At 71.1% G+C, this 40,425-nt stretch carries 34 protein-coding genes and 1 tRNA gene; 22 read left to right on the top strand and 13 right to left on the bottom strand.

The window, feature by feature from the left end:
- Positions 1-76: 76 nt before the first annotated feature.
- Positions 77-1,114: a glutamine synthetase beta-grasp domain-containing protein gene (locus MOX02_RS21175; protein WP_147027781.1), complete on the bottom strand. Its 1,038-nt coding sequence runs from the start codon at positions 1,112-1,114 to the stop codon at positions 77-79.
- A 427-nt stretch (positions 1,115-1,541) separates the two neighbouring features.
- Here MOX02_RS21175 and MOX02_RS21170 point away from each other — a divergent pair, with 427 nt between their 5' ends.
- Positions 1,542-1,730, top strand: coding sequence for a DUF2735 domain-containing protein (locus MOX02_RS21170; RefSeq protein WP_147027780.1), 189 nt, complete (start codon positions 1,542-1,544; stop codon positions 1,728-1,730).
- 24 nt (positions 1,731-1,754) lie between these two features.
- Here MOX02_RS21170 and MOX02_RS21165 read toward each other — a convergent pair whose 3' ends face one another.
- Entirely contained in the window at positions 1,755-2,684 is a 930-nt protein-coding gene (locus MOX02_RS21165; RefSeq protein ID WP_147027779.1) for a glutaminase, read from the bottom strand.
- A gap of 193 nt (positions 2,685-2,877) precedes the next feature.
- Between MOX02_RS21165 and miaB the strand changes: the two genes are divergently transcribed.
- The 6 genes from miaB to MOX02_RS21135 are packed head-to-tail and all read left to right on the top strand — an operon-like array spanning position 2,878 to position 9,853.
- Positions 2,878-4,215 (top strand): tRNA (N6-isopentenyl adenosine(37)-C2)-methylthiotransferase MiaB, encoded by a 1,338-nt coding sequence (gene miaB / locus MOX02_RS21160; protein WP_147027778.1) that lies wholly within the window; start codon positions 2,878-2,880, stop codon positions 4,213-4,215.
- A gap of 25 nt (positions 4,216-4,240) precedes the next feature.
- Positions 4,241-5,350, top strand: coding sequence for a PhoH family protein (locus MOX02_RS21155; RefSeq protein WP_147027777.1), 1,110 nt, complete (start codon positions 4,241-4,243; stop codon positions 5,348-5,350).
- 2 nt (positions 5,351-5,352) lie between these two features.
- A complete protein-coding gene (gene ybeY / locus MOX02_RS21150; RefSeq protein WP_147027776.1) occupies positions 5,353-5,835 on the top strand; it encodes an rRNA maturation RNase YbeY in 483 nt (160 codons plus the stop codon).
- A gap of 36 nt (positions 5,836-5,871) precedes the next feature.
- Positions 5,872-6,996: a hemolysin family protein gene (locus MOX02_RS21145; protein WP_147027775.1), complete on the top strand. Its 1,125-nt coding sequence runs from the start codon at positions 5,872-5,874 to the stop codon at positions 6,994-6,996.
- Positions 6,993-8,669, top strand: a complete 1,677-nt coding sequence (lnt, locus tag MOX02_RS21140; protein ID WP_147027774.1) for an apolipoprotein N-acyltransferase — start codon at positions 6,993-6,995, stop codon at positions 8,667-8,669. Before MOX02_RS21145 ends, lnt begins: the two co-directional genes overlap by 4 nt.
- Entirely contained in the window at positions 8,666-9,853 is a 1,188-nt protein-coding gene (locus tag MOX02_RS21135) for an MFS transporter (protein ID WP_147027773.1), read from the top strand. The genes lnt and MOX02_RS21135 overlap by 4 nt, the downstream gene beginning before the upstream one ends.
- 13 nt (positions 9,854-9,866) lie before the next feature.
- On the opposite strand, the gene MOX02_RS21130 is transcribed toward MOX02_RS21135, so the two are convergent.
- Both MOX02_RS21130 and MOX02_RS21125 read right to left on the bottom strand, forming a co-directional pair.
- Complete coding sequence (locus MOX02_RS21130) at positions 9,867-10,340, bottom strand: cupin domain-containing protein (RefSeq protein WP_147027772.1); 474 nt, start codon at positions 10,338-10,340, stop codon at positions 9,867-9,869.
- A gap of 128 nt (positions 10,341-10,468) precedes the next feature.
- Positions 10,469-12,055, bottom strand: a complete 1,587-nt coding sequence (locus MOX02_RS21125; RefSeq protein WP_147027771.1) for a catalase — start codon at positions 12,053-12,055, stop codon at positions 10,469-10,471.
- Positions 12,056-12,202: 147 nt separating this feature from the next.
- On the opposite strand from MOX02_RS21125, the gene MOX02_RS21120 reads away from it, so the two are divergent.
- From MOX02_RS21120 to ilvA, 4 genes are all read left to right on the top strand, one after another.
- Positions 12,203-13,156, top strand: a complete 954-nt coding sequence (locus MOX02_RS21120) for a LysR substrate-binding domain-containing protein (protein WP_147027770.1) — start codon at positions 12,203-12,205, stop codon at positions 13,154-13,156.
- 570 nt (positions 13,157-13,726) lie between these two features.
- Positions 13,727-14,806: an AbrB family transcriptional regulator gene (locus MOX02_RS21115; RefSeq protein ID WP_147027769.1), complete on the top strand. Its 1,080-nt coding sequence runs from the start codon at positions 13,727-13,729 to the stop codon at positions 14,804-14,806.
- Positions 14,807-14,810: 4 nt separating this feature from the next.
- A complete protein-coding gene (locus tag MOX02_RS21110; protein ID WP_147027768.1) occupies positions 14,811-15,158 on the top strand; it encodes a diacylglycerol kinase in 348 nt (115 codons plus the stop codon).
- Positions 15,159-15,270: 112 nt separating this feature from the next.
- Positions 15,271-16,800 carry a threonine ammonia-lyase, biosynthetic gene (gene ilvA / locus MOX02_RS21105; protein ID WP_238179063.1) on the top strand — a complete coding sequence of 510 codons (1,530 nt, stop codon included), beginning with the start codon at positions 15,271-15,273 and terminating at the stop codon, positions 16,798-16,800.
- 11 nt (positions 16,801-16,811) lie between these two features.
- On the opposite strand, the gene MOX02_RS21100 is transcribed toward ilvA, so the two are convergent.
- From MOX02_RS21100 to MOX02_RS21090, 3 genes are all read right to left on the bottom strand, one after another.
- Positions 16,812-17,489, bottom strand: coding sequence for an MgtC/SapB family protein (locus MOX02_RS21100; protein ID WP_147027767.1), 678 nt, complete (start codon positions 17,487-17,489; stop codon positions 16,812-16,814).
- A gap of 100 nt (positions 17,490-17,589) precedes the next feature.
- Positions 17,590-18,504 (bottom strand): EcsC family protein, encoded by a 915-nt coding sequence (locus MOX02_RS21095; protein WP_147027766.1) that lies wholly within the window; start codon positions 18,502-18,504, stop codon positions 17,590-17,592.
- Between the two features lie 102 nt (positions 18,505-18,606).
- Positions 18,607-19,974 carry an AmpG family muropeptide MFS transporter gene (locus MOX02_RS21090; protein WP_238179064.1) on the bottom strand — a complete coding sequence of 456 codons (1,368 nt, stop codon included), beginning with the start codon at positions 19,972-19,974 and terminating at the stop codon, positions 18,607-18,609.
- Between the two features lie 303 nt (positions 19,975-20,277).
- Between MOX02_RS21090 and MOX02_RS21085 the strand changes: the two genes are divergently transcribed.
- Positions 20,278-21,372: a PAS domain-containing protein gene (locus MOX02_RS21085; RefSeq protein ID WP_147027765.1), complete on the top strand. Its 1,095-nt coding sequence runs from the start codon at positions 20,278-20,280 to the stop codon at positions 21,370-21,372.
- A gap of 72 nt (positions 21,373-21,444) precedes the next feature.
- Positions 21,445-21,870 carry a response regulator gene (locus MOX02_RS21080; protein WP_147027764.1) on the top strand — a complete coding sequence of 142 codons (426 nt, stop codon included), beginning with the start codon at positions 21,445-21,447 and terminating at the stop codon, positions 21,868-21,870.
- Between the two features lie 7 nt (positions 21,871-21,877).
- Here MOX02_RS21080 and mutS read toward each other — a convergent pair whose 3' ends face one another.
- Positions 21,878-24,613 (bottom strand): DNA mismatch repair protein MutS, encoded by a 2,736-nt coding sequence (mutS, locus tag MOX02_RS21075; RefSeq protein ID WP_147027763.1) that lies wholly within the window; start codon positions 24,611-24,613, stop codon positions 21,878-21,880.
- Between the two features lie 170 nt (positions 24,614-24,783).
- Between mutS and MOX02_RS21070 the strand changes: the two genes are divergently transcribed.
- Positions 24,784-27,078: an NADP-dependent malic enzyme gene (locus MOX02_RS21070; protein WP_147027762.1), complete on the top strand. Its 2,295-nt coding sequence runs from the start codon at positions 24,784-24,786 to the stop codon at positions 27,076-27,078.
- A gap of 44 nt (positions 27,079-27,122) precedes the next feature.
- Here the strand turns inward: MOX02_RS21070 and MOX02_RS21065 are convergent, their stop codons facing one another.
- On the bottom strand, positions 27,123-27,413 hold the full coding sequence (locus MOX02_RS21065; protein ID WP_147027761.1) for a hypothetical protein: 291 nt from the start codon (positions 27,411-27,413) through the stop codon (positions 27,123-27,125).
- A gap of 233 nt (positions 27,414-27,646) precedes the next feature.
- On the opposite strand from MOX02_RS21065, the gene hrpB reads away from it, so the two are divergent.
- On the top strand, positions 27,647-30,121 hold the full coding sequence (gene hrpB / locus MOX02_RS21060; RefSeq protein WP_147027760.1) for an ATP-dependent helicase HrpB: 2,475 nt from the start codon (positions 27,647-27,649) through the stop codon (positions 30,119-30,121).
- Between the two features lie 9 nt (positions 30,122-30,130).
- Here the strand turns inward: hrpB and MOX02_RS21055 are convergent, their stop codons facing one another.
- The 3 genes from MOX02_RS21055 to aroA form a co-directional block, all read right to left on the bottom strand.
- Positions 30,131-30,613 (bottom strand): translation initiation factor 2, encoded by a 483-nt coding sequence (locus tag MOX02_RS21055; RefSeq protein ID WP_238179066.1) that lies wholly within the window; start codon positions 30,611-30,613, stop codon positions 30,131-30,133.
- Positions 30,614-30,907: 294 nt separating this feature from the next.
- On the bottom strand, positions 30,908-31,534 hold the full coding sequence (cmk, locus tag MOX02_RS21050) for a (d)CMP kinase (protein ID WP_147027783.1): 627 nt from the start codon (positions 31,532-31,534) through the stop codon (positions 30,908-30,910).
- Between the two features lie 8 nt (positions 31,535-31,542).
- Entirely contained in the window at positions 31,543-32,904 is a 1,362-nt protein-coding gene (aroA, locus tag MOX02_RS21045; protein ID WP_147027759.1) for a 3-phosphoshikimate 1-carboxyvinyltransferase, read from the bottom strand.
- A 262-nt stretch (positions 32,905-33,166) separates the two neighbouring features.
- Between aroA and MOX02_RS21040 the strand changes: the two genes are divergently transcribed.
- From MOX02_RS21040 to MOX02_RS21020, 4 genes are all read left to right on the top strand, one after another.
- A complete protein-coding gene (locus tag MOX02_RS21040) occupies positions 33,167-33,553 on the top strand; it encodes a TIGR02300 family protein (RefSeq protein ID WP_147027758.1) in 387 nt (128 codons plus the stop codon).
- Positions 33,554-33,765: 212 nt separating this feature from the next.
- Positions 33,766-33,841 (top strand) — tRNA-Ala (locus tag MOX02_RS21035).
- 632 nt (positions 33,842-34,473) lie between these two features.
- Positions 34,474-34,653 carry a hypothetical protein gene (locus MOX02_RS21025; protein WP_147027756.1) on the top strand — a complete coding sequence of 60 codons (180 nt, stop codon included), beginning with the start codon at positions 34,474-34,476 and terminating at the stop codon, positions 34,651-34,653.
- 430 nt (positions 34,654-35,083) lie between these two features.
- The gene (locus MOX02_RS21020) at positions 35,084-35,449 is read left to right on the top strand and encodes a hypothetical protein (protein ID WP_147027755.1); all 366 of its coding nucleotides are present in this window, start codon (positions 35,084-35,086) and stop codon (positions 35,447-35,449) included.
- 973 nt (positions 35,450-36,422) lie between these two features.
- Here MOX02_RS21020 and MOX02_RS21015 read toward each other — a convergent pair.
- Positions 36,423-37,124, bottom strand: a complete 702-nt coding sequence (locus tag MOX02_RS21015) for a sigma-70 family RNA polymerase sigma factor (RefSeq protein WP_147027782.1) — start codon at positions 37,122-37,124, stop codon at positions 36,423-36,425.
- A 154-nt stretch (positions 37,125-37,278) separates the two neighbouring features.
- Here MOX02_RS21015 and MOX02_RS21010 point away from each other — a divergent pair, with 154 nt between their 5' ends.
- The 3 genes from MOX02_RS21010 (at position 37,279) to MOX02_RS21000 (ending at position 40,286) form a co-directional block, all read left to right on the top strand.
- Positions 37,279-37,527 carry a hypothetical protein gene (locus MOX02_RS21010; RefSeq protein ID WP_147027754.1) on the top strand — a complete coding sequence of 83 codons (249 nt, stop codon included), beginning with the start codon at positions 37,279-37,281 and terminating at the stop codon, positions 37,525-37,527.
- Positions 37,528-38,123: 596 nt separating this feature from the next.
- Positions 38,124-38,378, top strand: coding sequence for a hypothetical protein (locus MOX02_RS21005; protein ID WP_238179068.1), 255 nt, complete (start codon positions 38,124-38,126; stop codon positions 38,376-38,378).
- Between the two features lie 867 nt (positions 38,379-39,245).
- Positions 39,246-40,286, top strand: coding sequence for an NAD-dependent epimerase/dehydratase family protein (locus MOX02_RS21000; RefSeq protein WP_147027752.1), 1,041 nt, complete (start codon positions 39,246-39,248; stop codon positions 40,284-40,286).
- Positions 40,287-40,425: the final 139 nt, after the last annotated feature.

The raw sequence follows: 40,425 nt of genomic DNA, 5'->3' as shown, positions 1-40,425 counted from the left end.
GTCACCCTGGGTGACGGCCCGCCGGATCGAGCATTATGAAGTCCGGCGCGGAGGCGGTCCGCGCCGGATTCGGGTGTCAGGCCGCGGCCTTCGCGCCCTCGGTCGGGACCTCGGAGATCGTCTTCAGGACCTGCGAGGCGATCTGGTAGGGGTCGCCCATCGAGTTCGGGCGGCGATCCTCGAGATAGCCCTTGTAGTCGTTCTTGACGAAGCTGTGCGGTACGCGGACCGAGGCGCCGCGATCGGCCACGCCGTAGCTGAACTTGTTCCACGGCGCCGTCTCGTGCTTGCCGGTCAGGCGCATGTGGTTGTCCGGACCGTAGACGGCGATGTGGTCCTCGAGGTTCCGGTCGAAGGCCGCCATCAGCGCTTCGAAATAAGCCTTGCCGCCGACTTCCCGCAGGTAGGCGGTCGAGAAGTTGCAGTGCATGCCAGACCCGTTCCAGTCGGTGTCGCCGAGCGGCTTGCAGTGATACTCGACGTCGATCTCGTACGTCTCGCACAGGCGCTGCAGGAGGTAGCGCGCCATCCACATCTCGTCGGCGGCCTTCCGGGAGCCCTTGCCGAAGATCTGGAACTCCCACTGGCCCTTGGCCACCTCGGCGTTGATGCCCTCGTGGTTGATGCCGGCGTCGAGACAGAGGTCGAGGTGCTCCTCGACGATCCGGCGGGCGACGCTGCCGACGTTCGCGTAGCCGACGCCGGTGTAGTACGGGCCCTGCGGGGCCGGGTAGCCGCTCTCGGGGAAGCCGAGCGGGCGGCCGTTCTTGTAGAAGAAGTACTCCTGCTCGAACCCGAACCACGCGCCCTCGTCGTCGAGGATGGTCGCGCGCTTGTTCGACGGGTGCGGGGTGGTGCCGTCCGGCATCATCACCTCGCAGAGCACCAAGACGCCGTTCTTGCGGGCCGGGTCGGGAAAGACGCGCACGGGCTTGAGGACGCAATCCGACGAGCTGCCCTCGGCCTGCTTAGTCGAGCTGCCGTCGAAGCCCCAGAGCGGCAGCATCTCGAGCGTCGGGAAGCTGTCGAACTCCTTGATCTGCGTCTTGCCACGCAGGTTCGGCACCGGCGTGTAGCCGTCCAACCAGATGTATTCGAGTTTGTACTTCGTCATCTCAAATCTCTCGTCGCGTGCTCGGTCGCTTCTTGCGTCGAATTGACGAACGTCCGTCAGCCTCCGGCCGAGGCACTCGTTAGCAGGATTGATGCCAGATGCCTGTTCACGCCCACCTCAGGGCGGGCATGACCTCGAATCCGATCGGAGCTTCTGCCCGCCCGAGCGTTAACGAAGCCTCCGCCGCGGAAAATTGAGGCGGATCAGGAGAAGCGCCGACCCGTTGGGCAGCGCATCTGCCCGAATCCGAAGCAGGTCAAAAATGCGCCAGGAGCGCATGCTGCGCGGATTGGCAATAACACGACTGCGCAAATTACCGGCATAGGCTGATTTTATTGGATGCAGAGCGTGCATGCGCTGTGCAGCCTCGCTATCTTGAACCGGAGCCGAGCCTCGAAGTTGTCGCGTCAGAGGGAGACACGGTCCGATGACAACCCGTTCCCGTCGCGAGACGGCCAAGATCTACCAGTTTCCCGTCCGCCCCCGCGTGGCCGCCGGCTGGCACCGGGACCTCGCTAAGAGCGCCGCGGGTTCCTGCCCGGTGGTCGAAACGGGTGCCGGGGCCTGGTACCACGAGGCGGCGATCCAGGAGGCCGAGCGCAACCGCAAGTCCTGACCGAGGTCAGGCTCCGGGCGCCGCTCAGACCCCGAAGATCGACCAGCCCATCCGCTTCGTCAGCGCCTCCAGCGCGATGCGTCCGAGATGGGAGTTGCCGGCCTCGTCCAGCCCCGGCGACCAGACGGCGATCGACGCCTTGCCGGGCGCGATCGCCAGGATCCCGCCGCCCACCCCGCTCTTGCCCGGCAGGCCCACGCGGTAGGCGAACTCGCCCGAGCCGTCATAGTGGCCGCAGGTCAGCATCACCGCGTTGATGCGGCGCGCGCGCTCGGGCTGCACCACGAAGTGGCCTGTCGCGGGGTTGCGCCCGGAATGCGCGAGGAAGCGGCCGGCCTTCGCCAGTTGCCGGCAGGTCATCGCGATGGCGCAGTGGTGAAAGTAGACGCCGAGCGTGAAGTCGACCGGGTTCTCGATGACGCCGAAGGACTTCATGTAATTGGCGAGCGCGCTGTTTCGGAAGCCGGTGCGCTGCTCGGAGGCCGCCACGCGCTCGTCGATCGCGATCGAGGGATCGTCGGCCACGAACTGCATGAAGCGCAGGATCTCGCCGAGTGCCTCGCGCGGTTGGTGACCGGACAGGATCACGTCCGTCACCGCGATGGCGCCGGCGTTGATGAAGGGGTTGCGCGGGATGCCGCGCTCGCGCTCGAGTTGCACGATCGAGTTGAACGGGCTGCCCGAGGGCTCGCGCCCGACCCGCCGCCACAGCCGGTCGCCGACCATGCCGAGGGCGAGCGTCAGGGTGAACACCTTCGAGATGCTCTGGATCGAGAAGGCGACGTCGCTGTCCCCGCCGGCCGCCACGGAGCCGTCCGCGTCGATGACGACGAGGCCGAACGCCTGCGGGTCGACGCGGGCGAGTTCCGGGATGTAGGTGGCGACCTCCCCCCGGTCCGGCCGCTGCCGCATTTCCTCGCAGATCTCCTCGACTGCGCGTTCGAGCTCGGTCACGGATGTCCTCTCATAACGGCGTCCATGCCGGCGTTCTCGGATGGTCCGGCCCCGGCGCCTAGCAAGCGCGGCGCCAGCGCGCGGGCGCGCGACGGCCGGCCAAAACTGTGGTAGACGCGCGCCCTCGATCATCGAGACCGGGCCCCGCGACGCGCGAACGGGCCCGCGAGCCAGCCGTCCGGGACCCGAATCGTTGAAGAAAGCCTTCGTCCGATCCTACGGATGCCAGATGAATGCCTACGACGCCGCCCGCATGGCGGACGTGCTCGGGCAGCAGGGCTACGCGGCGACGGATTCCGTCGAGGACGCCGATGTCGTCGTCCTCAACACCTGCCACATCCGCGAGAAGGCCGCCGAGAAGGTCTACTCGGAGCTCGGCCGCCTGCGCGTGCTCAAGGGCGAGCGAAGGGCGGAGGGGCGCGACACCCGCATCGTCGTGGCGGGCTGCGTCGCCCAGGCCGAGGGTGCCGAGATCCTGTCCCGGGCGCCCGCCGTCGACGTGGTGGTCGGCCCGCAGGGCTATCACCGGCTGCCGGAGCTCTTGGAGCAGTCGCGGGCCAAGCGCGTCGTCGACACCGAGTTCCCGGTCGAGGACAAGTTCGACCACCTGCCCGCTCGCCGGAACAAGGGCGTCTCGGCCTTCCTGACCGTGCAGGAGGGCTGCGACAAGTTCTGCGCCTTCTGCGTGGTGCCCTACACCCGCGGCGCCGAGGTCTCGCGCCCGGTCGCCGCCGTGCTCGCCGAGGCGCGGGCGCTCGCCGAGGGCGGAGTGCGCGAGGTCACGCTGATCGGCCAGAACGTGAACGCCTATCACGGCGCGGGCGCGGACGGGGAGCCGGCGACGCTCGCCGACCTGATGGGGGCGGTGGCCGCCATCCCCGGCATCGCGCGGATCCGCTACACGACGAGCCACCCGAACGACATGGGCGAGGACCTGATCCGGGCGCACGCCGAGATCCCGGCCCTGATGCCCTACCTCCACCTTCCGGTGCAGTCGGGCTCGGACCGCGTGCTCGCCGCCATGAACCGCCGCCACACCGGCGACACCTACCGCCGCCTGATCGACCGCATCCGGGCGGCCCGCCCGGACATCGCCCTCTCGTCGGACTTCATCGTCGGCTTCCCGGGCGAGACCGACGCGGAGTTCGAGGAGACCATGCGCCTCGTGGCCGATATCGGCTTCGAGAGCGCCTTCTCGTTCAAGTACAGCCCGCGCCCCGGCACCCCGGCGGCAGAGCGCCCCGACGCGATCCCCGAAGCGGTCAAGAGCGAGCGCCTCGCCGCCCTGCAGACGCTGCTCGACCGGCAGCGCCACGCCTACCAGAACGCGGCCGTCGGCCAAGCCACCGAGATCCTGGTGGAGAAGGCCGGGCGGCACCCGGGCCAGGTCGCCGGCAAGACGCCCCACATGCTCGCCGTGCAGGTCGACGCGCCGGAGGCGAGCATCGGCACGCTCCTGCCCGTTCGCATCGTGGAGGCCGGCGCCAACAGCCTGTTCGGCGAGAGGCTGCCGGAGAAGGCCGCCGCTTGAGACCCGCGATCAGAAGGACACCCGCGTGAGCCCAGTTGACGGAGCCTCCGGCCGCGGGGGCGCCTTGCGCGGGCGCGGCCCCGCCTCCCGGCCCGGCGAGATCATGGAGACGGTCGAGGTGTCGCTCACCTTCGACGACAACCGCCTCGCGAGCCTCGTCTTCGGCCAGTACGACCAGAACGTCGCCCACATCGAGCGCCGCCTCGGGGTGACGGCGACGGCGCTCGGCAACCATCTCGTGGTGAAGGGCGCGCCCGATGCCGCCGAGAAGGCCCGCCGCGTCTTCGAGCGGCTCTACGCCCGCGTCCAGGGTGCCGGTACCGCGCTCACGCTCGGCGACGTCGACGGCGCGATCCAAGAGACGACGGTTCAGGGCAACCTCTTCCCCTCGGCCGAGATCGCCGCGGAGGCCGACCGGCCGCAATTCGACCAGATCGCCACCCGCCGCCGCGGGGCCGTGCGCGCCCGCAACGCCGCCCAGGACGCCTACATCAAGGCTTTGCGGGGCAACGAACTCGTCTTCGCGGAGGGGCCCGCCGGCACCGGCAAGACGTGGCTCGCGGTGGGCTACGCGGTCTCGCTCCTGGAGCAGGGCCACGTCGAGCGCCTGATCCTGTCGCGGCCCGCGGTCGAGGCCGGCGAGCGGCTCGGGTTCCTGCCCGGCGACATGCGCGAGAAGGTCGATCCGTACCTGCGCCCGATCTACGACGCCCTCTACGACTTCATGGAGGCGCGCCACGTCGACCGCGGCCTGCAGACCGGCCAGATCGAGATCGCGCCGCTGGCCTTCATGCGCGGGCGGACCCTGACGAACGCTGTGGTGCTCCTCGACGAGGCGCAGAACACGACCTCGATGCAGATGAAAATGTTCCTGACCCGGCTCGGCGAGAACTCGCGCATGATCGTCACCGGTGATCCGAGCCAGATTGATCTGCCGCCGGGGCAGAGATCCGGTCTCGTCGAGGCGGTGAGCATCCTCGACGGCGTCGAGGGAATCGGCCGCGTCACCTTCAAGGACGTGGACGTGGTCCGCCACGACCTCGTCCGCCGCATCGTCACGGCCTACGAGCGCGCCGCCCACGGCGAGGCGGAGGCCGACCGCAACCCCAATCCGCGCCGCCGGCCGCTCGCCTGACCATGCCGCTCGACATCGACGTCGCTGTGGAGGACCCGCGCTGGGAAGGCGTCGCGCCCGATCTCGAGGCGCTGGTGATTCGCGCCGTCGAGGCGGGGTTCGCGGCGGCGCCGGAGGCGCCGGGCGGCCCGGTCGAGATCAGCGTGCTTCTGACCGACGATGCGGCCGTGCAGGACCTCAATCGCACCTGGCGCGGCAAGGACAAGCCGACCAACGTCCTGTCCTTCCCGGCGACGCCGCAGCCCGCCCCGGCCGGTGTGCCGGCGCCGCTCGGCGACGTCGTCCTTGCGTATGACACGATGCTGCGCGAGAGTGCCGAGCAGTCGAAGCCGCTCGCCGATCATCTGGTCCACCTGCTGGTTCATGGCACGCTCCATCTTCTCGGCCAGGATCACGAGACCGGCGAGGCCGAGGCCGAGGCGATGGAAGCCCTCGAAGTGGCGGCCCTGCGCACCCTCGGCGTGCCCGACCCCTACGCCGACTGAGCGGTCCGCCCGGCGATCATCCCAGACCCGAGAGACATGACGAACGATCGAAGTCGCGGCGCGGCCCAGGCCGCGCTCCCCTCCGCGGACGGTGAGGCCAGTGCCCGCGAGCCCTGGTACGACCGCCTGCTGCAGGCCCTCCACCTGAAGCCGCGCGACTCCCTGCGCGACGACATCGAGGGCGCCCTCTCCGAGCCCGACAACGGCGAGAACGCCTTCTCGCCGCTGGAGCGGGCGATGCTCAAGAACGTGCTCGGCCTGCACAAGGTGCGGGTCGACGACGTGATGATCCCCCGGGCTGACATCGTCGCGGTCTCGATCGACACCAGCCTCGGGGACCTGCTCAAGCTGTTCCGCACCGCCGGCCACTCGCGGCTGCCCGTCTACGGCGAGACGCTCGACGATCCCCGCGGCATGGTCCACATCCGCGACTTCGTCGACCACATCGCCGCCCGCGCCGAGGCCGGGGCGCGCCGCGCCGCCGTTGCCGCCGCGCCAGAGGTCGCGGGCGACGAGGAGAAGCCCGCCGCCCGTTCCCGCCGGGGCAACGGCGCGCGATCGCTCCGCTCGCTCAACCTCGCCCATGTGGACCTCTCCGCCACCCTCGCGGCGACGCGCATCCAGCGGCCGGTCCTGTTCGTGCCCCCCTCCATGCCGGCCATCGACCTGCTCGTGCGGATGCAGGCGACCCGCACCCACATGGCCCTCGTCATCGACGAGTATGGCGGCACGGACGGCCTGATCTCGATCGAGGACCTGATCGAGATGGTCGTCGGCGACATCGAGGACGAGCACGACGTGACGGAGGGCCGCCTCGTGCAGCGCCTCGACGGCGAGGCCGAGGTGTTCGTGGCCGACGCGCGCGCCGGCCTCGCCGAGGTCTCGGAAGCGACTGGCGTCGACCTCGTCGCCGCCGTCGGCGAGATGGCGGAGGAGATCGACACGATCGGCGGCATGATCGTGACGCTGGCCGGCCGGGTGCCCTCCCGCGGCGAGCTGATCGCCGGGCCGGGCGACCTCGAGTTCGAGGTGCTCGACGCCGACCCGCGCCGCCTGAAACGCCTGCGCTTCCAGCGCGGGCCGGCCAAGATCGAGGCGGTGGTGCCCCTCGCCCTGCCGCCGCCCAAACCCGCGCCGAGCGTCGAGACCCACGGCACGTGACCGCAGGCGAGGCGTATCTCCGGGCGGACCTGCCCGCGCGCGACCACGCGGGCGGCCCCTTCGCCGCGCCGAGCCGCCGGCTCGCCCTGTCCCGGGGCTGGCGCCGGCTCGCCGCCGCGTTCCTCGCAGGCGCGCTCGGCGCGCTCGCCATGCCGCCCTTCGGTGTGCTGCCCGCCCTCGTCGTCTCCCTGACCCTCGCGGTGTGGCTGACGGACGGGGCCGCCGAAGGCCGGACCGGCCTCGTCCGGGCGCTTCCGGCCTGCTTCATCGTCGGCTGGGCCTGGGGCTTCGGCTACCTGACGGCCGGATTGTGGTGGCTCGGCTCGGCCTTCCTCGTGGAGGCCGACGAGTTCGCCTGGGCGCTGCCCCTCGGCGTCGTCGGCCTGCCCGCGGTGCTCGCCCTCTTCTACGGCGCCGGGTTCGCGGCGGCCCGCCTCGCCTGGTCGCGGGGTGCCGGGCGGATCGCCGCCCTCGCCTTCGGCCTCGCCGGCGCCGAATGGCTGCGGGGCCACCTCTTCACCGGCTTCCCCTGGAACACGCTCGGGATGGCGCTCGGCCAGAACCTCTGGCTGATGCAGGCGGCGGCCTTCATCGGGCTCTACGGCCTGACGCTCCTCGCCGTCCTGATCTGCGCCGCCCCGGCGACGCTGGCCACCGGCACGCATCCGCGCGGGCGCTACGGCCCGAGCGCGGCGGCCGCCATCACCCTCGCCGCGCTCGCCCTCTGGGGCGCCGAGCGCGTGCCTCCGGGCGCCTCCGCGACGGTGGCGGGCGTGCGCCTGCGGCTGGTGCAGCCGAACCTGCCCCAGGACGCGAAGTTCCGCCCCGAGAACCGGGAGGACATCGTCGACCGCTACGTGGAGCTGAGCCAGCGCCCGCCGGAGGCCGGCGGCGCGCCGCCGACCCACGTCATCTGGCCGGAATCCGCCTTTCCGTTCCTGATCCAGCGCGACCCCGCCTCACTGGCCAAGGTCGGCGGCGGCCTGCCGCCGGGCGCGCGCCTCGTCACCGGCGCCGCCCGGGCCGAGGAGCCGCTGCCCGGCGAGCGCCTGCGCTTCTTCAACGCCATCATGACGATCGAGGCGCCCGGCCGCATCACCGACACCTACGACAAGGTTCATCTCGTCCCCTTCGGCGAGTACCTGCCGGGCCCGCTCGACGCGGCCCTGCGGGCGCTCGGCCTGCGCCAGTTCGTGTCGATTCCGGGCGGCTTCTCGGCGGGCAGCGCGGCGGGCCAGCGCATCCTCACCATCCCCGGCCTGCCGCCGGCCGCCGCCACGATCTGCTACGAGGCGATCTTCCCGGGCGCGATCGTGCCCGCAGACCCGACCGGGGCCGCGGGGACCGCACCGGGCCTGATCCTGAACGTCACCAACGACGCCTGGTTCGGCGACACGCCGGGCCCGCGCCAGCACCTCGCCCAGGCGCGGCTGCGCGCCGTCGAAGAGGGATTGCCCCTGGTGCGCGACGCCAACACCGGCATCTCGGCCGTCATCGACGCCTACGGCCGCACCACCGCGAGCCTGCCGCTCGACCGCGAGGACATCCTCGACGCGGACCTTCCTGCGCCGGTTCCCGGCCGCACCCTCTACGCCCGGCTCGGCGACGCTCCCTTCGCCCTGATGCTCGCCGGCGCGCTCCTGTGCGCGCTCGCCGCGCGCCGCCGGGCGTGAGCGCGCCTCCGGTCCGGCCGCCGATCCTCCTCCTCGGGGTCGGTCTGCTGCTCGTCGCGTTCAACCTGCGCCCGGCGCTCACCACCGTCGGCCCGCTGCTCACCGAGATCCGGGCCGAGACCGGCCTCGGCGCGGCTGGCGCCGCGATCCTCACCACCCTGCCCGTCCTGTTCCTCGGGCTCGGCAGCGGCGTCGGGCCCGCGATCAGCCGGAGGCTCGGGCCGGATCGCGGCGTCCTCCTCGCCATCGCCGTCGTCGCGCTGGGCCTCGGGTTGCGCGCGCTCGGCGGCCTCGTCCCGCTCTTCCTCGGCGCCTGCGTCTCCGCCGCGGGAATCGGGCTCGCGGGCGGGCTGCTGCCCGGCCTCGTCAAGCGCGACTTCCCCGGTCATGTCGGGCTGGTGACGGGCCTCTACACGATGACGCTCTGCCTCGGCGCGGCCGCCGGTGCCGGGCTGACCGTGCCGCTCCTCGACGCGCTGCCCGGCGGCTGGGCCGCGGCGCTCGCCGCGTGGTCCGTTCCGGCGGCCGTTGCGAGCCTCGCCTGGGCGCCCCTGGCGCTGGCCCGCCCGCACTTCCCCGCTGCCCCGGGCGTCGGTTCGGGCATCGCGGGGATCGGCCGGCACCGCCTCGCCTGGCAGGTCACGGGCTTCATGGGCCTGCAGTCCTCGCTCGCCTACATCACCTTCGCGTGGCTGCCGAGCGTGCTGCGCTCCCGCGGGCTCGACGCCGTGGATGCCGGCTTCATCGCCTCGCTGATGAGCCTCGGCCAAGCCCCGAGCGCCCTTCTCGTCCCGACGCTCGCGGCGCGGGCTCGGGACCAGCGCGCCCACGCGGTCGGTCTCGTGGCGCTCACGGTGATCGCCTTCCTCGGCCTCCTGTTCGCGCCGCTCGGCGTCGTCGCGCCGCTCGCGGTCGGTCTCGGCTTCGGCCTCGGCGGCATGTTCGGCCTCGGCCTCACCATGATCGTGCTGCGCGCCCGCGATTCGATCAGCGCCGCGGCGCTCTCCGCGCTCGCGCAGGGCGTCGGCTACAGCATCGCGGCGCTCGGTCCCCTCGGATTCGGCCTCGCCCACGAGGCCGGCGGCTGGAACTGGTCGGCCCTGCTGTTCTGCACCTTCGCCCTCGGCGCGGCCCTGTGCGGCCTGCGCGCGGGCCGGGACCGCACGATCTCGGCCTCGGCCTGAGGCGCACCGAGGATCACTCCACCTCGCGCCAGCCGCCGAAGCCCTCCAGCGGCTCCTGGTCGTAGTGCCGCATCAGCCGCTCCAGCGCCGCATCGTCCGACAGGCGGTTCTCGGCCGCGAGCTTGGCGAGGCCCTCGAAGAAGCCCTCCCGCTCCAGAGCAGGCGTGAAGCTCAGCGTGAACCGCACCGGCACCGTGCCGCGGTTGGCGAAGGCGTGCGGCTGGCCGGGCGGGATCAGGACGAAGTCGCCCGGCCCGAGGTCGAGGTCGCGCCCCTCGATGCGCATGGCGAGCGTGCCCTCGTGCACCTCGAACGTCTCGGTGAGCCGAGCGTGCCGGTGTAGGCCCGCCCCCGGCGAGCGGGGTGCCAGCACGACCCCGTAGATGCCCATCGCGTCGTGCGTCGAGGCGCTGCGCGCCAGATAGGTGATCTCCATGCCGTTGATGCGCACGTGGGCGCCCTCCCCGGCCCTGAGAATCTGGCCCATGGATCGTCTCCCGGATCGATGCCGGCCCCGGCGGGACCCTCGGGAGAGATGTGCGTGCCGGACCCTCAAACGAAAACCCCGCCCGATCGGGAGACCGGGCGGGGCGGGGTTCGACGATCGATCGAAGCTTACTCGGCCGCGACCTTGTGGGCCCGCGTGCCGTCCGTGTAGGTCTCCGCCTCAAGGCGCTTGTGCGGGGCGGCGCGGCCCGGCAGCGGCGGCAGGGCCTTGGCCTTCTCCAGGTCGATCCCGGCGCCCTCGGCGACGCGGCGGCCGTAATCCTCGTCCGCGTGCCAGAAGTGCCAGACCATCCGGAGCTGGATCGGCTCGGGGCACTGCTTCATGTCGCCCACGAGGTTCGCGATCAGGTCCTCGCGCTCCCAGTCCTCGAAGGAGCGGTAGCGGTTGCCGGCCTGGGTGTAATCGTCCTCGGTGCGGCTCGTCTGGAAGCGGCCGAGCTTGCCCTCCACCGGCTGGTGGTACTCGGTCGTCTTCGGAGCCTCACGCAGGCCCTCGGCCAGGGTCGAGGGCTCGTAGTTGATGTGCCGGTTCGGGCCGGTGCCGTCGACGCCGTAGGTCATCTGGCCGTCGCGCTGGTTCGAGTAGACCTTCACGCCGGGCTGCGGCGCGTTGATCGGCAACTGCAGGTAGTTCGGGCCGACGCGGTAGCGCTGCGTGTCCGAGTACGACAGGGTCCGGCCCTGCAGCATCTTGTCGTCCGAGAAGTCGATGCCGTCGACGAGCACGCCGGTGCCGAAAGCCGACTGCTCGACCTCGGCGAAGAAGTTGTCCGGCACCCGGTCGAGCACCATGCGTCCGCACTTCAGGAGCGGGAACTGGTCCTCGGGCCAGCGCTTCGTGTCGTCCAGCGGATCGAACGAGAGGTGGTCGTTCGGGCCGTCCGGCATGATCTGAACCGCGAACTCCCACTCGGGGAAATTGCCGGCGCTGATGTTGTCGTAGAGGTCACGGGTCGCGTGGCCGACGTCCTTGGCCTGGATCTCGGACGCCTGGGCCGAGGTCAGGTTGCGCACGCCCTGCTTCGGGATCCAGTGGAACTTGCACAGGTGCGCCACACCCTGGTCGTTCACCAGCTTGTAGGTGTTGACGCCCGAGCCCTCCATCTCGCGGTAGTTCGCGGGGATGCCCCAGGGCGACTTCAGCCACGTCACCATGTGGATCGCCTCGGGGTGCTGGGCCACGAAGTCGAAGAAGCGCCAAGCCTCCTGGCGGTTCGTCACCGGGTCCGGCTTGAACGCGTGGATCATGTCGGGGAACTTGATCGCGTCGCGGATGAAGAAGACCTTGAGGTTGTTGCCCACGAGGTCCCAGTTTCCGTCGACGGTCTTGAACTTCACCGCGAATCCGCGCGGGTCGCGCTCGGTCTCCGGGCTCTCCTTGGCGCCGGCCACGGTGGAGAAGCGCACGAACATCGGCGTCTTCACGCCGGTCTCGTTCAGCACGCGGGCGCGGGTGTACTTGGAGGCCGGCTCGTCGCCGATCTTGCCGTAGGCCTCGAAGTAGCCGTGGGCGCCGGCGCCGCGGGCGTGCACGACGCGCTCGGGGATACGCTCGCGGTCGAAATGCGTGATCTTCTCGATGAACTGGTAGTTCTCGAGGGTCGCCGGGCCCCGCTCGCCGACCGTGCGCAGGCTCTGGTTGTCGCGGACCGGGTGGCCCTGGCGGGTCGTCAGAATGGGACGTTGGTCGCTCATGCGTCGCGCCTCTCGCGATGGGGTAATCCGAGGTGCCGGGCGCCAGGGGTGGCGCGGGCAAGCTGGAACCGTTCTGGAGAGCCGTTATGACCGCCGCGTGACCCATTGGCAAATGCATCGTCACAAACACTGTGATAGATCCAGTCTATGAATGTGGCCGGTCTCTCCCTTCGCGACCTCGAATACGTGGTGGCCATCGCCGACGAGGGCCACTTCGGCCGGGCGGCCGAGCGCTGCAACGTCAGCCAGCCCACGCTGAGCGTGCAGGTGCGCAAGCTGGAGGAGGCCCTGGGTCTCGCCCTGTTCGAGCGCTCGAACCGCCGCGTGCTGCAGACGCCGGCGGGCCAGGCCATCGTCCGGCAGGCCCGGGCCGTGCTCGCCGAGGCGCAGCGCCTGCTGACGCTGGCGAGCGAGGGGCGCGGCGCGCCGCTCACCGGCCGCCTCGTTCTCGCCGCGATCCAGACGCTCGGCCCCTACTTCTTCCCCCTCATCCTGCGCGCGCTGCGCCAGGAATTCCCGCTCCTCTCCCTCGCTCTCAGCGAGGCTCGCACCGCTGAGATCCTGGAGAGCCTGCGCGACGGGCGCATCGACGCGGCCCTCGTCTCCCTGCCCCTCGCCTCGGCGGGGCTCACCGTCTCGCCGCTCTTCGTGGAGCCGTTCTGGCTCGCCTGCCCGGCCGACCACGCGCTCGCCCAGGGCGGGGCGCTGCGGGCCACCAACATCGCGGGGCCGGACCTCCTCCTCCTCGACGAGGGCAACTGCCTGCGCGACCAGACCGTGGCGGCCTGCGGCGCGGGCAGCAGCACCGGCCGCCACGCCATGAGTCTCGAGACCCTGCGCTCCATGGTGGCGGCGGGCGCCGGCTACACGCTGCTGCCGGCGCTCGCCGTGCCGGCGGGCCCCGACCCGAGCGGGCTCGTGGTGACGCGGGGCTTCGACGCGGACGGGCCGGGCCGGACCATCGCGCTGGCGTGGCGCTCCAGCGATCCCCGCGCGGCCGGCCTCGCCCATCTGGCCGCCTTCTTCCGGGCCCACGCGCCGACGAGCACGGCCGCCTGCCGCGACGACGAGGCGGGGATGGCGGCAGGTGGCGGCGGATGAAGGGCGCGCGACCTGCGACGGCTTCCGGCCCTGTGGAACGGTTCGGGTCAGGCGCGCCCCCGGCCTGCCGAGCTCGGGTCCCCGCTGCCATTTTGGAGAGCGCGGGGGTGAGGGGCGCGCGTTTTCCGGATAACGCGCACCCCTCACCCGGTCGGCTTGCGCCGACTCGACCTCTCCCGAACGGGAGAGGTGGGATACCGGCGCTTGCTGGCTCGACCCGAAAAAAGTGAGCGCTGGTCCCCTCTCCCGTTCCGGAGAGGGACAGTGTGAGGGATGCGACCTGTCCGGAGAATGCTGATCCCTCGCCCGATGCGCACGCGATGTCCGAGCCCCTCGAGTATCGTCGGACGATGGAAGAATCCGTCATACGACCCGGGAAGGTCCGGCGCGCTGTCCCGGGACCGATGGCATTGGCCGTCTTCGCGAACGTCGTTGGGCATCTGAGGAACGCGGATGAAGGACACTGAGGCTCTGTCCGGCGGCGGCGCACCGTGACAGGCCAGCCGTTCCGGTGTAGCGCCCCGCCTCGGTCCGCGCGGTGCGCGGGCTCCCTGGAATCGTAGCCCCGCCTTGTCCGCACACCCCTCCCCCGGCCGCGCGCTCGGCCTCTGGGCGCTCCTGCTCGCCGCCTCCGGCCTCCTCGCCTACGCGCTCACGCTCGCCCGCTTCCCGGCGGCCCTCCTGCTCGGGCCGATGCTGGCCGCCATCGCCTTCGGCGTCCGCGGCGCCGGCCTCGCGCTGCCGAAGGCGCCGTTCCAGGCGGCGCAGGCGCTGATCGGCTGCCTCGTCGCCCACGCGGTCACCGCCGAGATAACGGGCACGCTCCTCGACGACGGCCTGATCATCCTCCTCGTCGTGCTGGTGACGGTGGCCGCGGGCGCGGTGGTCGGCGTCGTGCTGACGCGGCTGCGCGTCCTGCCCGGCACCACGGCGGCCTGGGGCTCCTCGCCGGGCGGCGCCGCCGCCATGGTGGCGATGGCGGAGGAATACGGCTCGGACCCGCGCCTCGTCGCCTTCATGCAGTACGTGCGGGTGGCCGCCGTGGTGCTCTCGGCCTCCCTCGTCGCCCGCCTGCTCACGGACGCGGATATGCCGGCCGGCGCCGGGCAGGCCGCGCCCCAGGGCGTGAGCGCGCTCTCGGTGCTGGCGACGCTCGCCATCGCGGCTCTCGGCGCGGGCGTGGCGCTGGCGCTGCGCCTGCCGGCGGGCGCCCTCGTCGGGCCGATGCTGCTCGGCTCGGCGCTCCACGCCACGGGCGTCGCGAGCATCAGCCTGCCGGCCTGGCTCCTCGACGGGGCCTACGCGGTGATCGGCTGGTACGTGGGCCTGCGCTTCACCCGCGAGACGCTGCGCGAGACCCTGCACGCCTTCCCCGGCATCGCCGCCGCGACCCTCGCGGTCATCGCGCTCTGCGCGGCCTGGGCCTTCGGCCTGACCCGGATCCTGCCGATCGACTTTCTCACCGCCTTCCTCGCCACGAGCCCCGGCGGCCTCGACTCGGTCGCCATCATCGCGGTCGGGTCGAAGGCGGACGTCTCGTTCGTCCTCGCCGTGCAGACCCTCCGGCTGTTCGTGGTGCTGATCACCGGGCCGGTCCTCGCCCGCTGGATTGCCCGCGCGGCGCCCCCCGAACCGACCCCGCGATCCTGAAGCCATGCAGGCCCTCGTCCTCGCCTTCCTGAATTCCTGGCGCGGCCTCGTGCACGGCGCCCGCACCGAGCGCGCCGTGCGCCAGGAACTGCTGCTCCTCGTCCTCGGCGTGCCCGTCGCCCTCGTCCTCGGGGCGACGCTCTGGGTGCGTGTGGCGCTCGTCGCGAGCCTCCTCCTGATGCTGGCGGCCGAGTTCCTGAACACGGCGATCGAGAAGCTCTGCGACCATCTCCATCCCGACCGCCACCCGAGGATCGGGGTCGTCAAGGATCTCGCCTCCGCCGGCACCTTCCTGGCCCAGGCCATCGCGGCGCTCGTCTGGGTCGCGGCGCTGATCGAGCGTGCGGGGTAGGTCGGCTCCCCGGCGCCTGAGTCGGACCGGAACCGCCCCCGCGCTCGCATCTCGGGCCGCGAAGGTCTATCTCCGGGCCAGACACCCGACATCGAGACGAAGATCGGCGCCCGTGACCGACTACATCCGCAAGATCCTCACCGCCCGCGTCTACGACGTGGCGATCGAGAGCCCCCTCGACCCGATGCCGCGGCTGACCGCCCGCCTCGGCCGGCCGATCCTCCTCAAGCGCGAGGACCTGCAGCCCGTCTTCTCATTCAAGCTGCGCGGCGCCTACAACAAGATGTCGGGACTCGAGCCCGAGCAACTCGCCCGCGGCGTCATCTGCGCCTCGGCCGGCAACCACGCGCAGGGCGTGGCGCTCTCGGCGGCCAAGCTCAACGTCCGGGCGGTCATCGTGATGCCGCGCACCACGCCGGCCATCAAGGTCGATGCCTGCCGGGCCCGCGGCGCCGAGGTGGTGCTGCACGGCGACACCTTCGACGAAGCGCTCGGCGAGGCGCGCCGCCGCGAGGCCGAGGAGGGCCTGACCTTCCTGCACCCGTTCGACGATCCGGACGTGATCGCCGGCCAGGGCACGATCGGCATGGAGATCCTGCACCAGCACAACGGGCCGATCGAGGCGATCTTCGTGCCCGTCGGCGGCGGCGGCCTCGCCGCGGGCGTGGCGACGTTCGTCAAGTACCTGCGCCCCGAGACCAAGGTGATCGGCGTCGAGCCGGACGACGCCGCCTGCATGGCGGCGGCGCTCGCCAGCGGCGAGCCGACGACGCTCAATAGCGTCGGCCTGTTCGCGGACGGTGTCGCCGTGCGCCGGGCCGGCGAGGAGACCTTCCGCCTCTGCCGCGAGAGCCTCGACGAGGTCATCACCGTGGACACCGACGCAATGTGCGCGGCGGTCAAGGACGTGTTCGACGACACCCGCGCCATCTCCGAGCCCTCGGGCGCGCTGGCGCTCGCGGGTGCCAAGCTCTACGCCGAGCGCGAGGGCGGGACCGGCACGCTCATCGCCATCTCCAGCGGCGCGAACCTGAACTTCGACCGCCTCCGCCACATCGCCGAGCGGGCCGAGATCGGCGAGCAGCGCGAGGTTCTCCTCGGCGTCACGATCCCCGAGCGCGCCGGCGCCTACCGCGCCTTCATCGGCACGCTCGGGCCCCGCGCCATCACCGAGTTCAACTACCGCTACGCGAAGGACGCGGACGCGCAGATCTTCGTCGGCGTGAACCTCGCGGGCGGCCTGCCCGAGAAGCGGGCGCTGATCGCTTCGCTGCGGGAGGCGGGGTACGCCGTCCTCGACATGAGCGACAACGAGATGGCCAAGGTCCACATCCGCTACATGGTCGGCGGCCGCGCCACCGGCCTGAAGGACGAGCGCCTCTACCGCTTCCAGTTCCCCGAGCGGCCGGGCGCCCTCCTGCGCTTTCTCGACGGGCTCGGCGCGGGCTTCAACATCACCCTGTTCCATTACCGGAACCACGGCGCCGATTACGGACGGGTGCTCGCCGGGATCGCGGTGCCGGAATCCGAGCGCGCCCGCTTCCAGAAGGCGGTGGACGAGCTCGGCTATCCCTGCACCGACGAGACCGACAACCCGGCCTACCGCCTCTTCCTCGACAACGGCGGCAAGACCGCCGCTTAGGAGCGCGCCTTCTACCGATCCTCGATCTCGACGCTCGTGACGTCCGGCTGCTCGCGCAGGCGCCGGGCGATCTCGGCGAGGTGCTCGGACGACAACCGCGCGAAGGCGATGCGCACCTCCTCGCTGTTCTCGACCGCGCCCGGCTGCACCACGAACCGCTTGATGCGCGACAGCGGCTGGCCGCTGACCGCCTGGACCGTATCGAGGGTGAGGCATCCGGCCCGCGCGACGATCCGGAGCGCGCGGCTCTGCGAGCGGTCGCGCCAGCGCTCCTCGATGGGCTTCATGCCGGCAAGGATGCCGAACACGAGGCCCGTGGCCGTGAGCGCAGCAACGTAGAGCCCGCCGCCCGCGGCAAGCCCGATCGCCGCGACGGCCCACAGGCTCGCCGCCGTGGTCAGGCCGCGGACCACCTCGCCGCGCAGGAGGATCGTCCCAGCGCCGAGAAAGCCGATGCCGGAGACGACCTGCGCGGCGACGCGGGACGGATCGAGCACCACCCTGTCGTGGCCGAGGATGTCGCCGAAGCCGAAGGCCGAGACCAGCATGAACAGGCAGGCGCCGACGCAGACCAGCATGTGCGTCCGCAGGCCCGCGGCCCAGAGCAGCCGTTCCCGCTCCAGGCCGATGACGCTGCCGAGGGCTGCCGCGAGCGCGAGGCGCCCGATCATCTCCATGTTGCCGATCAGGACAGCCTCCCCGCCGAGCCGGACATCGTGCCGGCAAAGCAGTTCGGCCTCGAGCCGCTGATTTCAAGCGGCCCTGCCGGATCTCCGTGCCGCGCTCGCCTCAGGCCTCGCCGAGCGCGGCCTTCTCGACCTCGTAGGCGGCGCGCACCGTCGCCTTGTCGTAGGTCCGCTCCAGTCGCCGGATCGTGAAGTGTGCCCGCGCCGTCGACTGAAAATGATCCATGAAGGCGGTGTTGACGGCCGCACCGCCGACCGCGCCGAGAACCGGCACGGCCTGCGCGGCGACCTTCTGCGAGACGACGACGCCGAAGCGGGCCGCGATCTGCGCGGAGAAGCGGATCAGGGCGGGCGCCGTCTCGTCGACGAGGGCGCGGCTGCCGGCGTAGCGGGCGGCCTCGCTGAGCGTCTTGGCGAGCGCGGCGCGCACCGCGAAGTAGCCGCTCTCGGCAAGCCCCGTCTCGCCGCCGCGCCCGCCCAGCGCGAAGACCTGCACGCAGGCGAGCGCGCCCTCCGGCGTCTCGACGTCCTCCCCCTCCTCCCGGGCGATCTCGGCGATGGAGCGCAGCATCAGGGTGGTGGAGAGCGGCAGCTCGACGGCAAGCGTCGCGAGGCCGAAGGCGCCGCCGACCGCGCCGGAAACGGCCGCGAGCGCCTTGTGGGTGGTCTCGCTGGAGCCGAGGAGGCGCGCCATCAGGCCCTCGCGCGGCAGCGCCGCGGGGGCGACCTCCCGGCCTTCCGAGGTGACGGCCTTCTTCGGCAGCGTGGCGAGGGCGACGCGCAGAGCGCCGCGCATCGCCGATTCGGTCGAGCGCGCCACGGCGTCGGTGACGGGCGCCGGCAGCGAGCGGCCGATGATGTCGAGGGGCGCGCCGGCGGCGGCCGAGAGGCGGGCGGCGAGGCCCGGCCGCTCCAGGGCGCGCACGGCCCGGCGCAGGGCCGCGAGATCCTCGTCGCTGAGCGCGCGCGGCTCGGTCCCGGCAGGCAGGGTCTCGTCGGCGAGGGTGATGTCGCTCACGTGTGACGTCCCTTGGCTCGTCTCTTCGAGGTGGCGCTCGAACGCGGTTCGGTCAAGGCAAGCGCCGGACCCCCTCCCCGGTTCCGGCCGGGACGACGCCCCTCAGGCCTTCGCGGCGATGGCCTCCTCCTCCGGCGGGTGCGCCGCCTCGGCCTCGTCCTCGGCGCCCTCGCGCAGGGCGATCAGGGCGAGGCACAGGAGCGCGACGGGGATGCCGATCGCCGCCGAGGCCGCGAAGAATTTCGGGTAGCCCATGGCGTCCACCATGTAGCCCGAGAAGCCGCCGACGAACTTGCCGGGCAGCGCGTAGAGCGAGGAGAGCAGCGCGTACTGCGTCGCCACGAAGGCGGACGAGGTCAGGCTCGACATGTAGGCGATGAGCGCGGTGCCCGCGAAATTGCCCGCGAAGTTGTCGATCGAGATGCTCGCAACGAACAGCCAGGTGTCGTGGCCCGAGACCGCGAGCCAGGAGAACATCAGGTTCGAGGCCGCCGCCACGATGCCCCCGAACAGGAGCGACGCCTGAAGGCCGAAGCGGATCACCGCGAAGCCGCCCGCCAGCGCCCCGACGATGCCGACGATGACGCCGTAGATCTTGGTGACGTTGGCGATCTCGGTGAGCGTGAAGCCCTGCTCGATGTAGAAGGGCTGCGCCATGACGCCTGAGATGATGTCCGGCAGCCGGTAGAGCATGATCAGGGACAGGATCAGGAACAGCCTCGCCCCCTTCCGGCGGATCAGGTCGCCGAAGGGCTCCACCACGGCGATCTCCAGGGTCCTGGCCACGGAGCGGCGCTCGCCCGGCACCTCGACCGGGTCCTGCCGGGGCGCCAGCAGCGAGGCGACGAGGCCGATCAGCATCAGGAGCGCCATCGCCCCGTAGGCGAGCGACCAGCCCGCACCCTGGGCGATGTACAGCGCGCCGGCCCCCGCGAAGGCCCGCGCCACGGCGTAGCCGAGCTGGTAGGCGGCGAGCATCACGCCCTGCCGCTCGGTCGGCGCGGCGTCGATGCGCCAGGAATCCACCACGATGTCCTGCGTCGCCGAGGCGAAGGCGGTGATGAGCGCGCAGATCACCATGAAGCTCAGCGAGGCCGCGGGATCGCCCTGGCTCATGCCGATCAGGCCCGCCGCCACCGCGATCTGCGAGAGCACCATCCAGGCCCGCCGGCGTCCGAGCAGCCGCGCCAGCACCGGAAGGTCGAGGCGGTCGATGACCGGCGCCCAGATGAATTTCAGCGAGTAGGCGAAGGAGACGTAGGAGAGCAGGCCGATGCTGGTGCGCTGGATGCCGGCGGTGGCGAGCCAGGCTGAGAGCGTCGAGAACACCAGCAGGATCGGCAGGCCGCAGGCGAAGCCGAGGGCGAGCATCAGCGCGATGCGCGAATCCTCCATCACGTCGCGCAGCCTCAGGCGCGGCCGGGCGGCTTTCACCGGAGAGGCGGGCTGGCGCTCGAGCTTGGCGGGCATGGCGGTGGAACTCCTCGGGCTCGCTGCGTCTTGTTCCGCAAAAATCGTGGCAGCCTTGCGCTCGGACGCCGAGGTCCCGGGCGCGGCGTTCCGTTGCCGAGGCGGGACGGATCAGGCCTGGGGGAAGATGGTCGACGAATTCTTAACGCGCCCGCGCGATCTTCGTGGTGGACAAGGTGTCCGCGCGCGGAACCGCGGCGGCCGCTTCCTGTTCGGATCCCATGGCGCCTCCGGCGCCGTGTGTGCAAGCTCGGCCCGATCCGCGGATCCGGACCGGGCCGAGGCTCGGCGGTCGACGATGGCATGACGGACGACGACAGATCGGCCCTCGACGCGTTCGGCCTCGCCGACGGCATCTTCGCGGCCGCCTTCAGCGCGAGCCCGACGCCGATGGTCGTCACCGACGCGCGCCGGCCGGACAACCCGATCGTCTGGATGAACGCGGCATTCCTCGCGCTCACCGGGTACGCCAGCGAGGAACTGCTCGGGCGGAACTGCCGCATGCTCCAGGGGCCCGATTCCGACCGGGACGAGATCCGCCGCATGCGCGAGGCCGTCGCGGCGGCGCGGCCGATCGAGTGCGAATTGTTCAATTACCGCAAGGACGGCACGCCCTTCTGGAACGCGATGACCATCGCGCCGGTTCGCGACCGCTCGGGCGCGGTCGCCTACTTCTACGCGGCCCAGGCCGACATGACGGACAAGCGCCGCTTCGAGATGGCGATGCGGGGCACCAACGACGAGCTGGAGCGGCAGGTCGATGCTCGCACGGCCGACCTGCAGGCGGCGCTGCAGCAGAAGACCGCCCTGCTCCACGAGGTTGACCACCGGGTGAAGAACAACCTGCAGGTGATCTCCTCGCTGATGCTGCTGAAGGCGCGGCGCACCCCGGAGGGCGAGGCCCGCGACGCGCTCCAGGGCATGGCCGAGCGGATCGGCGCGCTCTCGACCGCGCACCGCATGCTGTACTCGGCGGGAGACGTCTCGCGCTTCAACCTGCAGGAGTTCGCCGCCGATCTCCTGTCGGACCTGAGCGCCGGACTCGACGGCGAGCGAACGCGGCTGGAGGCAGAGGTCGATCCGCTCGCGGTCTCGGCCGCGATGGCGGCGCCGCTCGCCCTTATGATCCACGAGCTCGCCACCAACGCCGTGCGCCACGCCTTTCCCGGCGGCCGGGCCGGCCGGATCGCCGTCACTGCGCGGCGCGACGGCGAGAACCTGCACATCCTGATCGCGGATGACGGCGTCGGCATGGAAGCGGGCGCGGTGAATCCCGCGGGATTCGGCCGGAACCTCGTGGAGATGGTGGTGCGGCAGCTGCGGGGCACGATCCTCTGGGAGGACGCCGGCCCGGGCACGCGCGTCGACATCCGGGTGCCGCTCGACGGCGGTCCCTGAGACGCGGATGCCTTGGTGTGTGCAGCCTCGGGTTGTATGTCCGGCGACGTGCGTCGAGAGCTGGGAGGAGGCATGACGGTCGCGCCCGCAATGCGCATCCTCGTGGTCGAGGATGAGGTGCTCATCGCGCTGGAGCTCGAATATCTCCTGCAGGATCTGGGCTACGTCACCGTCGGCGTCGCCGGCACGTCGGCGGAGGCGATCGCGCTCGGGCGCTCCACCAGCCCGGACGTGGCGCTCGTCGACATCCACCTGATCGACGGGCCGACCGGCGTCGATGTCGCGCGCGCGCTCAGCGCCGACGCGCGCACGACGGTCGTCTTCATGACCGCCAACAGCAAGCGCATCCCGGAGGATTTCGCGGGCGCCTTCGGGGTGATCGCCAAGCCCTATTCCGAGCGCGTGGTGGCGAGCGCTCTCACCTACGTGGCCGAGCGCCGGGCCGGCGGGCGGCCCGAGGCGGCGCCGGACGGCCTGAGCCTCGCCCCGACGGCGTGAGCCCGCCTCACGCCTTCGCCGCCCGCTCCCGCTTCAGCCGGTAGAGCGCCTCCAGCGCCTCCCGCGGCGTCATCGCGTCCGGATCGAGCGCGTCGAGCATCTCGCCGAGCCCATCCTCGGCGGGTGGTGCCGGCGGCGGCGGAGGGCTCAGGCTCGCGAAGAGCGGCAGGTCGTCGATTCGGGGGCGGCCTGGACGGTCGCGCTCGGCCTTCTCAAGCCCCTTCAGGATGGCGCCGGCGCGGGCGATCACGCCCGCCGGCAGGCCCGCGAGGCGGGCGACCTGCAGCCCGTAGGAGCGCTCGGCCACCCCCGGCACGACCTCGTGCAGGAAGACCACCTCGCCGCGGTGCTCGGCCACCTTCAGGGTCGCGTTGTCGAGCCGGGCGAGGCGCTGGCTCAGCGCCGTGAGCTCGTGGAAATGGGTGGCGAAGAGGGCCCGGCAGGCGTTCACCTCGTGCAGGTGCTCGAGGCACGCCCAGGCGATCGAGAGCCCGTCGAAGGTCGCGGTGCCGCGGCCGATCTCGTCGAGGATGACGAGGGAGCGGCGGCTCGCCTGGTTCAGGATGGCGGCGGTCTCCACCATCTCGACCATGAAGGTCGACTGCCCGCGCGCGAGGTCGTCGGCGGCGCCGACCCGCGAGAACAGGCGGTCGACGAGCCCGAGATGGGCGCGGGCGGCCGGCACGAAGGCGCCCATCTGCGCGAGCACCGCGATCAGCGCGTTCTGGCGCAGGAAGGTCGACTTGCCGCCCATGTTCGGGCCGGTGATCAGGCGGATTCGCCCGCGCCCCTCGCCCGAGAGGTCGCAGTCGTTGGCAATGAAGGGCTCGCCCGAACGCCGCAGCGCCGCCTCGACAACCGGGTGGCGCCCGCCCTCGATCACGAAGGCGAGGCCGTCGTCGACGTGAGGGCGCGTCCAGCTCAACTCCACCGCGAGCTCGGCGTGGCTCGCCGCCACGTCGAGGCCGGCCAGAGCCTCCCCGACCTGCGCGACGGTCGCGGTCTGGGCGAGCACGCGCGCAGCCAGATCCTCGAACACCGCGCTCTCGAGGGCGAGCGTGCGGTCGGAGGCGCCGGAGATCTTGGTCTCCAACTCGCCCAGTTCGACGCTCGTGAAGCGCATCGCGTCGACCATGGTCTGGCGGTGCACGAAGGTCTCGCGCATCAGGCCCTTGAGGCAGGCCTCGCCGACCGCCTGCGGCACCTCGATGTAGTAGCCGAGCACGTTGTTGTGCTTGATCCGCAGGGTCCGGCAGCCCGTCTCCTCGGCGTAGCGGGCCTGGAGGGCGGCAATGACCTTGCGCGAATCCTGGCCGAGGAGCCGCGCCTCGTCGATCTCCGGGTGGTAGCCCGCGCGCACGAAGTTGCCGTCGCGCCGGTTGAGCGGAAGCTCGTCGGCGAGCGCCGCGCGCAGCGTCACGACGAGCTCGGCATCCGCGCCCGAAAGCTGCCCGGCGAGGCGAGCGAGGCCTTCCGGCAGGGTGCCGATGCCCGAGACGTCGGCGGCAATGCTGCCCGCCGCGTCGAGCCCGTCGCGGATCGCCGCGAGGTCGCGCGGGCCGCCGCGGCCGAGGCCGAGCCGCGAGAGGGCGCGGGCGAGGTCCGGCGCCCGCCCGAGCGCGTCGCGCAGGCGCCGCCGCAGGGCGTGGTCCTCGGCGAGGAAGGCCACCGCCTCCTGGCGCCGCGTGATCGCCCGCAGGTTCATCAGCGGCCCGGCGAGATGCTCGGCGAGCAGCCGCGCCCCGCTCGCCGAGACGGTGCGGTCGATCGCGTCGAGCAGGCTCCCCGTCCGCTCGCCCGAGAGCGTGCGGGTCAGTTCGAGATTCGCGCGCGTCGCCGCGTCGATCGAGAGCGTCGCGCCGCTCGCCTCGCGGAAGGGCGGGCTCAGGGGCGGGCGGGCCCCGATCTGCGTGCGCTCGACGTAGAGGAGCGCGGCGCCCGCGGCCGCGATCTCGGCGCGGGAGAAGTCGCCGAAGCCCTCCAGGGTCGAGACGCCGAACTGCGCCTTGATCCGCCGCTCGGCGGAGGCCGGTTCGAGCTCGGCCTGCGCGAGCGGCGTCACCGGGGCGGCCACGTCCTGCCAGAGGCGGGCCAGCGCCGGGTCGGCGTGGATCGCCTCGGAGAGCACGATCTCGCGCGGGTCGTGGCGGGCGATGGCGCCGGGCAGCTCGGCGCCCGGCACCTCGCTCAGGGAGAAGCGGCCCGTCGAGATGTCGAGGGCGGCGAGCCCGTAGGCGAAGGCGGCGTCCGAGACCTTGCGGCGGCCGATCGCGAGCAGCAGGTTCGCGCGGCCCGGATCGAGCAGCCTGTCCTCGGTGATGGTGCCGGGCGTGACGAGGCGCACGACCTCGCGCCGCACCACGGATTTCGGGCCCCGGCGTTTCGCCTCAGCCGGATCCTCCGTCTGCTCGCAGACCGCGACCCGGTGGCCCAGCGCGATGAGGCGGCTCAGGTAATCGTCGGCCCTGTCGATCGGCACGCCGCACATCGGGATGTCGGCGCCCGCGTGCTTCCCGCGCTTCGTCAGGACGATGCCGAGCGCCCGCGAGGCGATCTCGGCGTCCTCGAAGAACAGCTCGTAGAAGTCGCCCATCCGGTAGAACAGCAGGCAGTCCGCGTTGGCGGCCTTGATCTCGATGTACTGCGCCATCATCGGCGTGGCGCCGACGGCGGGCGCGCTGACGGCCTCGTCGGCGGGCGCGGGGCGGGCTCTCGCGATCGGTCGAACAGCAGCTTGGGCCATGTCCGCTACATAGCAGAGCCGGCGGCCCGAATCAGGGCAGCCGCCGCTATAGCCTGGGGAGAAGGGAGCCGACGATGCGGCGGGCCTGTAACCCGCCCGCGCCCCCGCACCCCGGCGCGGCCTTGAACGATTTGTGCACAATCGATAGGCGGCCTCCCGAGGAGGAGCCCATGACCGAGCCGACGAATCCGCGCACGCGCGCCAAGCGCCCGACCTTCACCGACGACGAGGCGCTGCAGTTCCACGCGCAGGGCCGGCCGGGCAAGCTGGAGGTCGTCGCGACGAAGCCGATGGCCACGCAGCGCGATCTCTCCCTCGCCTACTCCCCCGGCGTCGCCGTGCCGGTGCTGGCGATCGCGGAGGATCCGGCCCGGGCCTACGACTACACGGCGAAGGGCAACCTCGTCGCGGTGATCTCGAACGGCACCGCGATCCTCGGCCTCGGCAACCGCGGCGCCCTGGCCTCGAAGCCGGTGATGGAGGGCAAGGCCGTCCTGTTCAAGCGCTTCGCCGACATCGATTCCTTCGACCTCGAGGTCGGCACCGAGGATCCGGACGCCTTCGTCAACTGCGTGCGCTACCTCGGGCCGACCTTCGGCGGCATCAACCTGGAGGACATCAAGGCGCCGGAGTGCTTCATCATCGAGGACCGGCTGCGGGAATTGATGGACATCCCGGTCTTCCACGACGATCAGCACGGCACTGCGATCATCGCGACCGCGGGCCTGATCAACGCGCTCCACCTCACCGGCCGGGACATCGCCGGCGCCAGGCTCGTGGTGAACGGGGCGGGCGCCGCGGGCATCGCCTGCATCGAGCTCCTGAAGGCGATGGGGTTCGGGCATGACAACGTCATCCTCTGCGACACGAAGGGCGTCGTCTACGAGGGGCGCACCGACGGCATGAACCAGTGGAAGTCCGCCCACGCGGCGCGCACCGACAAGCGCACCCTCGCCGAGGCGATGGCGGGCGCCGACATCGTCTACGGCCTCTCGGTCAAGGGCGCCTTCTCGGCCGACATGATCCGCTCGATGGCGCCGAACCCGATCATCTTCGCGATGGCCAATCCCGACCCCGAGATCACGGTGGAGGAGGTCGGCGCGATCCGCGCGGACGCGATCGTGGCCACGGGCCGCTCGGACTACCCGAACCAGGTCAACAACGTGCTCGGCTTCCCCTACATCTTCCGGGGCGCCCTCGACGTGCACGCCACCACCATCAACATGGAGATGAAGATCGCCGCCGCGCAGGCGCTCGCGCATCTCGCCCGCGAGGACGTGCCGGACGAGGTCGCCGCGGCCTACCAGGGCGAGCGCCCGCGCTTCGGCCGCGACTACATCATCCCCGTCCCCTTCGACCCGCGCCTGATCCACACCGTGCCGCCGGCCGTCGCCCGCGCGGCGATGGAGACAGGCGTGGCGCGCAGGCCCATCGACGACATGGCCGCCTACCGCGATCGCCTCTCGGCCCGGCGCGACCCCGTCGCCGGCATCCTCAACCGGGTCTTCGAGGAGGTGCGCAAGGCGCCCAAACGCGTGGTCTTCGCGGAGGGCGAGGAGGAACTGGTGATCCGCGCGGCGGTCACCTTCGCCAACCAGGGCCTCGGCACCGCGATCCTGGTGGGGCGCGAGGACCGCGTCACCGCCAACGCCGCCGCCATGGGGATCGACCTCGGCAAGCGCGACAACATCGAGATCCACAACGCGGCGCTCTCGCACCGGAACGCCGAGTACGCGCAGGCCCTCTACGCCCGCATGCAGCGCCAGGGCTACCTGATCCGCGACTGCCAGCGCCTGATCAACCAGGACCGCAACCACTTCGCGGCGACCATGGTGGCGCTCGGCGACGCCGACGCGATGGTGACCGGCGTCACCCGCAGCTACTCGATCGCGCTGGAGGACGTGCGCCACGTCATCGACGAGAAGCCCGGCCACCGGCTGATCGGCCTCTCGGTCTGCCTCGCGCGCGGGCGCACCGTGATGGTCGCCGACACGGCCATCACCGAGATGCCCTCGGCCCAGGAACTCGCCGAGATCGCCATCGAGGCGGCCGGCGCCGCCCGGCGCCTCGGCACCGAGCCGCGGGTGGCGCTGCTCTCCTTCTCGACCTTCGGCCACCCGCGCGGGGAGCGCATGGAGAAGGTGCGGGAGGCGGTGCGCATCCTCGACCAGCGCAAGGTCGATTTCGTCTACGAGGGCGAGATGGCGGCCGACGTGGCGCTCGATCGGGACTTGATGGCGCAGTACCCGTTCAGCCGCCTGAAGGAACCGGCGAACGTGCTGGTGATGCCCGCGTTCCACTCCGCCGCGATCTCGACCAAGATGCTGGAGGAACTCGGCGGCGCGATGGTGCTCGGCCCGATCCTCGTCGGTCTCGACAAGGCGGTACAGATCGTGCCGCTCGGCGCCACCGACGCCGACCTCGTCAACATGGCGGCGCTCGCCGCCTTCGATCTCGGCGCCTGACGGGTTCGATGGGCCGGCGCGCCGCGCCGGCCCGCGAGGGCGGGTCAGTAGCGCGGGCCGCCCGAGGTCGTGCCGCGCTGCTGCTGGTAGCCCGGGCGCGAGGGGTTGCGGGCGTTCGGGTCGCCGTGGCGTATGTGGTGCCGGCTCATGTGGCGGCGGTACATCCGGTGATGCTTCTTCCAGTGGTGGTAGCGACGGTGGTGACGGACCGTCTCGGCCGCGGGCTCACCCGCGACGAGGCCCGGGGCGGGAACGGCAGGTGCCGCGGAGGCCGCGGTCAGGCCGAGGCCGCCGAGCGCGAGGCCGGCCGCAAGGGTGAGTGCAAGCTTTGTCATCGTCTCCGTTCCGTTCCGTTCGCGCACCCGCGGCGCGCCGAGCCGACAAGCTGGCAAGATCAGTTAAGTTCCGCAGATGTGCTTGAATTCGTGGGAATATCCGCGGAAAATGGCGATGGAATATATGAAACTCTCGAACGTGTTTCAGGATATATCAGTAAGAACGTGTGTTTGGCTTCTTTAATTCTATTCAGGGTTGCAATTCGCGGCGTCCGGCCGCATGCGCTCGCGTGATGCCCTCGCCCGACGCGTTCGCCGCCCCGCTCCCCATCGACGCGGTCCTGCCCGACCTGACGGCCGCCCTGCGCGGGCGGAGCGCGGCCGTGCTCGTCGCGCCGCCGGGCGCGGGCAAGACGACGCGGGTGCCCCTCGCCCTCCTCGACGAGGCATGGCTCGCCGGCCGCAAGATCGTGCTGCTGGAGCCGCGCCGGCTCGCGGCCCGCGGCGCGGCCGAGCGGATGGCGGCGAGCCTCGGCGAGCGCGTGGGCGAGACGGTGGGACTGCGGGTGCGCCTCGGCTCCCGGATCTCGGCCCGCACCCGGATCGAGGTGGTGACCGAGGGCGTCTTCACCCGCATGATCCTCGACGATCCCGAGTTGTCGGGCGTCGGGGCCGTGCTGTTCGACGAGTACCACGAGCGCTCCCTCGACGCCGATCTCGGCCTCGCCCTCGCGCTCGACGCGCAGGGCGCCCTGCGGGAGGATCTGCGCGTGCTCGTCATGTCGGCGACCCTCGACGGGGCGCGGGTGGCGCGCCTGCTCGGCGACGCGCCGGTGCTCGAATCGGAGGGCCGCGCCTTTCCGGTGGAGACCCGCTACGCGGAGCGCGACCCAAGCCGGCGGATCGAGGAGGCGATGACGGAGGCGATCCTGCGGGCGCTGCGCGCCGATCCAGGCTCGGTCCTCGCCTTCCTGCCGGGCCAGGGGGAGATCCGCCGTGTCGCGGAGGCGCTCGTCGAGCGGGTCGGGCCCGAGACCGAGGTCGCGCCGCTCTACGGCGCCCTGACCCAGGCGGAGCAGGACCGGGCCGTGATGCCTGCCCCCAAAGGCCGCCGCAAGGTGGTGCTGGCGACGAGCATTGCCGAGACCTCGCTGACGATCGAGGGCGTGCGGATCGTGGTCGATTCCGGCCTCTCGCGGGTGCCCGTCTACGAGCCCGGGATCGGGCTCACCCGCCTCGTCACCGCCCGCGCCGCGCGCGCCTCCGTCGACCAGCGCCGAGGCCGCGCCGGGCGCACCGAGCCCGGCATCTGCTGGCGCCTGTGGGCGGAGGCGGCGACCGGCGCGCTCGAGCCCTTCGGGCGCCCGGAGATCCTCGCGGCGGACCTGTCGGGCCTCGTCCTCGACTGCGCCGCCTGGGGCGTCACGGACCCCGCCAGCCTCGCCTTCCTCGACCCCCCGCCCGCACCCGCGCTCAAGGAGGCGCGGGAGATGCTGCGCGCCCTCTCGGCGATCGACGCGGACGGGCGGCTGACGCCGGTCGGCGCGCGCCTGCGCGCCCTAGCCCTGCCGCCGCGCCTCGCCCGCATGGTGGTCAGCGCGGCGGAGCGCGGCGCGGCGCAGGCGGCGGCCGACCTCGCGGCGGTGCTGGTGGAGCGCGGCCTCGGCGGCGACGGCGTCGACCTCGCCGACCGCGTCGAGCGCTTCCGGCGGGATCGCGGCCAGCGCGCCGCCGACATGCGCCGGCTCGCAGAGGGCTGGGCCCGCCAGGCGGGCGGGGTCGGGCCGCACGCGGAGGCCGTGGATATCGGCGCGCTGCTCGCCCTCGCCTATCCGGACCGGGTGGCGCGCGCCCGCGGCCGCGAGGGCGATTTCGTGATGGTCAACGGCCGCGCCGGCCGCCTCGGACCGGTCTCGCCGCTCGCCCGCGAACCCTTCCTCGTCGTGGCCGACCTCGCAGGTGCGGCGGGCAGCGCCCGCATCCTCGCCGCCGCCGCGATCGGCCTCGACGCCATCGAGGCGCTGTTCGGCGAGCGGATCGAGACCGTCACCAGCGTCGCGTTCGACCGCAATGCCCGTGCGCTGCGGGCGCGCGCGGTCCGCCGGCTCGGCGCCGTCAAACTCGAAGAGCGCACTCTCCCCGTGCCGGCCGACGCGGAGAGCGCCGCGATCCTCGCCCGCGGCCTCGCCGAGACCGGCCTCGACGCCCTGCCCTGGACGCCTGCCCTCCGGCAGCTCGTCGCCCGCATCCGCTTCCTGCGGGGTGCCGAGGGCGCGGAGTGGCCCGACCTCACGGAGGCCCATCTCCTCGCCACCGCCGAGGATTGGCTCGCCCCCGCGATCCTCGGCCGGACGAGCCTCGACGCGGTGAGCGCCGACGATCTGGCGCGCGCCCTCGACGCGCTGCTGCCCTGGAACCTGCGCGCGCGCCTCGACGCGGAGGCGCCGACCCACATCACCGTGCCGACGGGCTCGCGCATCCCGATCGCCTACGAGGCGGAGGCCGAGCCGGTGCTGGCGGTGCGGGTGCAGGAACTGTTCGGCCTCGACCGGCACCCGGTGATCGGCGGCGGTCGCGTGCCGCTCCTCCTGCACCTGCTCTCGCCGGCTTCCCGGCCGATCCAGATCACCCGCGACCTGCCGGGCTTCTGGCGCGGATCCTGGGCCGCCGTGCGCGCCGAGATGCGCGGGCGCTACCCGCGCCATCCCTGGCCCGAGGACCCGCTCGCCGAGGCGCCGACGCGGCGCGCCAAGCCGCGGGGCACCTGAGCCGGCCGCTCACAGGCCGGGCTCGGCCGGGCCCGGACGGCGGCGGCGCGGCGTCATGGGCGGCGTCTTCGGCGGCGCCCGGAGCGGCGTCAGCCGGGCGATGACGGGGTTCGGCTCGTGGTCGTAGGCGGCGCCCGTGTAGGCGTCGACCCCGACGCCGATCAGGCCGCCCGCCAGCACGTTGCCGGCCATGCCGACCGCCCCCCGCGTCGCCACGCGCGTCCGGACCGGGATCGTCTCGGGCCGGTAGCCCGGCAGCGCGAAGGTCGCGTCGAACTCGTCCGAGCGGTCGACGTCGAGCGTGCACGGCGTCGCCGCGCAGGCGTAGCGCTTCGTGGTCGTGACCACCGCCCCGGCCGGCTCCGAGACGAAGGTCAGGTTCTCGCTGGTCCCCCGCGTGATGCTGCCGCACGCGCCGACGCCCGCGGCCACAAGGGCCGCGATGCACAGGTTGCCCTTCATGATGACGTCCCCGAACCCACCGAGCCGCATTCTGCGGCGGCTCAGCCGGATTTCTGCGGGAGGGCGGTCGCACGATCAAGATGTCGCGCGATATCGGGCTTCGTAAGTGCTGATAACAATCCGATTTGAGCAATCTATGCAAATACAGATTGCTGATGTCCGGTCATGCATCTTGCAAAGAGGCTGGCGGAAAGCGTCGGTCGGCTCCGCCGCCGTCGCGCAACGCGATCACGTCCCGTGATGACGCGGCCGGCGAGAGTCGAGCCTTCCGAGGAAGGCCGGCGAGCCCGACTCACGCCGCCCCTCGCCCACGGCCGCCGGTCCTCAATGGGCGCGGGCGCCGTCGACAACCTGCTTGGCCGCCGCGAACGCCTCGTCCGGGTCGAGCTCGGTCGTGTCGAGCACGGTGGCGTCCTCCGCCGCCCGCAGCGGGGCCGTCGCCCGCGAGGCGTCGCGGGCGTCCCGCGCCTCGATGTCGGCGAGGATGGCCGCGAAGATCGTCTCCTCGCCGCGCAGCGTCAGCTCGCGGTGGCGGCGGCGGGCGCGCTCCTCGGCCGAGGCGGTGATGAACAGCTTCACCCGCGCGTGCGGGCAGACGACCGTGCCGATGTCGCGCCCATCCAGCACCGCCCCGACCGCGTTGGCGGCGAAGCGCTGCTGCCAGGCGAGCAGCGCCGAGCGCACGGCCGGTACCGCCGAGATCCGCGAGGCCGCCTCGCCCATGGCGCGCTCGCGCAGGCGCGGGTCCGCGAGCTTGTCGGCGATGAGGCTCGCGGCGGCGCGCGCCGCGGCGGACTCGTCGTCGAGGGACAGGCCGGCGTCGAGCATCGAGCGCGCGACCGCCCGGTAGAGGAGGCCCGTGTCGAGGTGCGGGAGGCCGTAATGCTCGGCCAGCCGCTTGGCCAGGGTGCCCTTGCCCGAGGCGGCGGGCCCGTCGATCGCGATCACCATCGGCGCGCTCACGCCGCGGCCTCCTCGCTGATCTCGGCCCCGAGGGCGCGCATGGTCGGCAGGAAGCTCGGGAAGCTCGTGGCGATCATGGCGCCGTCGTCCACCGTCACGGGCTCGCGGGTGGCGAGGCCGAGGACGAGGAAGGCCATGGCGATGCGGTGGTCGAGATGCGTCGCCACCGTGCCGCCGCCCCGCGGCGCGGCGTCCGCGCCGGCGACGATCAGGTCGTCGCCCTCGATCCGGTGGTCGATCCCGTTCCGCGCGAGCCCGTCCGCCACCGCGGCGAGGCGGTCGGATTCCTTGACGCGCAACTCGTGCAGCCCGTTCATGCGGGTCTCGCCCTCCGCGAAGGCGGCGGCGACGGCGAGGATCGGGTACTCGTCGATCATCGCCGGAGCGCGCTCGGCCGGCACCGAGACGCCGCGCAGGCGGCTCGCGCGCACCCGCAGATCTGCCACCGTCTCGCCGCCCTCCTCGCGCTCGTCGAGGCGCTCGATCTCGGCGCCCATCTCGAGGAGCGTGGTGATGAGGCCGGTGCGCAGAGGGTTCATCATCACGCCGCGGATGGTGACGTCCGAGCCCGGCACGATCAGCGCCGCCACGATGGGGAACGCCGCCGAGGACGGATCGGCCGGCACCGACACGTCTGTGCCGCGCAGGGTCGGCTGGCCGGTGAGCGCCACGGCGCGCCCGTGGCCGCCCGGCCCGTGCGGCGTGACGACGACCTCGGCCCCGAACAGGCGCAGCATCCGCTCGGTGTGGTCGCGCGTCGCCTCCCGCTCGATCACGGTGGTGACGCCCGGCGCGTTGAGGCCGGCGAGCAGCACCGCGGACTTGATCTGCGCGGAGGCGGCGGGGGTCTCGTAGGTGATCGGGATCGCCTCGCGGGGCCCGCGGAGGGTCAGCGGCACCCGGCCGCCCTCGGCCTCGGCCACGACCTCGGTGCCCATCCGCACGAGCGGGTCGAGGATGCGCCGCATCGGCCGCTTGCGCAGCGAGGCGTCCCCGTCGAAGGTCGCGGTGACCGGCTGTCCGCCGACGACGCCCATCATCAGCCGCGAGCCGGTGCCGGCATTGCCGAAATCGAGCGTCCCGGACGGGTCGCTCAGGCCCCCGATGCCGACGCCGCGCACCAGCCAGCGCCCCTCGCCGAGGCGCTCCATGCCGGCGCCGAGAGCGCGGGCGGCGGCCGCGGTGCGCAGCACGTCGTCGCCCTCCAGAAGACCCTCCACCCGCGTCTCGCCGATGGAGAGCAAGCCGAGAATCATCGCCCGGTGGGAGATCGACTTGTCGCCGGGCGGCCGGAGCGAGCCGCGCAGGGGCCGGCCGGGTGCGGCGGTGAGGGGCTGGGGCTCGGAATCGTGGGACACGGGCGCCGGTCTCGCTGGAGGGCGGGCGGAGGCCCGGGGTTCCGCGTGGAGGCCCCGGCCGCTCTGGTGGCCGGCCGGTTATCACGGGCGCCGCCCGGCGTCATCCGGCAGCATCGGCGGGCCGGCGGGAAAGGCCTCGATAGGCGCGCGAAAATGCGGCGAAGCCCCGTTGGCGCCTCACGAAACGCCGGCATTTGACACGGGCGCGCGGCGCGACTAACGGGGCCCCTCTCCCAGACCAGCACCTTAGAGGTTTTCGCCCGTGGCCAGACCGGAACTCGGCATCAAGCGCCAATGCATGAGCTGCGGCGCGAAATTCTACGATCTCGACCGCGACCCCGCCGTCTGCCCGAAATGCGGCACCGTCTACCAGGCCGTCGCCACGAGCCGCATCGCCGCTCCGGCGCTCGCCGCCCGCTCGACCACCGAGGACGAAGAGGAGACGGACGACAAGGGCCCGGAGATGGTCTCCCTCGACGAGGTCGAGGCCGCCGAGGACGACGTGGACACCTCGACGGACGACGATGCCGGCGACGACGCGGACTCGGGCGATTCCGACGACGACACCTTCCTCGAGGAAGAGGACACGGGCGACGACGACGTGTCCGACCTGATCGACGGCGACATCGAGAACGACGAGGAGAGCTGAGGCGCGGCTCCCTCCGCGCCGTCGCCGGCAGGACCCCTCCGCCTGCGCCGGGCGCCGAGACGACAAGGGCCCGGCGATCGCGAGAAAGGGCGAAAAAAGGGGTTGAGTCCCGGCCGCGAGCCGCCTATAGAACCGGCCTCGCCGACGGGCACCACGGTCCCGGCGGCGAGACGAACTCCGCGGACGCTTCCAGCCGCCGCGGTGGATAGAGTGGGGCCTTAGCTCAGCTGGGAGAGCGCTTCCATGGCATGGAAGAGGTCATCGGTTCGATCCCGTTAGGCTCCACCATCCCACCCTCCGTCTGAATCACAGAAGCAGCACCAACGGGTCAGTGGAAGCGCGACTTCCGCTGCGTACCCGTCTGGCGTACCTCGGTGCCGTTCGTCCGCCCCGTAGCATGTCCTTTCTCGACGCGCTGACAGATTTTGCATGCTCTCTCGTAACAAGCCTGGCTGATTACGAGGAACCGGATCGATGCCGTCTCCGTATCTGCTCACCGCAACCGGTGGGATCACAGGAGATGAGATGTTTCGAAAGCTGGCCCTGCCCCTGCTCCCCACCCTGATTGTTGCCGGCGGCGTCCTGGGCACCTCCACAGCAGCCTTGGCCGACCCGCCCTGGGCACGGGGCGATCGCGGCTACCATCATGGTGGACCTCCCTCCTGGGCTCCGGCCCATGGTTGGCGACGCAAACACGAGTTCCGCGGCTATGACCGGCCGTACCGAGGCTCGCGCTACTACGAGGAGCGGCGCTACGGCGGGTATGGCGGTTACCGCTACTGAGCTGGTGGGCCACAGCGTCCGCATCGTTGCGGTCACAGACAGAGCGGCCAAACGATCAGCCGACGCAAGCCCGTCCTGACTGGCTCGGGGCGGGCCCTCACGACCTCATCGTTTCTTCGCGTACTGGGAGGGTCGCTTTGCCTCGGTTCGCCCAAGGCTTCCTCGCCGCCTACATGCTTGCTGGCGTTTACCTCGGCGCGGTGGCGCTGGCAGGCCCGACCTCGCAGGGTTTCGGTCGCTCGATGATGGTCGGAGTGGCTTGGCCGCTGTTAGTCTCGCCGGCCTTCGTCCGGCGCGAGATCTGCGCGGCGCGATGAACGCTTGCTGATCGGGTGATCGCGCAGCGTCGGAGGTCAGCACCGACCGGGAAGCAGGTAGGAGGCCCGATGCCGGGTCCGCGGCTCGGTTGTCAGCCTCCGCCGCATGGTTGGGGGCGTCAGACATCAGTTTCGACTTCTGCTCCAGCAGCCGCGCCAACTTGATGGCCGTATGCACCACGATCCGCTTGCGGAACTCCGATACGCCAGGATCGGTCACTCGCTCACGCGAGACAGGCAGCGCTCGAAACGCTGCGGGACGATCGACCGTCTACGTTTTCTCGAACACGAAGGCTTCGTCGCGGTTGGCGCTCAGGACGGACGTGATAGCCGCGTCGACCACTCCGTCACAGATCGCGGCTGCCCTGAACAACGTGCCGATGAATAGATTTGCCGCCATGTCACTCCCGCTCAAACTTGGCCCTGTGCCATGTATGGCCTTCTGATGCTCTCACAGAAAGCTTCGTCCGCTCGCCTCGCCGTCGTTCTCCTAGCCAGCCTGCTGACCACCGCTCCCGCGTGGTCCGCCGAGGATTGCCCGGAGCGGTTTCAGAAGTACGGCCTGTTCCTGCAGGCAAAGAAATCCTGCGGGCGGGATGCGGAGTACCCCCTGATGCAGGTCATGCGGGCCTGCGCCAAGCAGACGCCGCGAGAAGTGGCGATCAAGCTGATGGACGAGGGTCGCCGGGAGTGGGCCAGGGGCGTGATGCGCAGCAGCCTGGGCAGCATGTGCGAGGGCGTGTTCGTCAATCTGCCGCCCATTGCAGAGAAGCTACGGAGTGCGCGCACGAAGTAGCAGTGGCCGAGCCCAACTCGCCTCAGGCGAAGTGCTCGAGCAGTCCCGTTGCGCCGAAAGATCGTCCACATGCTGGCTGCGCAAGGAACGCCTTCATCCGTCCCGCTCTCCTTCCCATCTCTGAGGCTGTCGCGGAACAGGGCGCCCGCCTCTTTGTGAGCGGTCAATCCTTCGGTGCGTGCCTCTTCCTCGCTGGCCGACGCGTAGCAGGATCGCAGAACAACGTTGTGGCCATCCCGGATGACTTAACCGTAACGGCTCGGATCGCTTGCGCAGGTCTGCACCGCCAGGATGAGGGGAGCCGCGCTGTCCGCCGCCATCGTCATCCACTTCGATTTAAAGATCGCTCGTCCTCGCCAGAGAGCGGGCAGTCGGGAAACGGCATCCAGTCGGTGAAGGTATCGTTCGTGAGCTGTGCTCACAGGAGGCAACGTGCCAACGACGGGCATCGCCGAACCGAGTTGGGTCCCAGCGGATCACGGCGCGTGTCGAGGCCGTGCCGGTCGATGGCTATGATCCACCGGACGTCCTGGGGGGCGCTTCATGGACCGCCAGTTGAGCACGGCACGCTCCGGTTGCCCTCTTGTGTACGATCCGCAGGAACGCTCGACGGCTCGGAACCGTTTTGCGGCCGCTTCGTGCGCGTCGCCTGCTGATGAGGCTTGGGCGCAGCGCCGACGATGGTTGTTGTCCCATGACCAGCATCGCCATGCCCGGGGGCTTCGCCGCCGGTTGTCCATGCCGGCACGGCCGCCGCGACCGCCCAACGCCGGTTGCCTCCATGAGCCGCAGCTCCATGCCTTTGCTAGGCTGATCGAGTGTACCTGCCCTCCCACGCCCGCTCACGGCATCTGAGGCAACTTTCGCAGCGTCGTGAAGCGTCTGGATGTGCACCACGCGGGTCAGGCGTCAGTGCAGGACACCTCCTGTCGATGGGCATCATTGAGCCCCACCACGGGCCTGAAGTCACCCTCTAGGCGGATGCTCGGGTCGCGGACATGCCAAGCAGGCTGGTCAGGAGCGAGCGTGCCCGGCTGACCCGGCTCTTGACCGTCCCCACTTGGCAGCCAATCACCTCGGCCGCAGCCTCGTAGGTCAGACCCTGGGCGCCCACGAGGAGCAGCGCCTCGCGCTGGGACGGCGGCAGCTTGGCGATGTGAGTCCAGATGGTGCGCAGATCCGAGCCGTGCTCCTGAGCGGCGGGAGCGACGAGCTGGCCGGCGAGGGTGCCGTCCGCGTCCTCGACCTCGCGCTTGCCCTTGCGGCACTCGCTGTAGAACTGGTTGCGCAGGATCGTGAACAGCCAAGCCTTCAGGTTCGAACCTGGCGCGAAGCGGTCCTGGGCCGCCCAGGCCCGAAGTACGGTCTCCTGCACGAGGTCGTCGGCGCGCGCCGCGTCCGGGACGAGCGACAGCGCGAACCCCCGCAGGTCGGCAAGCACCGCGATCAGCTCATCTCGAAAGGCGTCGGCGTTTCCGGACCGTTCCGCATGCGAGCTGTCGAGCTGCGCGATCAGGTCGAGCAAGCCTTGGGGCAATGGCGCACAGGTCAGGACGCTGTAGGCCGCCCGTAGCTCGGAGCCGAGGTGGTCCAGGATCGCTCCAGGCAGGAAAGCCGAGTGCGGTGCATCCTGCATCTCCGCCTGATCCACGCCGAGGCCGCTTGGTATCAGCATGTCGTTCAACCTGCTGTCCTTTCGCAGAGTGATCCGCGCAGGCGTACGCCGACCATCCTGACTGTACAGTGAACATCTAACTGGGCCGTTCGGGGATCGTTCCTCGCCGCATTCGCGTTGCAGCCATCCTCTGTGGGTCAGAGCGGAAGAGGTCATGGCGCGGTCAGTGACCTACAGCATCGTCGGCGGTTCAGATGGGCGGTTCGCGGTCGTGGCAGTGACGGCTTCCGGTTCCATCTACTGCCGCGGCGGGTTCCGGACGCCTGCCGAAGCAGAGTTGTCCGTTGAAGATCTGCGCACTCTGATGATGGCCTGTGATACCGCGCTTGTGCACCGGGAAGCCGAACGGCCCAGCATCGACCTGCGGTCAAGACTCAGCGCGTCAGGGCCGCCGTTCGAGTAGGGATTGCCGTCGTGGAACCCTGCGCGACCCGACTCGCCTCGTTCCGCGCGCGTGCCTGGCATCTTCGAACCGCAGACGCATTGCTGTTCTAGGACCTTCGATCCCTGGGGCACGAAGCCTGTCCAGGGTCGCAGTGGCCCAAATGAGTTGTCGCCTAGCTTGGTGGGTCGCCCGAATGCCGCCAGCCAGGCTTCTCCGGAGACGGCCGACAACCGCGCGCCCGATGGCATCATTCACCGGAACTGTGCGGCATCTCGGGAAAGGACCCTGCAATCGGAGCGGTGGAGGTAACTCGCACCTTGTCCCGCGATTGCTCTGGCTGTCGCGATTTCATGAGGGCCTGTCGACATCGAGGATGGTTCTGCAGCCTATCCGCCTGCCCAAGTCGACGCAGCCTCGGCCAAATGCCGGGCGTCGGCGTTAGTCCTTGCCGCCTTGCGCGGCTGTGTTCGTCCATGACGGTGAGTGACAGGATGAGGAAAACAGCATTCGCTGCCTTCGCAGCCCTCGCACTTGGTGCGGGGGCACTTCTCCCGGCCACGTCTGCTCGCGCAGACGGAAACGGCTACGACGGATACGACGCGCCCGAGACCGTGGTGACGCGCCGGACCATCGTCGAACGCCCGGTCGTCGCGCCGCCCCGCCGGATCGTGCGCGAGGTGGTCGTCGAACGGCCCGTCGTCTACCGCCCGCGCCCGGTCGTCCGCGAAGTCGTGGTGGAGCGTCCTGTGGTCTACCGGCCCCGTCCCGTGGTCCGCGAGGTGCTCGTCGAGCGCGACGGGCCCATCGGACCGCGCCGGTTCGGACCGCGCTCCGTGGGCTACGGACCGGACTTCGATCCTTACGACTGATGTGAGGGCGGCCGGTCCGGACCTCGGACCGGCCCGCTCGATCCTGCGCAGGGTGTATGCCGCTGCCGCGCCCCATGTCCTTCCGGTCCTGATCACGCACCAGCCAGGGCACCGCGTGGAGCGCCTGGACCGCCGCTGCAGTTCGATGATGGTCGGTGGCTCGGTCGCGATCAGGACCGAGAAGATGATGCCGGACACGGCCAGCAACACGGTGTGTTCGGCGGGGCCGAGCGGATCGATATCGACGAGGAGCGCGACGCGGAAGCAGAGGTTGATCATCGCCACGACGAGGACGAGTCCGATCAGGCCGGGGAGCGCCGCGACGACCGCCTCCGCGAAGCGCGCGTAGCCGCTTCGGGCCAACGGCTTTGCGCTGAACGACGTCGTTCAGCCCAGAAAGCGCGCATCTCGGAAGCAGACATTGCAGCGGCTCAGATCAGTGCTGAGTCCGGCTGCATGCCAAAGCGCATGTCGTCTCTGCGCTTTTCAACACCCATCGACGACCGTGAACAGCCCAGATGGATGCACTCACCTGAGCTCGTTGACGCTCCCTCGACCACATCGCTCGTTCGCGCTTCGATCTTGCCGAGACCGCGCGATGGTGATCTCACCATCCGAGGAGATCCAGCCGGCCGAGCCGAAGCGGAGTTCTCGGCGACCAACCACACGGTCCTGTGGATCTGGCCGATCAGACGCTCGACCTCTCCCGCACCGATCACTGTCCCGCCCAGTGGCACAGTGATGGTCCAACGGGTCGGACCCGGGGGCAATTGTCTCGTTTGATCAAGCACATGCCATCATCTGAATTAAAGTTCCTCAGAGGCGTCATGGCATGGCCCGAGCGATTGATCGCAGCTGAGAACGCAGATGTCATCGGTCGATCTCGTCACCGGCGGATGCGGCTTTATCGGTCGCCATCTCGTTGAATCCCTGCTCGCCTCTGGACGTTCGGTGAGAGTGCTCGACTGTGGCAATCCGCACGGTCTCCCAGCCTGTGTCGAGTTTCTTCGCGGCTCGATTCTCGATGGCGATGCCTTGTCCGGAGCGATGATCGGCGTCGATCGCATCTACCATTTGGCCGGTGTCCCCCATCTGTGGGCTGCGGACCGAGCTTCCTTCTTTCGCGTCAATGTGCACGCCACGAACTGCCTTTTGGCTGCGGCACCTGTGACCGCACGGATGATCCATTGCTCGACGGAGACCGTGCTGCTCACGGGCTCGCGGGACGGTGAGTGCGTGCGCGGCGACGATCTTCCGGCCCTTGAGCGGATGTCCGGTCCCTACACGCGGTCCAAATGGCTGGCCGAGCGATCGATGCTCGCCGCCGCGGCGGCAGGACGCGACGTCGTGATCGCAAGCCCGACAATCCCGATCGGACCCGGCGACTGGAACATGACCCCGCCCTCGACGATGTTGTCGCTCTTCCTGAAGGGGCAGGCACCGGCCTTCCTCGATTGCACGCTCAACTTGGTCGATGTCCGTGATGCGGCCGAAGGCCTCCGCCTCGCGGGGGAGAGAGGGCTTCCCGGGCAGCGCTACGTGCTCGGTGGCGAGAACGTGCGGTTGGGGCAACTCCTGGCTCGGCTGAAGCACCTGTCAGGTCGGTCGATGCCCTTCGTGGCGTTGCCCGGCATCGTTGCCTTGGCCGCGGCAACGGCCTCCGAGTGGATCGCGGATCATCTCACGCGGCGTCCGCCGATGGTCACGCGAGAGGGCGTACGGCTCGCTCTGCGCTCTGCGCCTTTCGATGATGGAAAGGCCCGCGACGAACTTGGATATCGACCGAAGCCTGTCGACGAAGCCTTGGCGCTGGCGGTGGCGTGGCTCACGCAGCCCGGAGACATGCGCGATGCCAACGCGGTCGCCAGCGGAATCCCGCTGACTTCTCGACCTCTGCGGCCCTCGTGAAAACAGGTTTCGCACTCAGCCCAATGACGGACCGGAAGTGGATCGTTCGAGGAGGGAGCTATGTCGACAGCGTTCCGTGCCCTCTTGGAAGGCGGCCAGGAAGTCCCCCCGAACGGCTCGACGGCTAGCGGCATCGGGA

The organism is Methylobacterium oxalidis, from assembly GCF_007992195.1.
GTDB lineage: Bacteria > Pseudomonadota > Alphaproteobacteria > Rhizobiales > Beijerinckiaceae > Methylobacterium > Methylobacterium oxalidis.
Note: the sequence above shows the minus strand (reverse complement) of the source record. Positions and strands in the feature narration are given on the sequence as shown.

What these genes read in the sequence shown, in the direction of transcription:
- MOX02_RS21175 (WP_147027781.1), bottom strand. Translation starts at nt 1,114, where the DNA reads ATGACGAAGTACAAACTCGAATACATCTGGTTGGACGGCTACACGCCG.
- MOX02_RS21170 (WP_147027780.1), top strand. Translation starts at nt 1,542, where the DNA reads ATGACAACCCGTTCCCGTCGCGAGACGGCCAAGATCTACCAGTTTCCC.
- ybeY (WP_147027776.1), top strand. Translation starts at nt 5,353, where the DNA reads ATGCCGCTCGACATCGACGTCGCTGTGGAGGACCCGCGCTGGGAAGGC.
- MOX02_RS21145 (WP_147027775.1), top strand. Translation starts at nt 5,872, where the DNA reads ATGACGAACGATCGAAGTCGCGGCGCGGCCCAGGCCGCGCTCCCCTCC.
- MOX02_RS21130 (WP_147027772.1), bottom strand. Translation starts at nt 10,340, where the DNA reads ATGGGCCAGATTCTCAGGGCCGGGGAGGGCGCCCACGTGCGCATCAAC.
- MOX02_RS21125 (WP_147027771.1), bottom strand. Translation starts at nt 12,055, where the DNA reads ATGAGCGACCAACGTCCCATTCTGACGACCCGCCAGGGCCACCCGGTC.
- MOX02_RS21120 (WP_147027770.1), top strand. Translation starts at nt 12,203, where the DNA reads ATGAATGTGGCCGGTCTCTCCCTTCGCGACCTCGAATACGTGGTGGCC.
- MOX02_RS21110 (WP_147027768.1), top strand. Translation starts at nt 14,811, where the DNA reads ATGCAGGCCCTCGTCCTCGCCTTCCTGAATTCCTGGCGCGGCCTCGTG.
- MOX02_RS21090 (WP_238179064.1), bottom strand. Translation starts at nt 19,974, where the DNA reads ATGCCCGCCAAGCTCGAGCGCCAGCCCGCCTCTCCGGTGAAAGCCGCC.
- MOX02_RS21085 (WP_147027765.1), top strand. Translation starts at nt 20,278, where the DNA reads ATGACGGACGACGACAGATCGGCCCTCGACGCGTTCGGCCTCGCCGAC.
- MOX02_RS21080 (WP_147027764.1), top strand. Translation starts at nt 21,445, where the DNA reads ATGACGGTCGCGCCCGCAATGCGCATCCTCGTGGTCGAGGATGAGGTG.
- mutS (WP_147027763.1), bottom strand. Translation starts at nt 24,613, where the DNA reads ATGGCCCAAGCTGCTGTTCGACCGATCGCGAGAGCCCGCCCCGCGCCC.
- MOX02_RS21070 (WP_147027762.1), top strand. Translation starts at nt 24,784, where the DNA reads ATGACCGAGCCGACGAATCCGCGCACGCGCGCCAAGCGCCCGACCTTC.
- MOX02_RS21065 (WP_147027761.1), bottom strand. Translation starts at nt 27,413, where the DNA reads ATGACAAAGCTTGCACTCACCCTTGCGGCCGGCCTCGCGCTCGGCGGC.
- hrpB (WP_147027760.1), top strand. Translation starts at nt 27,647, where the DNA reads ATGCCCTCGCCCGACGCGTTCGCCGCCCCGCTCCCCATCGACGCGGTC.
- MOX02_RS21055 (WP_238179066.1), bottom strand. Translation starts at nt 30,613, where the DNA reads ATGCGGCTCGGTGGGTTCGGGGACGTCATCATGAAGGGCAACCTGTGC.
- cmk (WP_147027783.1), bottom strand. Translation starts at nt 31,534, where the DNA reads ATGGTGATCGCGATCGACGGGCCCGCCGCCTCGGGCAAGGGCACCCTG.
- MOX02_RS21020 (WP_147027755.1), top strand. Translation starts at nt 35,084, where the DNA reads ATGTATGGCCTTCTGATGCTCTCACAGAAAGCTTCGTCCGCTCGCCTC.
- MOX02_RS21015 (WP_147027782.1), bottom strand. Translation starts at nt 37,124, where the DNA reads ATGCTGATACCAAGCGGCCTCGGCGTGGATCAGGCGGAGATGCAGGAT.
- MOX02_RS21010 (WP_147027754.1), top strand. Translation starts at nt 37,279, where the DNA reads ATGGCGCGGTCAGTGACCTACAGCATCGTCGGCGGTTCAGATGGGCGG.
- MOX02_RS21000 (WP_147027752.1), top strand. Translation starts at nt 39,246, where the DNA reads ATGTCATCGGTCGATCTCGTCACCGGCGGATGCGGCTTTATCGGTCGC.